The organism is Desulfurococcaceae archaeon (assembly GCA_038845865.1).
Classification (GTDB): domain Archaea; phylum Thermoproteota; class Thermoprotei_A; order Sulfolobales; family Desulfurococcaceae; genus UBA285.
Genome location: JAWBQJ010000001.1, coordinates 1 through 57,671 on the forward strand (window position 1 = coordinate 1; position 57,671 = coordinate 57,671).

At 49.0% G+C, this 57,671-nt stretch carries 58 protein-coding genes and 1 tRNA gene (1 of these 59 running past the window's edge); 18 read left to right on the forward strand and 41 right to left on the reverse strand.

Annotation, left to right across the window (positions count from 1 at the left end; genetic code table 11):
* Positions 1–247: 247 nt before the first annotated feature.
* The gene (locus QXU03_00005; GenBank protein MEM2170131.1) at positions 248–469 is read left to right on the forward strand and encodes a hypothetical protein; all 222 of its coding nucleotides are present in this window, start codon (positions 248–250) and stop codon (positions 467–469) included.
* On the opposite strand, the gene QXU03_00010 is transcribed toward QXU03_00005, so the two are convergent.
* On the reverse strand, positions 452–1,759 hold the full coding sequence (locus tag QXU03_00010; protein ID MEM2170132.1) for a hypothetical protein: 1,308 nt from the start codon (positions 1,757–1,759) through the stop codon (positions 452–454). The genes QXU03_00005 and QXU03_00010 overlap by 18 nt on opposite strands.
* A 190-nt stretch (positions 1,760–1,949) precedes the next feature.
* Between QXU03_00010 and QXU03_00015 the strand changes: the two genes are divergently transcribed.
* Positions 1,950–2,126, forward strand: a complete 177-nt coding sequence (locus tag QXU03_00015) for a hypothetical protein (protein ID MEM2170133.1) — start codon at positions 1,950–1,952, stop codon at positions 2,124–2,126.
* 231 nt (positions 2,127–2,357) lie between these two features.
* Positions 2,358–3,677: a glycosyltransferase family A protein gene (locus QXU03_00020; GenBank protein MEM2170134.1), complete on the forward strand. Its 1,320-nt coding sequence runs from the start codon at positions 2,358–2,360 to the stop codon at positions 3,675–3,677.
* 24 nt (positions 3,678–3,701) lie between these two features.
* On the opposite strand, the gene QXU03_00025 is transcribed toward QXU03_00020, so the two are convergent.
* Positions 3,702–4,490, reverse strand: a complete 789-nt coding sequence (locus QXU03_00025) for a hypothetical protein (GenBank protein MEM2170135.1) — start codon at positions 4,488–4,490, stop codon at positions 3,702–3,704.
* 37 nt (positions 4,491–4,527) lie between these two features.
* Entirely contained in the window at positions 4,528–5,829 is a 1,302-nt protein-coding gene (locus QXU03_00030) for an FAD-dependent oxidoreductase (protein ID MEM2170136.1), read from the reverse strand.
* 172 nt (positions 5,830–6,001) lie between these two features.
* On the opposite strand from QXU03_00030, the gene QXU03_00035 reads away from it, so the two are divergent.
* A complete protein-coding gene (locus QXU03_00035) occupies positions 6,002–6,175 on the forward strand; it encodes a hypothetical protein (GenBank protein MEM2170137.1) in 174 nt (57 codons plus the stop codon).
* 24 nt (positions 6,176–6,199) lie between these two features.
* Here the strand turns inward: QXU03_00035 and QXU03_00040 are convergent, their stop codons facing one another.
* The 4 genes from QXU03_00040 to QXU03_00055 form a co-directional block, all read right to left on the reverse strand.
* Positions 6,200–6,352 carry a hypothetical protein gene (locus QXU03_00040; protein ID MEM2170138.1) on the reverse strand — a complete coding sequence of 51 codons (153 nt, stop codon included), beginning with the start codon at positions 6,350–6,352 and terminating at the stop codon, positions 6,200–6,202.
* Positions 6,353–6,734: 382 nt separating this feature from the next.
* On the reverse strand, positions 6,735–7,868 hold the full coding sequence (locus tag QXU03_00045) for an MFS transporter (protein ID MEM2170139.1): 1,134 nt from the start codon (positions 7,866–7,868) through the stop codon (positions 6,735–6,737).
* Between the two features lie 632 nt (positions 7,869–8,500).
* Positions 8,501–9,805 carry an SLC13 family permease gene (locus tag QXU03_00050; GenBank protein ID MEM2170140.1) on the reverse strand — a complete coding sequence of 435 codons (1,305 nt, stop codon included), beginning with the start codon at positions 9,803–9,805 and terminating at the stop codon, positions 8,501–8,503.
* A gap of 174 nt (positions 9,806–9,979) precedes the next feature.
* Positions 9,980–10,117, reverse strand: a complete 138-nt coding sequence (locus QXU03_00055; protein MEM2170141.1) for a hypothetical protein — start codon at positions 10,115–10,117, stop codon at positions 9,980–9,982.
* 434 nt (positions 10,118–10,551) lie between these two features.
* On the opposite strand from QXU03_00055, the gene QXU03_00060 reads away from it, so the two are divergent.
* Together QXU03_00060 and QXU03_00065 are read left to right on the forward strand one after the other, a co-directional pair.
* Positions 10,552–10,749, forward strand: coding sequence for a DUF3311 domain-containing protein (locus QXU03_00060; protein MEM2170142.1), 198 nt, complete (start codon positions 10,552–10,554; stop codon positions 10,747–10,749).
* Positions 10,750–10,753: 4 nt separating this feature from the next.
* Positions 10,754–12,277, forward strand: a complete 1,524-nt coding sequence (locus QXU03_00065) for a sodium:solute symporter family protein (GenBank protein MEM2170143.1) — start codon at positions 10,754–10,756, stop codon at positions 12,275–12,277.
* A 5-nt stretch (positions 12,278–12,282) separates the two neighbouring features.
* On the opposite strand, the gene QXU03_00070 is transcribed toward QXU03_00065, so the two are convergent.
* On the reverse strand, positions 12,283–13,632 hold the full coding sequence (locus QXU03_00070; GenBank protein MEM2170144.1) for a glycerate kinase: 1,350 nt from the start codon (positions 13,630–13,632) through the stop codon (positions 12,283–12,285).
* A gap of 122 nt (positions 13,633–13,754) precedes the next feature.
* On the opposite strand from QXU03_00070, the gene QXU03_00075 reads away from it, so the two are divergent.
* Entirely contained in the window at positions 13,755–14,666 is a 912-nt protein-coding gene (locus QXU03_00075; GenBank protein MEM2170145.1) for a dihydrodipicolinate synthase family protein, read from the forward strand.
* Between the two features lie 172 nt (positions 14,667–14,838).
* Here the strand turns inward: QXU03_00075 and QXU03_00080 are convergent, their stop codons facing one another.
* From QXU03_00080 to QXU03_00145, 14 genes are all read right to left on the reverse strand, one after another.
* Positions 14,839–16,221: an amidohydrolase family protein gene (locus QXU03_00080; protein MEM2170146.1), complete on the reverse strand. Its 1,383-nt coding sequence runs from the start codon at positions 16,219–16,221 to the stop codon at positions 14,839–14,841.
* A gap of 6 nt (positions 16,222–16,227) precedes the next feature.
* Positions 16,228–16,950: a nucleoside phosphorylase gene (locus QXU03_00085; protein ID MEM2170147.1), complete on the reverse strand. Its 723-nt coding sequence runs from the start codon at positions 16,948–16,950 to the stop codon at positions 16,228–16,230.
* A 13-nt stretch (positions 16,951–16,963) separates the two neighbouring features.
* Entirely contained in the window at positions 16,964–18,718 is a 1,755-nt protein-coding gene (locus tag QXU03_00090; GenBank protein ID MEM2170148.1) for an energy-coupling factor transporter ATPase, read from the reverse strand.
* Complete coding sequence (locus tag QXU03_00095; GenBank protein MEM2170149.1) at positions 18,719–19,540, reverse strand: energy-coupling factor transporter transmembrane component T; 822 nt, start codon at positions 19,538–19,540, stop codon at positions 18,719–18,721.
* A gap of 35 nt (positions 19,541–19,575) precedes the next feature.
* Positions 19,576–20,913, reverse strand: coding sequence for an amidohydrolase family protein (locus QXU03_00100; GenBank protein MEM2170150.1), 1,338 nt, complete (start codon positions 20,911–20,913; stop codon positions 19,576–19,578).
* A 36-nt stretch (positions 20,914–20,949) separates the two neighbouring features.
* The gene (locus QXU03_00105; GenBank protein ID MEM2170151.1) at positions 20,950–21,789 is read right to left on the reverse strand and encodes a QueT transporter family protein; all 840 of its coding nucleotides are present in this window, start codon (positions 21,787–21,789) and stop codon (positions 20,950–20,952) included.
* Positions 21,786–22,082, reverse strand: a complete 297-nt coding sequence (locus tag QXU03_00110) for a hypothetical protein (GenBank protein MEM2170152.1) — start codon at positions 22,080–22,082, stop codon at positions 21,786–21,788. The genes QXU03_00105 and QXU03_00110 overlap by 4 nt, the downstream gene beginning before the upstream one ends.
* A 190-nt stretch (positions 22,083–22,272) precedes the next feature.
* Positions 22,273–23,442 (reverse strand): DUF1464 family protein, encoded by a 1,170-nt coding sequence (locus QXU03_00115; protein MEM2170153.1) that lies wholly within the window; start codon positions 23,440–23,442, stop codon positions 22,273–22,275.
* A gap of 90 nt (positions 23,443–23,532) precedes the next feature.
* Positions 23,533–24,129 carry a pyridoxal 5'-phosphate synthase glutaminase subunit PdxT gene (pdxT, locus tag QXU03_00120; GenBank protein MEM2170154.1) on the reverse strand — a complete coding sequence of 199 codons (597 nt, stop codon included), beginning with the start codon at positions 24,127–24,129 and terminating at the stop codon, positions 23,533–23,535.
* 2 nt (positions 24,130–24,131) lie between these two features.
* Positions 24,132–25,139, reverse strand: a complete 1,008-nt coding sequence (gene pdxS / locus QXU03_00125) for a pyridoxal 5'-phosphate synthase lyase subunit PdxS (protein ID MEM2170155.1) — start codon at positions 25,137–25,139, stop codon at positions 24,132–24,134.
* Between the two features lie 63 nt (positions 25,140–25,202).
* A complete protein-coding gene (locus QXU03_00130) occupies positions 25,203–26,315 on the reverse strand; it encodes a pyridoxal-5'-phosphate-dependent protein subunit beta (protein ID MEM2170156.1) in 1,113 nt (370 codons plus the stop codon).
* Positions 26,316–26,772: 457 nt separating this feature from the next.
* Positions 26,773–27,321, reverse strand: coding sequence for a chromate transporter (locus QXU03_00135; GenBank protein ID MEM2170157.1), 549 nt, complete (start codon positions 27,319–27,321; stop codon positions 26,773–26,775).
* A 419-nt stretch (positions 27,322–27,740) separates the two neighbouring features.
* Positions 27,741–29,903, reverse strand: a complete 2,163-nt coding sequence (locus QXU03_00140; GenBank protein ID MEM2170158.1) for a beta-propeller domain-containing protein — start codon at positions 29,901–29,903, stop codon at positions 27,741–27,743.
* Between the two features lie 108 nt (positions 29,904–30,011).
* Entirely contained in the window at positions 30,012–30,446 is a 435-nt protein-coding gene (locus QXU03_00145; protein ID MEM2170159.1) for a winged helix-turn-helix domain-containing protein, read from the reverse strand.
* 133 nt (positions 30,447–30,579) lie between these two features.
* Here QXU03_00145 and QXU03_00150 point away from each other — a divergent pair, with 133 nt between their 5' ends.
* Complete coding sequence (locus QXU03_00150) at positions 30,580–31,311, forward strand: MBL fold metallo-hydrolase (GenBank protein ID MEM2170160.1); 732 nt, start codon at positions 30,580–30,582, stop codon at positions 31,309–31,311.
* A gap of 13 nt (positions 31,312–31,324) precedes the next feature.
* Here the strand turns inward: QXU03_00150 and QXU03_00155 are convergent, their stop codons facing one another.
* The 3 genes from QXU03_00155 to QXU03_00165 are packed head-to-tail and all read right to left on the reverse strand — an operon-like array spanning position 31,325 to position 34,016.
* Entirely contained in the window at positions 31,325–31,909 is a 585-nt protein-coding gene (locus tag QXU03_00155; protein ID MEM2170161.1) for a hypothetical protein, read from the reverse strand.
* A gap of 12 nt (positions 31,910–31,921) precedes the next feature.
* Positions 31,922–32,941 carry a DUF1152 domain-containing protein gene (locus tag QXU03_00160; GenBank protein ID MEM2170162.1) on the reverse strand — a complete coding sequence of 340 codons (1,020 nt, stop codon included), beginning with the start codon at positions 32,939–32,941 and terminating at the stop codon, positions 31,922–31,924.
* A 31-nt stretch (positions 32,942–32,972) separates the two neighbouring features.
* Positions 32,973–34,016, reverse strand: a complete 1,044-nt coding sequence (locus QXU03_00165) for a PhoU domain-containing protein (protein ID MEM2170163.1) — start codon at positions 34,014–34,016, stop codon at positions 32,973–32,975.
* 184 nt (positions 34,017–34,200) lie between these two features.
* On the opposite strand from QXU03_00165, the gene QXU03_00170 reads away from it, so the two are divergent.
* The gene (locus tag QXU03_00170) at positions 34,201–35,586 is read left to right on the forward strand and encodes a rhomboid family intramembrane serine protease (GenBank protein MEM2170164.1); all 1,386 of its coding nucleotides are present in this window, start codon (positions 34,201–34,203) and stop codon (positions 35,584–35,586) included.
* Between the two features lie 5 nt (positions 35,587–35,591).
* Here QXU03_00170 and QXU03_00175 read toward each other — a convergent pair whose 3' ends face one another.
* On the reverse strand, positions 35,592–36,110 hold the full coding sequence (locus QXU03_00175) for a nitroreductase family protein (GenBank protein MEM2170165.1): 519 nt from the start codon (positions 36,108–36,110) through the stop codon (positions 35,592–35,594).
* A gap of 181 nt (positions 36,111–36,291) precedes the next feature.
* Here QXU03_00175 and QXU03_00180 point away from each other — a divergent pair, with 181 nt between their 5' ends.
* From QXU03_00180 to QXU03_00195, 4 genes are all read left to right on the forward strand, one after another.
* On the forward strand, positions 36,292–36,837 hold the full coding sequence (locus tag QXU03_00180) for a hypothetical protein (protein ID MEM2170166.1): 546 nt from the start codon (positions 36,292–36,294) through the stop codon (positions 36,835–36,837).
* Positions 36,834–38,264: an ABC transporter ATP-binding protein gene (locus QXU03_00185; protein MEM2170167.1), complete on the forward strand. Its 1,431-nt coding sequence runs from the start codon at positions 36,834–36,836 to the stop codon at positions 38,262–38,264. The genes QXU03_00180 and QXU03_00185 overlap by 4 nt, the downstream gene beginning before the upstream one ends.
* Positions 38,248–38,982, forward strand: a complete 735-nt coding sequence (locus tag QXU03_00190) for a hypothetical protein (protein ID MEM2170168.1) — start codon at positions 38,248–38,250, stop codon at positions 38,980–38,982. Before QXU03_00185 ends, QXU03_00190 begins: the two co-directional genes overlap by 17 nt.
* A 123-nt stretch (positions 38,983–39,105) precedes the next feature.
* Positions 39,106–39,840, forward strand: coding sequence for a HesA/MoeB/ThiF family protein (locus QXU03_00195; protein ID MEM2170169.1), 735 nt, complete (start codon positions 39,106–39,108; stop codon positions 39,838–39,840).
* Here QXU03_00195 and QXU03_00200 read toward each other — a convergent pair.
* The 4 genes from QXU03_00200 to QXU03_00215 all read right to left on the reverse strand — a co-directional run bounded on the left by QXU03_00200 (position 39,837) and on the right by QXU03_00215 (position 43,724).
* A complete protein-coding gene (locus tag QXU03_00200; GenBank protein ID MEM2170170.1) occupies positions 39,837–41,036 on the reverse strand; it encodes a pyridoxal-phosphate dependent enzyme in 1,200 nt (399 codons plus the stop codon). The genes QXU03_00195 and QXU03_00200 overlap by 4 nt on opposite strands.
* Positions 41,037–41,148: 112 nt before the next feature.
* On the reverse strand, positions 41,149–42,369 hold the full coding sequence (locus QXU03_00205; GenBank protein ID MEM2170171.1) for a PLP-dependent aminotransferase family protein: 1,221 nt from the start codon (positions 42,367–42,369) through the stop codon (positions 41,149–41,151).
* Positions 42,370–42,441: 72 nt separating this feature from the next.
* Positions 42,442–42,984 (reverse strand): flavin reductase family protein, encoded by a 543-nt coding sequence (locus QXU03_00210; GenBank protein ID MEM2170172.1) that lies wholly within the window; start codon positions 42,982–42,984, stop codon positions 42,442–42,444.
* A 74-nt stretch (positions 42,985–43,058) separates the two neighbouring features.
* A complete protein-coding gene (locus QXU03_00215; protein MEM2170173.1) occupies positions 43,059–43,724 on the reverse strand; it encodes a DUF47 family protein in 666 nt (221 codons plus the stop codon).
* Positions 43,725–43,799: 75 nt separating this feature from the next.
* Here QXU03_00215 and QXU03_00220 point away from each other — a divergent pair, with 75 nt between their 5' ends.
* The gene (locus tag QXU03_00220) at positions 43,800–44,399 is read left to right on the forward strand and encodes a SagB/ThcOx family dehydrogenase (GenBank protein MEM2170174.1); all 600 of its coding nucleotides are present in this window, start codon (positions 43,800–43,802) and stop codon (positions 44,397–44,399) included.
* Position 44,400: 1 nt separating this feature from the next.
* Here the strand turns inward: QXU03_00220 and QXU03_00225 are convergent, their stop codons facing one another.
* From QXU03_00225 to QXU03_00255, 7 genes are all read right to left on the reverse strand, one after another.
* Positions 44,401–44,925 carry a THUMP domain-containing protein gene (locus QXU03_00225; GenBank protein MEM2170175.1) on the reverse strand — a complete coding sequence of 175 codons (525 nt, stop codon included), beginning with the start codon at positions 44,923–44,925 and terminating at the stop codon, positions 44,401–44,403.
* A 362-nt stretch (positions 44,926–45,287) separates the two neighbouring features.
* Complete coding sequence (locus QXU03_00230) at positions 45,288–46,013, reverse strand: aspartate/glutamate racemase family protein (protein MEM2170176.1); 726 nt, start codon at positions 46,011–46,013, stop codon at positions 45,288–45,290.
* Between the two features lie 129 nt (positions 46,014–46,142).
* Positions 46,143–47,159, reverse strand: a complete 1,017-nt coding sequence (locus tag QXU03_00235; GenBank protein ID MEM2170177.1) for an ABC transporter ATP-binding protein — start codon at positions 47,157–47,159, stop codon at positions 46,143–46,145.
* 11 nt (positions 47,160–47,170) lie between these two features.
* Complete coding sequence (locus QXU03_00240) at positions 47,171–48,175, reverse strand: ABC transporter ATP-binding protein (protein MEM2170178.1); 1,005 nt, start codon at positions 48,173–48,175, stop codon at positions 47,171–47,173.
* A 2-nt stretch (positions 48,176–48,177) separates the two neighbouring features.
* Entirely contained in the window at positions 48,178–49,074 is an 897-nt protein-coding gene (locus tag QXU03_00245; GenBank protein ID MEM2170179.1) for an ABC transporter permease, read from the reverse strand.
* Positions 49,075–49,076: 2 nt separating this feature from the next.
* Complete coding sequence (locus QXU03_00250) at positions 49,077–50,111, reverse strand: ABC transporter permease (protein MEM2170180.1); 1,035 nt, start codon at positions 50,109–50,111, stop codon at positions 49,077–49,079.
* A gap of 213 nt (positions 50,112–50,324) precedes the next feature.
* The gene (locus QXU03_00255; protein MEM2170181.1) at positions 50,325–51,848 is read right to left on the reverse strand and encodes an ABC transporter substrate-binding protein; all 1,524 of its coding nucleotides are present in this window, start codon (positions 51,846–51,848) and stop codon (positions 50,325–50,327) included.
* 67 nt (positions 51,849–51,915) lie between these two features.
* Here QXU03_00255 and QXU03_00260 point away from each other — a divergent pair, with 67 nt between their 5' ends.
* Complete coding sequence (locus QXU03_00260; protein ID MEM2170182.1) at positions 51,916–52,131, forward strand: hypothetical protein; 216 nt, start codon at positions 51,916–51,918, stop codon at positions 52,129–52,131.
* 142 nt (positions 52,132–52,273) lie between these two features.
* Here QXU03_00260 and QXU03_00265 read toward each other — a convergent pair whose 3' ends face one another.
* Both QXU03_00265 and QXU03_00270 read right to left on the reverse strand, forming a co-directional pair.
* A complete protein-coding gene (locus QXU03_00265; GenBank protein ID MEM2170183.1) occupies positions 52,274–52,777 on the reverse strand; it encodes a hypothetical protein in 504 nt (167 codons plus the stop codon).
* 156 nt (positions 52,778–52,933) lie between these two features.
* Positions 52,934–53,581: a hypothetical protein gene (locus QXU03_00270; protein MEM2170184.1), complete on the reverse strand. Its 648-nt coding sequence runs from the start codon at positions 53,579–53,581 to the stop codon at positions 52,934–52,936.
* Positions 53,582–54,611: 1,030 nt separating this feature from the next.
* Here QXU03_00270 and QXU03_00275 point away from each other — a divergent pair.
* Positions 54,612–55,403, forward strand: coding sequence for a hypothetical protein (locus QXU03_00275; protein MEM2170185.1), 792 nt, complete (start codon positions 54,612–54,614; stop codon positions 55,401–55,403).
* A 298-nt stretch (positions 55,404–55,701) separates the two neighbouring features.
* Positions 55,702–56,442, forward strand: coding sequence for a hypothetical protein (locus QXU03_00280; protein MEM2170186.1), 741 nt, complete (start codon positions 55,702–55,704; stop codon positions 56,440–56,442).
* A 304-nt stretch (positions 56,443–56,746) separates the two neighbouring features.
* Here the strand turns inward: QXU03_00280 and QXU03_00285 are convergent, their stop codons facing one another.
* Entirely contained in the window at positions 56,747–57,007 is a 261-nt protein-coding gene (locus QXU03_00285) for a hypothetical protein (protein MEM2170187.1), read from the reverse strand.
* A gap of 81 nt (positions 57,008–57,088) precedes the next feature.
* Positions 57,089–57,193, reverse strand: a tRNA-Pro gene (locus QXU03_00290).
* A gap of 247 nt (positions 57,194–57,440) precedes the next feature.
* Between QXU03_00290 and QXU03_00295 the strand changes: the two genes are divergently transcribed.
* A protein-coding gene (locus tag QXU03_00295) for a hypothetical protein (GenBank protein MEM2170188.1) crosses the window boundary here: on the forward strand, positions 57,441–57,671 show its 5' portion. The gene runs 39 nt beyond the window's last position; the window shows 231 of its 270 coding nt (coding positions 1–231); its start codon is at positions 57,441–57,443; the stop codon falls past the right edge of the window.

Below are 57,671 nucleotides of genomic sequence, written 5' to 3' on the forward strand. Positions count from 1 at the left end.
TCGCTAAGAAGGAGGTTGAGCTGTTCGCTAAGAAGTTAAATGCTGCGTTCCTCGACGAGGTAACCCCCACTAAACTAGCCATGGCGCTAGATGAAGCCGGGAGAAAGCCCGTTCCAGTATACAGCAACGGGGCCACTAAGATAGCGGAGCATATTACGGGTAGGGGTGCAAGCTAATCAGGGGCTGGACCACTCCTCCGGACTGGTAGTGATTTCCTCTCCTCGACGAGGAGCCCCCTGGCATTTTCGTGAGCGTTCTAACGACGTACGCTTTTGCAACAACACTCCTCGCTGTACTGGTGTTCGCTTTGACACGTAGCATACTCGTGAGCTTTGCGCTCTACATCAGTGTTATTGGATGGTGGGGTTGGCTACTGTGGGTGCTCAGCGTGGCCTCAACCGTAGACCCGGTAGTAGCCGTAGCCCTATCTATCGCAATGCCTCTCTTCGAACTAATGCCTGCGACGTAGTCGGGTTAATACGAGCACCACTATGAGCACCGTTACTGCCGTTCCCATGGTGACTAGTACTTGTGGTTGCTTGTACCAGGGTTCCTCGTGTTCTAGGATGTTTAGTGTTATGGGGTACTCCTTCGTGATGTTTCCACTAGTTGCTACGAGTACTACCGTGTACGCCCCGGCTCGTGCCTCCTGGGAGACGGTGACGATTAGCGTAGTCGATGTTGACGGCACGACCAGCTCCGTGCCCAGAGCGTAGGAAACACCTTTAGGCGTGTTTAAGACCATTAGGGAGACTGCTTGAACGGGCTCCCCTTCACCTAGAACAACCACTCCTACTATAGCCGAGCCACCCCTGTACACCTGGATACTACTGGGCTCTACTTTCACGTTGAAATCGAACGGCTTCACTTCCCTGAAGTTCGCTCTCAGGCTTACTTGACCGCATACAAACAGCTCCGTTGGGTTACTATGCCTATCGTAGGTTGAGCACTCCGCGTATATATCTGTCCACTCCTCGAACACGTATCCCTGCCCCGGTATGGCCGTTAAGCGCATGTATGTTCCATCATCTACCCAGTACTCGCCTGGAGGAGGATTGGTGGTGCCGTTGCCTCTACCAACCCCTACATGAACCAAGTACTCGACGTGGTATGACCTGCTCAAAGTACCTGGGCCCGTGACCGTTAAATTAATGCAACCGGCATCGTGATTGGCGTACCTTCTATAGCCACTAGTAGAGTGGACGAACTCCTCGAAGCAGCACGCGTGCTGAGAGCCTTCATCCCACCAGAACGAGTATGGAAGCAGGTCTATATCTATGAAAGCGCCGTCGACGGAGAGGGGGGCTAGGGGAAACGCAATATCTGGTCCCAGCCCCTCGGCATTAAAGACCCACAAGTACTGTACCTTGTACTCCGCTAAAACAGTACCACTGCTTTCCGGGGCGTAGAGGGTGCCTCCCATACCCGTTGCGATACCGCTTGTCGATCGCCAGGCGTAGCGCTTGCCCTCGGTAATCGATGGAACGTGATCTACCCACTGATATGAATGCACCGAGCCGGGGCTCCAATTAAAGCTCACGGGCAGGTCCGCGACACGGTAGTCCACGCCATCAACCGTGAGAACGGTAGCATCCAGCGAAACGTCCTCCCCGATCCCGGTAATCGAGAAGGACACTGTGACCACTTCTCCTTGAGCCGTCGGCAACCCCCTGCTACCACACGTGTACACTAGTAGCGCAAGGAGTAGCAGAAGGTAGATGCTCAATGCGCTAGAGGTCCTGGAGGGCGCTCCTAGCAAGTAAAATTACCTCGTGTACAGCATTGAGTAAAGCCCTTAATATAGTTCTCAGCGACATCTACGTACCCAGAGAACCGAGCTTAAACACCTCTCGGTGAGTTAGTACAGCAATCAACCTCCTCACTACTCGGAGTCAGGCCAGTTAGAGCGGTCGTGGTCCTCGTCGGGCATACCCACATACCGGCTGAACATGAAGGTAAACAGCATCCAAGTGTTAAATCCCGGAAGCTGCGAACAACCGAGAGACCGGGGTCTAAGGGCGTCCTACGCGATACTGGACACGGAAAACAACGTGTACGAGCAGTACGGAGTTGAATACTATGTAGGCAAAGTACTACTGGAGCTACAATTGCTAAAACTACAATGAAATGTACTTTAAATGGCTTAAAGCTATATTCAAAACCGGTAAACCATTAGAAAGAATTGATTATGGCGTTAGGCGATCTAGACTAACAATGACAATGCGCCGGGGTACTGAAGCGTGCTTGTGACTTAATGCGACTGACCTTAGGCTGGTTTCCGGCATCAACTAGGCGCGGGAACCTTATTAAATGGAAAATTAATGATGGTAATCGCGGAAGGGCCGGGTCTAACAAGCATGGATAGAATAAAACTGAGCATTATCACCCAGAACTTTAACTCGTATAGCTATCTACCGTTATCAATGCTAAGCCTGTATAGCGCTTTCAAAACCCTAGCTGAACTCGGCAATATAGCTGAGGGAAGGGTGCTACTCATAGATAGCTCATCTACCGACGGATCGTACGAGAAACTGTGCCGGCTCGGATCAGAATTATCGAGGAAAACAGCCGTGGACTTCGAGTGTAGAAGGTTGAATAAAGACCTCGGCAACAGCTTTGCAATAACCTACGGTTTTCTCCTTGAAAAGAGGAGAGGCACTAATTACTTGTTAAACATGGACAACGACTTCATTATTCTCCACTCAAATGCAGTCAGGGAAATGGTAGACCTGGCCGAGGAATTCGACCTACTAAAGACTAAATACCATGCAATTACAACCATGTACATCATGGGGAATAGAGATAGATTCCTAAAACACTTAAACTCTAACGAGAAACAAGACCTCGATGAGGCCATGAACTTCGTGTACAGAGATGCGGAGAACTCCAACTTAATAATGCCTAATATAGGTTACGTGAATGTTCTTAATCGGCCTTTTCCGTTGCTTCCTGTAGTGTCTCGAAAGGATTTTAATAGCATAATCAACGAGAAGGGGTGTCCGCCAAAGGTGCTGATCTCCGCGTTTGTTCCAGCCACCTTCACCTTATACAATCCGAGCACTGCGCCCATACCTCCTTATTTCTACATCCTTGGAGATGACATCTCCTCAGGGCTAGAACACGCAAAAAGAGGCTACCTCAACGTTGTATTGACAAAGTTTGGAGGAATACACTACATTGCAACCTCACAAAAAGTAAATAGCGTAAGGCTTTACTTCGGCTTTAGGAATAGTGTTCTGTGTAATTCCTCTACTGGGCTCCGAGGGGTACTACACAAATTTACCTGGCTTGTTTACAGCATCCTCTACTCAACAGTAGGTGTTTTTAACCTCAGACACGTTATAAAACAAGGACTTGCATTTAGTGAGCTCTTAATGTCATCTTATTACTACAGTAATATGAAACTAAAACCATATATTGCTAAGTACGCAGTGCTTGGAGCTTTACACGGTACCATGAGCAGCCATCGCTTTAAGAGAAAAATTGAACGGTGGTTCAGTAAATTTGTCCTGAAGCACGGTGTTGACTATCTGGATTACACTAGACTTGACTATACCACGTGGAGTAATAGCTCATTCTCACTTAAGAACTTATTGCTATACCTAATAATGCCCGAAAAGGCGGTGAGGAAAGACGTTGGAGTGAACATCCTTAGTCGCAGGCTTAGAAGAAATTAGCGCCTTCTTCAGGAGACTAGTCGTTTAAGTAGCCCGGAATCCATGGTACAGATGTACTATCCTCATTCTTCCGTATTCACGGTGAAATTCGTATTTTTTTGTCCTATGAATAAGCGCGTGAATGTAGCCTACGATATTGTATAAGTACGCTTTCATGTCTTTACGCTGGTGCTCCCTCATCTTTCTCGTTACCTTAAGGTATATTCTCGTTAGAGGTAACAATAGCAGTAGAATTGGGGGCATCCCCCACTTGTAATACTCGATTCCATAGGCGTACTCTCTATCCTTTAATGTGATAATTGGAGGGACCTCGATACTACCTTTACCATTATAATCTAGCGGCCACGCCCCCCTTGAGATGGCGAGTGCAAATATAAACCTATCGTCACAGTAATTTACCGGGTACCTGTTCTTCATCAATACCTTGAAGAAGGCTGTAGAGATTAGCAGGGCCGAACCTATTCCCGATACCAATGGTTTCTGTGCTATGAGGTTATACAAGTAGTCCTTCGGGAGGACGACGTCGCCGTCTACCTTGAAAAGGTAGTGGTACTGATGAAGGCCGGTTTTCCTTTCAATGAACAGTAACGCCACGTTAAAAGAGTACCCGATTCTAATTGGTACGGGCCACGAGGATCTCGTGGAGACAACTATGTTCGGTATATCGAGACCGCGCTTCTTTAGGTCGATCGGCGATGCCGAAATAACGTATATGTCTTGCAAAACCCCAACCTGGTTTACTACGCTCTCAAGGCTTTCCCTGTTAAAGGTCGACTCGTCCTTGGTGAAGTATAACGTGAGTACTCTAATCACGAACACGCACCCGAGAACACGTGAGGCGATCCTGATTTTAAACTGACACGTTGAGCTTGTTCAAGACGTCCATTAAAACCATGTCCATGTTCAAGTAACGCCAGCTACCCCACCTTCCCAGGGAGACAATTCCATGTTTATTAACTTCTACGAGTACCTCAGACCTTTTCGTGGATGCGTTTATCCTGTGTATTGGGTACCCGTATTCGTGGACGTACTTTTTAGCGAAAATTACCTCGCCGCTCTCAAATACCCCGAGCTTTTCGAGATCATCAATGGTTCTTTCAACAACATTTGCTGGAACGTCCACCCCTCTAGGAACTGATATTTCGGCTATTACTAGCGATTTACCGGGGGGCGCATTACAGGGGCTGTAATTGCTTAACCACGCGTATCTGTGAAATAGAATTCTCTCATCCGGAACGTAGATCCAGTGGTGGTTGGGAGCCCGTTTATCTACTGCGACCGCTACAACCACTATTTTATTATAGTCTAGGAAATCCAGTTGCTCGGGCCCGTAGCTCACGTCTACTTCAAGTACTTTAATTAAATCGGGCAGTGGAATAGTGCTATAGACCTTTTTGCTTCTTATTTCATTGTTTACCACTAAATGTCTATCCATTTTCCTGATGCTTGAAACCGGGTAATTAGTTATTATTTGAACGCCGCGATCCACCGCCTCTTTGAGAACGGGCTCGAACAAAGCATATATCCCGCCCTTAAACGGGTAGTAGAACTTAGCCTGCTCCGAATAACCGATAGTTGGCATTCCCAGAGCCGATTTCACTATATCCCTCCAATCAGGTATAGGTAGCCTTCCAGGCGTGTGAACCCAGTCCACGTCTATCTCGTTGAGAGGCCTCTTCCAGATCTTCTTGTTATACGGAACTAGGTACTTGTTCGCAATCCACCTGCCGAAGAGCCCGTAAATCCATTCTTCGAGGTTTCCCGGCTCCCAGCCATCTCTTAGCGAGAGTAATGCCTCTAGGAAAGATACTAGGGCTTCGTAGCGTTCCTCGACTGGGAGCACGTAAAGCCCGTTTTCAAGTGGATACGGTACAAGCGTCTCCATTAGCTTTACGTAAGAAAGCCGTGTATGAGAGCATACGTTATTGCCAAGCATAGAGAGCATTCTGCCCAGTATCTCCTTGCTCTTGGAGAAAATAACGTGCGAGCCCCCGATGTCTATGGTGAACCCGCCTACGTACTCGCTCCTGAGTAGACCTCCCACGGTACTTTCCTTTTCCAGGCACACTACTCTTAACCCCTGCTCAGCCAGCGCCTTTGACGTTAAAATTCCCGCCCAGCCGCACCCCAGAACAACGGCGTCAACATCCATGGTGTGCTTACCCTGCGTTACTAAAGTAATGAGAGGACCTAGTAATTTTCTTTTCCACGCATCACGACAGTGTTAAAGCTTAACTAAGTTAATGAGGATTAAGATCCGTTGCGCACGCTGTAGCAGAGTACTCTATCGTTCTAACCGCAATCACGCTACATGAGGGATCTTGGTGAACGGGTGCAAGAACCTTAGTGGTCGGAGAGCCGTGGGAGGTCCTAAGATCTGTGTACCCAACAAGGTAGAGGAGGAGAACGTAGTCAATGTGTTTATGAGGGAGTTCACCGGCGTAACTCCCTACACCGTGGAGGTCGCGGCTATAACGTCGTTTATGCTCAGTAAGTAGGTGGGCTTCACCGTGATGGCGGCTTTACTCCTGGTTAACTTGGTGATCGGCATGGTACACGGTCGCGGAGCGGCCGGGCGATCTGACCCTTAAAGTCGAAACTAGGGCCCTGGTTATCATTCTCGTAGAGTAGGTTATGGCTTTCCTGAACTCGTGTGCTAGTTTCACAAGCTTCATGTAGTCTTCTTCGGTGAGTGGTTCAAGCCTCTCAGCTACCGTTACGTACCCTGCGAGTTTTTGATGCGCCCCTGACTCTATGTACCTGGTACTGTGACACGTACAACAACCTCTCTTCTGTAGAGGTGCTTTATTCTCTCACTGAGATGCTTGGATATGTAGATGCAGAGCAAACCGTGGCTTGTCCTCGATGAGCGTGGCGAGGAGGATACCTCGTGCACCCTGCTTCGCTGCAGAGAGCCGGGTGAACCGTGGGCAACCGCTGAAGACACGCTCCCGCAGGTGGGGCCGGGAGAAGAACAAACCGTTGAGAGGTAGATGGCTAGGAGGCTGGATACGGAAAAGCATGAAAGCCTATGAACAGCTATCCACCAAGAAACGGTTAAGGAATGATCTGCTGCCTATTCAGCACTGTTAGTACCGCAAATGATAGTATCTGAGTTAGTGCTGTGTATATCACGGCTAGCGACACGGATGTTTGTAGTAGGAGGGTTATTATGAATCCTCCAACACCCCATGAAACTCCATAGAGCATTCCGAAGACCCCGTAAGCCATTGCCAATCTATCCTTGTTAACTATGTCTGCTATTGAAGCCCTCATTATCGTCTCCGATATACCCATCGTAAACCCCCAGAAGACAGCTGCTATATACGCAGCGGCCGTAACTCTCGTAGCCAGCAGTGGTATTATTGTCAGCGTTGCTATGGGGGCTAAGTAAAGGCTCCTGAACTTTACTACGTCGTACAAGTAGCCTATCGGGAAGGCCACTACAGCGTCTACGCCCATCGCAATGGCGTATAGCACTGCTATCTCCGCGTCTCCTAAAACCCCCCAGTACTTTAAGAAGTATGATGCTATGGCCCAGTGCGCGAAGCCGAGAGACTGAAAGGTCATAGAAGAAGTATAAAGCCAGAATCTCCTACCCATGCCTCTAAATGAAATTCTCTTCGGCGAGATCTCGACGCTCCTAACTCTCGGGTACAAAGACCACGCCGTGAATATGAATACCATTGCCATAGTCCCCGGAACTAGGAGTACTAAAAACGCGTTCGAGTAACCGTACCGCACGAGCATGTACGCGAAGAGCAGGGGGCCTGCTAGAGCTCCGACCTGGTCCATGACTTCGTGGAGGCCGAAGCCCTTCCCCTTACCAATACCCTCCGTGACCTCGGCCAGGATCACGTCTCTTAGAGGGGTTCTTAAACCCTTACCAACCCTCTCTACGAGGTATAGCGATGTAGCGGTCCACCAGGAGCTTGTGAAAGCTAGTAAGGGTAAGAGTGTGACGTTCATGGCATAACCCAGCGCTATAAAGCCCCAGAAAGCAGCTGAAGACCCTATGTAGGATGCCAAGGCACCGCTTACAAACCTAAGGACATACCCTAAAAACTCTCCTACTCCTACAATGGAGGAGGCTATTGCAGGTGCTTTCAGGTACTCCAGGTAGGCCCCGCTAACGGATCTGGCCCCCTCGTAAACCATATCAGCAGTCAGGGAGATAAGCCCGAGTAGCACAAATACAAGCAGTATTCTCCTCTTCGTGCTTCATCACCTGGTACGTTAATTTTAATTCAAGGCAGGTATTTAAAGCAATCAATGCGTACTCATGGTCGAGGAAGAAGGCATCGAACCGGAGGAGATCGCACTCGATCCTAAGTGAAGGCTGCTGGCGCGATAGATTCCTAGGATCAGAGAAGATCGGGCAACCCGTAGACGTCTACTCGCAGCCGGATCAAACCGCCCTCAAACGCGTTAAGTCTTATATGAATCGCTCGCGGCAAGCTAGCGGGATACGGGCCGCCAGCGTAGGCTTTGAAGAACCCAAAATAATGCTGAAGGAGAAATCCTCGGCCCTTAAAGCCTAGGTAGAGGTGTAACCCTAAGAGGTGACCACGATATAGCTACGTCCGCGACACCGCTAACAATGAGGGCTCTCCAGCTCTTAGGGCTTGTGAACACGCTCCTCGCGTTTGGATTCTTACTATATGATACCTCTTTATCGTGATGAAAGATATGCTGGCAGAAAACAAGGAGTTTTCGGTTGTAAGAACGCCCTGTTCGAGGAAGTGAAGATTAAATGCCTCTCACAGTACTAATAGGCTTCTAAGGTATCGTCAGAGGGCTAGAAGAATAAAACGGCTAGGCCGTTAATGATGTGTTGTTAAGTAGAATTCCGCCTCCAAGAGGGCCATGTATACCAGCGCGTTCACGACGGTCACGATCGCGCCAAGCTTCAGGAATTCCTTGAACGTGATCGTCGTGTTCATCTTGGATTCGAGGTACTCGATAATGATGATATTTGACGCTGCACCTAGGGGCGTCAGGTTCCCCGCAATAGTGGTGGACATGGCGAGCGTTATCCACGAGAGTTCATCTCCCCCTGTGTAGCCGACACTTTTCATGTACTCTATTATTAGCCGTGCAAAGGGAACGTTACTTATCAGCTGGCTACCCAATATTGACAGCGCTGTTATCGAGGCGATGTTCACTGCTACGTCTAGGTGTTTCACTGGGAGGAACGCACTTACGAGGAAATCCAATAAACGGCTCCTCCAGACACCCTCCATGGATATGAACATCGTCATGAAGAAGAGTATTGTACCCCAATCAACACTTGCGATCACTTTTCTCGGTTCACTCGACAACGGGTAGAGGGCTGCCGCTATTACAAACGGTATGAACCCTCTGTGTGATATATGCGGGAGGCCCATTAGGTCCAGTGTATCGTTCACGATTAGCGCCGAGATCGACACCGCCATACCAATTCCAGCTAGCACGGCGTCTCGTTTGTTTTTCAGCTGCTCATGAGGCATGATCAGCACCCCGTTAGCACTACTGCGCTCTATTCCATAATACTTCGCGACGATGAGAGGCGTTACCAGCAAGTTTATGATCGTGGGTATGGTGAGGTATGCAGTGAATTTCAAGAATGGCGCAGTCAAGCCGGATTTCTCGGCTATTAGCACGTTCTGTGGGTTGCCTATCGGCGTCATAGCTGAACCTATTGTTAGCGAGTAGGCTAGTAACAGAAACATCGCTGTGGGGTTGATGTCTAGCGCCTTGGCAATGGTATAGGCCATGGGAGGGCCTATGAGCGCTACTGTGTCGTTCATGGCTATAGCCGCAAGTAGTCCGAATAGCGCGGAGAAAGCGTAGATCAGGAGTTTAGTGTTTTTAAACAGGCCAAGGAACCAGGCAGTCATGGTGTTTAACAAGCCCGACGACTCTGCCAGGCCCGTAATGCTGAACATCCCTATGAGGAAGAGGATCACATCGAGGTCGATTACTGATCCGAGCTCGTCCGTGTTCACTAGTCCTGAGGCTATTGTTATAAAGGATGCAAAGGCCATTACGCTCCAAATGGGGATCTGCGGTTTACGGCCCCTAATTATCAGCGCCGAGATCAACAGCACCACGATACTTAATCCAATAGCGGTTTTAAAGCCTAGCATAATCATTCACCAAGCACTGATAGACTGCTTCGCGGGGAATTTAAGTACCACTTACTCACAGAGTCCGTACATCTATGTGATCTAGCCATTTACCCGGCTTCACGGCCTATTTATATTCGTTCTTCGCGTCATTCTAGATGACCAAGGGGGTTGAAAACCTTATGCTAATTGAGATCATAAATTTCCCCGGAAGCATGCATATCTAAACGTATGCTTTAGGTGCATTTCGTGGAGTGCATACCTCGTCTTAGATGCGAGCGTGGCAATGTGCATCTCTACCCCACTAGCCCCTACTAGCCTGTTTCTCGACACCAGCTCCACCTGAGCGCTTCTAAGCGTTCCAACGACAAATCTGAGCTTTCTGTACAGGTGTTCCCTGACGACACTATTAGTTAACGTTTGTACCCAGGAAAGATCATCAGTGGCTTCTCGTAAAGCCTTAACTCGGGCTGGGGGGCATTCACGTTAACTCCATCATCATGTCGGTAATTGGAGGTGTATCATGTACATGTAATTTACCTCCTGTGGCTAACCTAGTGGCGGTCGTTGTAGTGGCCCGGGAGTACACGCGGTTTACGCACTCCGTCTTGGTTCAGGATGGCACTAGGAGCTCTTAAGAGGGCTGGGAGACCGCTACTAGAGGCTTGCACGAAAGGGACCCCGCGTGGAACTCAAATAGGCCTGCAATGCCTTTGAACACGCTTTTAAATTCAGGGCTACACTAAGAATAAAAAGTAGTGAGCACTATGAGCAAGAAGCTGTTTTACGCGATAATCTTGGTTCTAGCATACATACCCCTACTGGGCCTGCCCTTCAGCAACAGGGTGGAACCCGAGATCTTGGGCATGCCCCTACTGTGGTTTTACTGCCTAGCTTGGTTCCTAGAGATCTTCGCCTTAATGGTAGTAGCCTACTACGTTGATAAGAAGCACGTATGGGGGTAAAGCCATGGGCGCGGAAGCGGGCTACGTAGCGCTCGGCATAATTATAGGGTGGTTGACGGTAACGACGATCACAGGCATCATCGCCACAATTAAAAGGCACAAGGTCCTAATGGCAGTAGATACATGGTTCGTCGCCGGCAGAGCCCTAGGCCTACTGGTGGTTTGGCTTAGCCTAGGAGCTAACATATATAGCGCGTACACGTTCCTGGGGCTGCCGGGTGCCGCGGCAAGCGAGGGCATTAGGGTATTCGCAGTAAACCTCTACGGGATGGTGGGATACCTCATAGGCCTTCTAATAATACCGTTCCTCTGGTCCAAGGCCAAGGAGAGGGGCTGGCTCACAGTAGCCGACGCCTTCGAAGACCTATACGACAGCAAGGTCGTGGGGGCGTTTGCCGCCGTAACGGGCGCGCTGTGGTCTATACCATACATACAGCTACAGATCCAGGGTGCCGGATACATACTGGAAGAGGCATCCTACGGTACAGTAGACCCCTTAACGGCCAGCATAGTGGCCTTCGTGCTTATAGCAGTGTTCACTGTTATAGGGGGGCTTTTAAGCGTGGCGCTGATCAACGTTCTTCAAGGGGCCATAATGCTCATTGCAGTGTGGCTCGTGGGAGTACTAGCGCCCCTAGTTGCCTTCGGGGGCCTAGGGAACGTGTTCAAGGTGCTCGAACACTACGCGGCCAGCAAGCCTCCGGAGTCAGCGTTCAGCCTTACGTTAAAGCCAGACGACTTCGCGTGGATGGCAACCCTACTCGTAGCGGCGCCACTGGCCTTCTGGCTATGGCCTAACAGGGTGCAAAACGTGTTCGCGGCCAGAGACGTGAAGACGGCTAAGCGGAGCGCCGTCCTAGTGGGCATTTACCAGGTCTCACAAATACCCGCAATACTGGTCGGGTTAACGGGTCTCGCGCTCTTCTTCAAGGGGGTGATCAGCATACCTCTGTACAAGAAGCCCTACAGTGACCACGCTTTCATGGTTACCACAAAAGCGCTCCTCCCTCCATGGGTGGTGGGACTCGTTGGCGCGGGCGCTTTGGCAGCCTCGATATCAACTGCAGCCGCGATCCTACACGTATCGGGAGCACTATTCGCTAGAAACATGTACCAGAGGCTACTTAAGCCCAGAGCTAGTGGAAGGGAGCTCCTACTAGCTGCGAGGGCGTTCACGGCTATCTTAGCCTTAGCTTCACTGGTATTTGCACTACTAGCACCGGGCGTACTAGTATACCTTCTGCTCGTAGGTTACGCGGGCATTGTACAGTTCTTCCCGGCGCTCGTACTCGGCGTGTACGGGAAGGGCTTGGTAACCAAGCACGGGGCACTGGCAGGCATGGCGGGAGGCATGTTAACGGTAGCGTACATACAGGTTATCCTGAGGAGAAGCCCTCTAGGAGTGTACGAGGGGTTCTGGGGGCTCCTGACCAACATAGCACTACTACTCATAGTCAGCTTAGTGACGGGAAGGCGCAGTAGGCGGCTGAATAGTAGTGTTCTGAAGAACAATGCAAAGGCGCTCTGAAATTGTTACTTAATTAGCGAAATGAACAAGTCGTTTACGTTGGTCTCCGTGTACCCCGTCACGATCACCTGTCCAAGCCTGTAGAAGAACGTGTAACTGTCGTTGTTTTCCAGGTAGTTTATGGGGTTTAGTCCCATGGTGAGGGCCTTTTCAACTGTTTTACCATCTACTAGTGCACCGGCTGCCGGGCTGACGCCGTCAATGCCATCCGTAGCTACGCAGGCCGCTACAGTGTCCGGGAGATCGCTAATACCCATGGCCAGTGAAAGGCATAGTTCCTGGTTCCTACCGCCTACACCGCTACCTCTAACGGTTACAACGGTTTCCCCGCCTGCAAGTATTGCTGCAGGCTTTGGAACCGGTTTACCGTACTTGTGAACATTCCTTATGATCGATGCCAGCACCCTGCCTACCTCCCTCGCCTCGCCTTCAAGCATCGAGGTGAGGACAAGCACGTTAAAACCACGTGCACTAAGCACGCGGGATAGAGCTTCCAGCACGGCCTGATTGCTGAGGATGACCACGTTGTCTACCTTACTAAAGCAGGGATCCCCGGGTTTAGGTGTATCTGGCACCTCGCCTCTAACACCCCTTTCGAGGAGTTCCCTCACGTGGCGTGGTAGACTCCCTAGTAGCCCACTCCTCTCTAGGACACTATACGCATCCGCGAAGCTTGTCTCATCGGGTGCCGTGGGGCCTGATGCCACCACATCTACCCTATCCCCGATGACATCGCTAACTATTAGTGACACTACACGTGAGGCATTAATGTATCTCAGCAGCTTACCCCCCTTAACCCGCGAAAGCCTTTTCCTAACTGTATTGAGCTCGTAAATGCCAACACCTCGTCTCATTAACTCGCGAGTAATCCACGCCACGTCTTCGAGCGTAACGCCTTCTTCGGGTATCTCAAAAAGCGCCGAACCGCCACCGGAAACCAACACCAGTAAGATGTCCCTTTCACTGACGTGTTCAAGGTATTCCAGTAACCTCTGCGAAGACTTCAACGTATTTAAGCCAGGTAACGGGTGATCACCATCCAAGACCTCGATCGGTCCAACGCGCCCCCGTTCACCGGGATGTACTACCACACCTCCTGCAACCCTATCTCCAAGGACATTGAGAACGGCCTCGGCCATCCTCCTAGACGCCTTACCGAACCCCACCACATGGACAGAGCCTTTAACATCGATTCTCCTATTTCCAACTAACAGCTCGCCACCCTTAACACCCAGGTGTGAGGTGACGGCACCATAAGGATCTGCTACGCGAAGCGCACATTCAACTGCCTCGATTAAAAGCCCATGTAAATCGCTTCTCCTTAACGTATCGGCGTTCTTAATCACCTCTCCCACACCTCAACACCAATTAATCAAGGGCCACTATTACAAATAACTGCTAAGTTCGTGGTAAGGGGCTACGAGCAACTATATTTGTGGAGTAGTATGTATTCCTTGTGGGGCACAGGTGGTATGGCTTGAGGCTTTACGGGATAATAGTGCCTCTCATCACCCCCTTTCGAGGGGACTACTCAGTTGACATTGAAGCCTTAAAGTGGCTTACCGGCTACTTGGTTAGTAGCGGTGTTCACGGGCTTTTCCCCAACAGCACTACTGGGGAATTCGTGCACCTGACCCGGGAGGAGTCAGTACTCGTGGTTAAGGCCGTCCTCGAAGAGGCGGGTGACAAGGCCTGGATACTACCGGGTATAACGGCTAACAGTACCGAGGAGTGCATTAAGCTTGGAAAGGTCTTCGTGGATATGGGCGTTACGGGCGTAGTTGTTGCACCTCCCTTCTTCTTCAAGCTAGCCCCGAAAAGGCTTAAAGAACACTTCTCTAAAATAGCCGAGACGCTTGACATCCCCGTAGTAGTGTACAACTTACCAGCACTAACAGGCGTCAACATACCGGTACAGCTGTACGTGGAGCTCGCAGCCGAATACGACAACCTCGCAGGAGCTAAGGTGACATATGACAGCTTCACGTACACGAGGACACTAATACAAGAGGTTAAGTCCGTGAGAAGGGACTTTGCAGTGTTTACCGGGCTAGACGACATGTTACTGCCAGTTCTAATGATGGGAGGCGACGGCGGGATCACCGCGCTAGCTAACGCCACGCCGCAATTGCATCTAGCAATGTACAATGCGTGGTCAAGAGGTGACATTGAGCTGGCCCTCGATGCTTGGAAAAAGCTGTTAAAACTTACAAAAGTCTACGATTACACGTCATCGTACCCAACAGCGGTAAAGACCGTTCTCGCGGCTCTGGGCACGCCCGTGAAACCGCATCCCAGGCCGCCGCTAGCCCCTGAACCCCCCGAGATCGAGGCTAGAGTTAAGAGAATCTTAGAGGAACTCGGCCTAAGGAAGGCTCCGAGTAGCTAACGCGGTGACGTTAGCACGAGCGTTATGCCTGTCGCGTGCTCTAAGCTACGCGGCTGCTTTCTTCACAAGACTGTGCCGAGGTCTCGAGATCATGTGACGCCTCTAAGCGCTCCTCCTGGGAATCTTCAAAACCGCCTGCTCTAACCCATGAGAACTGCGTGAGAGCGTGTTTTCAGCTGGGCGGGCTTATTGGCAACTTCTTAAATAGCTCGTGAACGACCTCTCTTACCTGGTCTTCGCGATCGAGTAACTCCTTTAGCACGCGCTCTTCATCCACTGTAATCACATTGCCGTTTTTAACCACGAACACCCCATCTACGAGCACGTCTGTAACAGCATCACCCTCTAAGTAGCTGACTACAGCATCTACGGGGTCTATAACTGGCATAGTCTTAATGGATGACACGTTAAGCACCGCTAGGTCAGCTGGATAGCCTTTGCCGATCACCCCAACTCTCTCACCTACCAGGGCTCCGCCATGTCCAGTGGCCATTTTAAGAAGCCTCCGTGCACTAGTGCCAGACTTGTAGTAAAACAGGGAGTTAGCTACGGCCTTACCAATGGCCCTTGCCACCTTAATTTCGTGTAAAACGTCAAGCCTATTCCACGCGCCGCCATCACTTCCTATGCCAGCTATTAGGTCCTCGTCGTCGAGTAGCCCGGTCCAGTGTATGCCCATGAGCCAGGAGTCTACGGTAGGACACCAGCACAAGCCTATACCGTGCTTCTTGAGCAGGCTTATTTCCACGGGCGAGAGGTAGATCCCGTGCGCCACGATCACCGGCTTGATCTCACCTATACCTCTGTAAACCATGTATTCCAGCGGCCTCATACCGTACTTGCTCAAGGTGTAGTCTACTTCGCCCTGGTACTCGGCCAGGTGGAGCGTTAACCCGATGCCGTGTTTTCTGCACTCTTCCATGACGGATCTCACTAGTTCTTCAGAAGACATCATTACCTGCCTTAAGCTCATCCATATACGAACCCTGCTACTAGCCTTGCTAAACCCCTCGTAAAGCATTAAAGCCCTCTCCATTACCTCGGACGTGCGCCTAGTCTCTCCTTCGACTACGTCGTAAGTTGCGTAAGTTACTACGCCTTTAATCCCGGACTTGATGGCCTCCTCCACGAGGATTTCCGGGTAGGGTGCGCCGGCTTCAACGAAGTAGGTTACACCGTTCTTTAACATGTTAAGTATGCTGGCCTGTGTTGAGAGCCTGGCGAGGTCCTCACTCATGGCCTCTTCGAAGGGGACCAGGATCTTCGTCCATACTGGGGGCATTTGCATTAACACGTCACCTAGTGCCGACCTCAGTAGGAGTTGCTGTGTATGCACGTGGCAGTCGAGTAGACCGGGCATAACTACGTGGTGTTTTCTCTCCACGACGTCTTCAGCTACATACCTGTCTTTGATGCTGTACTCGTCACCAACGTCTACTATGAGCCCGTCCTTGATGGCGATAGCCCCTCTCGGTATAACGAAGTCGTATGGATTCAACGTCATGACGTACTTTCCGCATACTATGGTGTCCACCCTCTCCTTGACGGTGCTCACCGCCTCTCACCTCACACTAGTACGGATGAGGGCCTCTAACACAGCCGGTGCAACATCTTTGACATGCCTTTCCAGCTCACTAGCTAAGGCGAAGCCTGTAGGCTTTACGAGGGAGTTGCTGACTATCAACACTGAGGCGGCCTTAACTCTCCTCAATAAGCTGACTGCGAGTATCGGCGCTGTTTCCATGTCAACGGCGACCATGCCCCTGTTAACCCACTTCTCTACGAAGCCCGGCTCGGTGTAAAATGCGTCACAGCTAACTACTGGGGCCACCATGTGCTTTTTGCCGAGTTTACGTACTTGCGTAACTATGTTTTCCAGTAACTCGTAACTAGGCAGAGCAGCCTGACACACTGGTTCTTCAACGTACTGGTGGAATAGTCCTCCACAGTAGTACGAAGCACCGGTAGGTATCACGAGGTCGCCGACATCCAGCTCCTTGACCATGCCCCCGCAGGTACCGAGTCTAACGACTACTCTAGCTCCTAGCATAATTAGCTCCTCCAGGACCAGCACAGCCGATGCTGAGCCGATGCCATGAACAGCCACGGTTACTGGGACCCCGCGGTATAGCCCCGTGTAGACGTGGTAGCCCCTGATATCACTAACTAGTTTAGGGGTCTCCAGGAGCCCTGATACTAGCTTAACCCTAGCAGGGTCTCCTGCCACAATTACGTGCTCTGCTATCTCCCCCTTACGGGCCTTTATGTGGACGGGCTCTGACAAGCCTGCCACCCGATCACGCCGGGAATTGGGGATTTAAGAGTTGCACTATAGCCTCCGCCACTTCTCCCGTCTTAACGGCGCCCACTATTCCGAGTTCCCTAGCCAGTAACGTTGACTGTAACGGTATAAACCCGTGCTCAGCAAGCCACTCCACGTCGCTCAGCACCTCTCGGGTGGTTCCTTCACGAGCTATTTTACCGCCGGACAGCACAACCACCCTGTCAGCCACTTCGCCTATCAGCTGCAAGTCGTGCGCGACGAGCACTACTGTTCCTCCAAGCTTGGTGAACTTCTTCAAAACCAACAGTAACTGTAAGCTACGCTTGTAGTCTAGCCCTGAGAAAGGCTCGTCTAGAACTATCACCTTAGGCCTTAGCGCCAAGATACTGGCTATGGCGAGCCTATGCTTCTCGCCGAAGCTTAACAGGTGCGGTGACATCTGCAGTGGTTTTTGCAGGTCAACCGCTTCAAGGGCTTCTTTTATTCTTCCCTCAACTTCTTCCTTACTTAAACCTATTTTTCTAAGCGCAAAGCTCATTTCGTCATATATGGTACTAGCGAAGAACTGGGCTTCGGGGTTCTGGAACACCATTCCCACAATTCTAGCGAGCGTGGAGACGGATGTTTTACGCGTATCGTAGCCGAGTATCTTAACGTAGCCGTTAACAGGCTTCAAGAGTCCGTTAAAGTGCTTTACAAGCGTTGTCTTACCAGCACCGCTGTGCCCAATAATTGCTAGGAACTCCCCTTCACGTACTTCTAGATTTACGCCTCGTAGAATCCAGGGAAGGCCTCTACCATACCTAAACCATAAGTCCCTAACCTCTATTACAACTCTACCCTTCGCGAAATCCTCAACACTTCCTTCCTTCAGCGTGGTAGGCGCTACTACGGTGTGGGCTGACTTTAATTTGGGATTTGCTTTTAGGGACTCCACGGCTTCCCTAAGCGCTACGGGTATCTTGGGGAACGAGCCCGGCTTAGAGTCCAAGATCCTGTAGAATATCTCACTAACTTGAGGTGGCCTAACACCGGTCTTTACTACTAGGTCTTTGTCACTGAATATCTCACTGGGCGCCCCCTCACACGCTATTTTTCCATCCTCCATTATGAGGATCCTATCGGCGTGTTCGGCAACCCACTCGATTCTGTGCTCCACGACTACTAGCGTCATACTGGTTTCTCTTTTAATCTTCTCAATTAACTCGAGTATTCGCCGTGTGCCGGGATGATCCAGCATCGACGTGGGCTCGTCTAGTACGAGTATTCTAGGTTTGAGAGCGAGCACAGAAGCTATAGCCAGAACCTGCTTTTCTCCGAGGGATAATGAATAGGGTGATTCGTGCATCTTGTGAACTAGGCCCGTTAATTCTAAGATTTCCCTGATCCTCTTATCGATCTCACTGGTACTCAAATTCAGGTTTTCAAGACCGAACGCGATCTCCTCCACTATGCTCGGCATTATTACCTGTATCTCCGGGTTCTGGAAGACAAGACCTACCAGCCGGGTGAGCTCTTCGGGCCTTGACCTTAAGACGTCGAGCCCCATCAAGCTGACGTGACCCCTGATCTCGCCCCTGATGATGTGCGGTATCATGCCAACGAGCACGTAAAGCAGCGTTGACTTGCCGCATCCCGAGGGCCCCATAATCACTACCGTTTCTCCCTCACGAACCCCGAAGGAAATGTCCTTCAAAACCCACTCATCCGACCCAATATACTTAAACCAGAGGTTTTCAACCCTAATAGCGTCCACCACGCCGAACACCTACTCACCGAGCGCCTTGACGACGTAGTAGTACGTAGAGAAGCCCGTGAGCTTTAAGGCTATAAGCAGTACATAAAGAACTACCAGCACCACCACTGCAACGGTGTCACGGCTACTCCACTTAAGGGAGAAGTAGAATGTCCTGTTCTTACTGGCACCAAAACCCCTTACATTCAGCACCACGCTTAAGTCCCAGGCATAACTGAGCATCCTGATGATCACGGGGACGAACACGGGGACCGTGTAAATGATCCTTTTAACCGGGTTCTTCGAGTCCACCGGTATTCCACGGGCCCTCTGCACGTCTATCACGTTCTTAAACTCCATTAGCGTGTACGGTAACAGTCCAAAGGCCAGCATGAACATGTAACCGACTTTGTAAGGAACGCCCATCCTAGTAAACACCTGGACTAAGTCATACATTTTAGTGGTCGTTACTAGTAGCAGGAAGGCCGTGATCGGGTTTACTATGAGAAAGAATTTGCCCAACCCCACTAATAGCCCTACGTCCGTTATCCTTATGTTCGCTAGTGGAAATGTCCATAGGTATGTACCAACACCCTGGTACATCGACGCCCATACCAGTACCGTTACTACGAAGAACACTATACTGTATGCCACGATCAGCGCCGCCCTCTTAATGGAGATCTTGGCCAGCGTCAGGCCCACGATCAGTGATGCGTAGACGAATACTGAGACCGAGCCGTCCCACTGAGATGCTATGGATGCGGCAAATGCCAGTATAAACCAAACTAGCTTGACCCGCGCGTCTAGTTTGTGTATGATGCTATTCCTAGGTAGGTAAAGCCCCGTGAAGGCCACTAGAAGCCACCTTCACCCTTAAGTAGTACCATAAGCTAGTGGCGGCTAAAACCCTCCATTCCACTTCCAGCCTCGTTCATAATTCGCTCTCTAATATCGAGTACGCGTTTATAGAGCCTTTCGACGCTAATTCCCACGACGTTGCCTCTATCAACCAGCTTTTTACCGTTTACGTAAACCATAGAGACGCTTTCGCAACCTAAATTGTACACAACAGTGTGGTAGGGGTCCTCGTGCAGCCCAATAGATCTACTTAGCCTTGGCTTCAAGACCAGTATATCAGCCCTCTTACCCGGTTCCAGGGATCCCACCTTGTTCTCCAGCCCGAGGTTTAAGGCAGCAATCCTCGTAGCCATCTCCAACACGTTCCTCGGAGCAATTCTACCCGGATACCTGTAGACACTAGATTGCACTGCTATTGTAAACTTCATTTCTTTGAATAGGCAGAGGTCACCACTCGTAAGGGGGCCATCCGTGGCAAGCGATACGTGCACGCCCTTCTCCAGTAGCTCATGTACTCTCGCGACGCCTTGGCCCCAGCTCATTATTGTAAATGGCGAGTACGCTACGCCGGGTTTATACCTGCCGAGTATTTCTAGATCCCTATCGGTCAGGTACGTCGCGTGAGCCAATAATGGCCTCGCCTCCATTAATCCAACTTTCTCTGCCAGCTCTGCCGGCGTAGTGCCGTACTTCTCCTTGACGTGCTCCACCTCGTGTAGGGACTCGGAGAAGTGCATGTGTATCTTTATATTGGTACTAAGCGAGGCTTCTACGGCTTCGCGCACTGTCTCGATACTACAAGAGTAAAGTGAGTGTATGCCGATCATCGTGCTCACCCTCCCGCCGGCTGCGTTGGCGTATTTCAACGCGAAGTCAACCGAGTCCTTGACGCTGTGCTTGGGAGCATGCTCGCTGTACTCTACAATGCTCTTCGCGAGCACGGCCCTCATACCCACCTCTTCCACGGCCTTTACAACCTCTTCTTCGTAGAAATAGTGATCAGAAAACGTGGTTATCCCGTTTTCCAGCATCAGCACCATTGCCATCTTCGCGGAGAGGTAGATGTCGCTCGGCTTCAGTAATCCCTCCAGAAACCACACCCTCTTCAGCCAGTTGAAGCCCGTTAACCCTGAAAAGAGGCCCTGGAAGACGATCATGGGGGTGTGAGTGTGCGTGTTAATTAAACCCGGCATGACGACGTGGTTCTCCCCTCCTTCTAAAACATCGCACTTATGCTTCCCCAGGTTCTCCTCCTTGTCGACGGCCGTGATCACGCCGTCCACGCCATCAAACACAACCAGGCCTCTTGGTAGCACAGTGCCCTTCTCGTCCATCGTGAGCACTAAGCCTTTAATGCAAGTAGTTGACACTAAGAGGGCACCTCCGGGGAAAAAAGACCTTTATCACTAGGCCTTAAACTCTACTCTATCGGCCCAGTAAAGTCCCCGTGCTTTTATTGGCGGGTAGAGTATGAAGCCTAGTATGGGCGTTACGATCGCCGTTATGAATGCATTGTTAAATATTACCCACGGTGCAAACCAACCCCATACCATGCTTCTCGGTAACCCTATTACAGGCTCTAAAGCGTCCAGCCACCATGATATGTATATTGAGCACCACACGCTTGATACCAAGACGCACCACACGTAGAACTCTACAATGCTTCTCGGCGTTCTGAACGTGTGGTCTTTCATTAGCTTGTAGGGCACGTACGCTATTACGAAGTTGCCCACGAAGCCCCCGATACTGCCTACACTTAGATAGCCCGCCAAAGCGTCTGCTATGAAGTTTCCTATAGAGGTGCCGAGTGCTCCCGGTATGCCGAAGAGTATGCCGAAAAGCGGTGCTAGAGCGTTTGCCGGCCTGATCCACGTGAAGCCTGGTATTATCGGTATACCACCAGTTGCCGCTAGAGCACCTCCGTAGACGGCTGCGCAGAGCGCCGTTATTGAGATGTCCACTGCATCCCACCTTATTATCTGCTTGACGAGCCTTCCACCCTTAACCGTCCAGCCCAGTAGCTCCATGAAGAACAACACGGTCCCCGCAAGCCAGAGCACCAAACCCACACCAAACCAGAAGTCCCTGCCAAGCATCACGAAGGGCTGTGTAATTAGCCAGTCGGATGGCTTATCAACGCCCTTAGCTAGAATGTCTACTCCTATATATATGAAAAACGCAACGAACAGTATTGCCACTATGATTGAGACCGTCCAAAGTGCAGGTCCTACCCTTCCAGACGTCACTTCCCTTCACCCTGGCCCGTTTTTCCAGGCCTTCTCCTCAGGTACTGTAGAGTGATCCCCAATCCGGCTACCAGTATTATCACGCCAATGACGTTGTTCAGTGGATGTGGTGTTCCATATATTCCAGCGTACGAGAGCCCGTAGTAAAGTGCCATGGTTAACAACCAGAGAACCCCGATCAGGACTAGTAGCCCCCCACCGCGCCTCTTACCGGCGAACAACGCTATTCCAAGTACTAGAATTATGGCGCCGATAATAGTTAATACTACAAACTGGTCCATTGACTCGAACACCTTCGTGTGTATAAATGTTGGTCAAAATATAAAAAAGTATACCGTGGAATTGCTCTCATCCCAGTAATAGGCACGGTACAATTACTCCACGAAGCGGTGAGCACCCGGCATGGTGTTGGCGATAGGGCTTTACTCCAGCTCTTAGTTTCGGTGGAGTGGCAAGACCTAAAAATGTGCCGTTCATCTTCCACTACGCTTCATTACATAGTTTTGGCCTACGAACAGTCTCTATGTACGCCTTTCTAACTCTTGCAACAAATTCCCGAGCCCTTGGGTGAATAACGTAGTCTACCGATGCCCCGCACGAGCTCTCTACACCCATATACTTGACCAGGTCTTTAAACCACGTGCCTACGATGCCTTCACCGATCGCTGCGTACCCCTGAGCGGCTTCTTTGGCTTTAGAAGCCCCTTTAAGCCCCCTCAACGTCACCACCTCCACGTCCTTGAGCAGATCGCCGATGTACTTAGCGATCTTGGCGTTCTTACCGTGCCTACCCGTCAAGACGGCCATGTCCGCTCCCGGCGTGGACACGATCATCCTATTAATGTCTTTTACCACCCCCTCAATGAAAGCCTTGAACATGCTTGCGTAGGGTTCTTCACCGTTCTCGAAGCGTCTTATGATCTCGTCAAGCTCCCGTAGCTCAGTGCCGTAGAGTACGCCTCCGTGAAAAACATCCCACCTTTTCCACGTTTTAGCGCCTACTACGACTTCGAAGTCTACTGCCCCAGGTGTAAGCATTCCTGTGGACGCGTACGTGCCGCCCACGCCGTCAACTATAACACCGTTCTTAACGGCTATGGTTGCAGTGTAGCCGTAACCGAGCTCCGCGACAACGATATTTACTCTGTTCGTGTCATACCCGTACTTCTCGCTCACCTCGTAAACGGCGAGGAACGTGGATGCCAGCTTATCAACGGTCCCCATATCGATCTTGTTGATTTTTCTGTATCGGGGTATAGTGGGCAGGTGTATTACGGCCGGTAGGAACAAGGTTTTTCCACCATACCTACTAACTAGGTGAGATACCACCTTTGCGAGGGCGTCGTAAACCCATATACCCACCTCGCCGCTCCTAACCCCAGCGCTGATGTCTTCTTCGGTGCTGAGGAGTAAAACCTCTACTGCAAACCTTCTAGCATCGAGAACGTTATCGCCAAAGGTTACGGGTACGCCATAACCGGACGGAGCTACGACGTAGTCTGGGTTTAATGCGTCTACGGCCTCGACGAGTACCTGAGGGTTAGAGGCTATTAGCGGAGTGTCAAAGCTTCGTTCGACTTTAATGGCGTTATCTTCGAGGGCGACGACGTCAAACGTTTTTGTGCCGGGGTCGATGCCGACTATTCGGACCATGAGACAGTACCCTGCCGACTATACTAGGGCTGCACCGTGAAGGTACAGGTGCAGAGGGCTGAGTGGGGAAATACGGTTCGTTAAGGGAGTTTACTTCACTATCTTCGAGATCAAGTACTGGTATACTTTCTTATCGCCAGTTATCTCTGGGTGGAAGGTCACAGCTACTAGGTTACCCTGCAGAGCGGCTGCACCAATCCTGCCCACTGCCGGGTGGTCTACGTATCCTATTATTCTCGCTGACCCCCAGGCATCGATTATTCCAGGTGCGCGTATGAAAGCGGCTTTCACGATGCCCATTCCTTCTACTTCTACGTCGGTTATAAACGAGTTCTTCTGCCTTCCAAACACGTTTCTTACCACGCTAATATCCATTAAGCCCAGCGTTACCTGCCCCGTTTCACCTACAACCCTGTCAACGACCTTCTTGGCCATTAGCACAGCACCGGCGCAAGTGCCGAGTATTGGTACGCCGCTTTCAGCTAGTTTTATTACGGGTTCAATGAGGTTTCTGACCTTCATGAGTGTGCCGATCGTGGTAGACTCTCCTCCCGGTATTACCAGAGCGTCGATGCCGCTTAGGTCTTCGGATTTCTTGACGGGCTTGGCATTTACCCCAATTTCTCTTAGTATCTCTAGGTGCTCTAAGAAGTCTCCCTGTAAAGCTAGCACGCCTATAGTGATCACGACTACTCTCCTCTAACTTGCATTAACTGCTCTGGTTTAAGCGTTCTAACATCAATGCCCATCATCGCATACCTCTCCGAGACCATTTTCTGGGCTTCTACGACTGTTTCCGGGTCATCGTAAAACGACGTCGCCAGCACTATTGCCCTAGCCCTGTTTCCTGGATCTTGGCTCTTGAATATGCCTGAGCCCACGAAGACTCCATCCGATCCCAGCCACATCATTAAAGCCGCGTCAGCCGGCGTTGCAATACCTCCTGCGGCGAAGTTGACAACCGGCATGCGGCCGAGCCTGGCGGTCAGTAGCGCTAGCTCGTACGGTACCTTGTTCTCCTTGGAGTAAAGCCATATGGCTTCGTAGTCTCCGCTCAGATAGTACCCTCTCAGGGTTGCGATGTCCCTGTTTACGAGCTTCATGTGCCTGACAGCTTCCGCGACGTTGCCCGTACCGGGCTCACCCTTGGTCCTGATCATCGACGCTCCCTCATATATCCTCCTCAAAGCCTCAGGAAGGTTTCTGGCACCGTTAACAAACGGCGTCTTGAAGTCCCACTTGTTGATGTGATTTTTCTCGTCAACTGGCGTTAAGACCTCGCTTTCATCAATGAGATCTACGCCTACCTCCTCCAGCAACCTCGCTTCTTCTCTATGCCCTATACGGCACTTAGCGGACACTGGTATGGTGATCGCGTTCATAACGCTCACTATTACGTTTAAATCGGCCGTTCTCGCCACGCCACCCGCCATTCTCACGTCATAGGGTAGCTTGTCGAGGATCATTACTCCGACCGCTCCCGCTTCTTCTGCGATTCTTGCCTGCTCTTCGTTCGTAACGTCCATTATAACGCCTCCTTTAAACATAGATATGAAGCCGTAGCGGACGAGCGGCGTTGCCTCGCGTATTGGAATGAGCTCTGACCCGGATTCCTTGGCCCTGTCTCTCAGCTCTAGCAGAGAATATATGATATCCCTGAGCTTATCGAGGTACATGTACGAGTCCACTAGCTTCAACTAGCTCACCTAGGAGTGTTATATAGTGAGCTCCTTGTTAAGCATTATTGAACGTTCAATAGCTTACCGGCAAATGCTGTAGAGCTTGACTTTGCGCTTCCCCTTACTCACGACTTCGTAGCATACTTCACCTCTCAACTCCATGTCTTTTACGGCCTTGTATACAGCCCTTAGAGTGTAGATGGGCCTTTCCCTCCAGATCTCGTAGGCGGTCAACGGCTGTCTTCTGGCTAGCACTTCCAGTACTGCCTGCTTGACGGCGCTTCTCTCGCCTTTCCCCGGAGGCTTAAACCCCATGGTCATAACCGCGACCGCGTTACCGAGCACTCTCGCAACGTGGTAGCTCAGTGCAGCCAGTAACTTTATCTTGAAGCCTCTAGCTACTAGCTGCTTAAAGGATTCGTAGACCTCCTGATCGGGTATCTCGACAACCCTTATACCGCTAACTCCGCGCACTAGCTGAACGCCTAAACCCTTCACAGTGGCCGCCACAATGTCGCAACCGTATTCTATGCCCGCTTCGTTCAGGTCTTTTAACCCCTTGTAGAGGGACAGGGCAAGCAGGCCTGTCTTGGCCGGTACCACCACGTAGTCGGCTTGAACGCCTCTCTCGTACAGTTCGAACACTATTGTCTTCAAGCCCTCTACCGTAAATGGGTTGACGTAGCCAACCCTCAAGTACCCAGCACTCGGGGACTTCATGATCTCCACCTTTCTCGAAGCGAAGAACACCATGTCTTCCGGTTCCACTTCGAAGATGCTTTTCGCCACCACTTCTACGTCCACGTCTCGGAGGTAGTGTAGCGTCGACCTCGTGAAATCAGGGAAGTAATCGAGCGATACGCGCGTAGCCCCCGAGTTCTTCACGTATGAAGCTATGACCGCGGAAGCCCTATCCGCGTAAGACCCCGTAGGATTGAACTTCTCATTCTTAACTATCACACCGTTAACTTTACCTATAGGCGTTAAACCCTCTCCGAGCGATATCCTGTTAGTAAACCCTGGAAGCAGTGAGGCGTACCTCCATATACCGTGCTCTCCGCGGTTAACCCTAAATACGGGGTTTGTATACTCTACTACTAGCACTCCTCCACAACGAGGACAGGCGTCGAGAACGGGCACCGGTAACTCCAGTCCACAACGTAGGCATTTCAAAAACCAGCTAACGCAACTCATCACGTAATCCCGTTACTTTAAAATAGCATCAAAGCGCTGAAAAGCTATATTATGAAGGGTACTGCGCACCCCCATGGAACTGGGCTGGGGAGCGTTGAACTAATACCAATACCACGTGGGTGGAGGCAATGGTCCTGAAAAGATCGTGCATCATAGCGTAGCTATATCGCTGTAACACCGCACCGTGCAAGGTAAAATAACCACTTAAGTTCCATTTCTCGCTTGCGCGGGTAACAGCTTCAAGCGTCCCAAACACTCCTATTTAATACCTCTTGTTCTGTACCTAAGGGCCTCAATTGATCTACCACTACGTGGCGGAATGCCTGCGATCACCTAGTGGTCTTGCCTCAACGTATTTAGCACTGAGCTCTAGTTCTCTACCAATAGCCTTTCATCATTGATAAGCTTTCATCCCGTGCAGCGTTGAATAAAGACCCTAGTTTCATGAACACATGTATTAAAATCCAAGTAGTTTTACCAGGAGACTAATCAAGGCAGCCGATGCAATTACCACAACTGGGTGCAGTCTCAACGTTAACATCAATATGGCAAGTATAATGAGTATCAGTATTGATACCCAGTCTAACGATCCACTCTTTATTAACGTGCTACTAGCCAGCCTGATCAAAGCATACAGAATAATTGCTAAAACAGCTGCATTTATGCCTCGGAAAACGGCTTTAGCCACCCAATGTTCCATGTAGGGCCTCAGGAACATAACAGTACCTAGTATCACGACATAACATGGTAGGACGACTCCAAGTGTTGCTACAATGGAACCGGGCACCCCTTTTAATACGTAGCCAACCCATGTAGCTGTATTTATGGCTATTGGACCGGGAGTGCTCTCGGCTATTCCTATTATGCTTAGGAACTCTTCTTCACCTATCCATTTCTTGTCCTCCACTAGGACCCTGTAGTATACTCCGATTCCTCCATAGCCGCCCCCGAACATTATGAACCCTATTTTCAAAAACTCTAAGAACAGCTCCAGGTACGAAACCATTGTCTGTCCCTCCATTTCCTATCCGTAAACACGTTACTAAACACAAAATCGGTTTTAAATAAACCTGCTTTTACTTCCCTCATGGTTAACCTGTTTCATTCGAGGTGCTTTACCTGAACCTGAAAAGGTTGTTGAGGTCTTCCAGCAGAATCTTCAACGTGCTATAGGGCAGAAGAGTGGCCCTCGAAAACATGGAGCCCAGCGCGAAACATGGCGATGTCAGGGCCGTTAAAATGTTCTTTGGAAAAGGGGCTCGGTACCAGGTTTGTGCGGGTTCGAGCACCCTGACACCGTGATTGTAGTAAATGGGGGCTTGAAAACTTGCGGAATACCCGAAAGGCCTGGAGGCCTCATGATCGTATTTTGCTCGTTGAGACCCTGCATTAGGCACCTTTATATAGTGCCCTGTCTCCTTGAAGCTACTTTAAGGGTATCTCCGAGATCAGCTCTAGCGACTCTACATTGAATACCCTGATCGAGCTCGACGATACCGTGTAGAGCTCATTACCTATGTATAGAGCCCTTGTCGCGCCTGGGTGACTTAATATGGCCTTTAATTGCAGGGCGCTGTTTTCGAAGTACACTACCGCTATACCAGTTGGTTCTTCACCTCGCATAGCCCTGTACAGTGCGATTGGTATGTAAACGTGGTTGTAATCCGGGTCAACCGTGACGGCGTGGTGGTCTTGTAGAGCTGGGCTCGATGCCATGTTTATTACTATCTTCACGACCTCGCTCATGTTAGCCGGGTTTTTAACGTCAAACAACGATATCTTTAAATTCGAGGGGTCCTCGCGCCCGACGCCGAGTAGAGTATCTCCCGGTAGCGGGTGCAAGTACTCACTAAAACCGGGTATCTTCAAGTAGCCCAATACCTTAGGGTTCTCCGGGTTCGAGAGGTCTATCGCGAACAGTGGGTCAACCTGCCTAAAGGTTACTAGGAACAGGGTGTTTTTGATTAATCTCGCAGCGTAGATCCTCTCACCGCTTGCAAGGTGCTTCAAAACCCCTCTGATGGTGAGCGAATCAAGGCTTACTACGTACACTCTATTATCCGAATCGCTGACAGACACGTAAGGGTGCATGTAAATGTTTTTTCCTGGCATCACTTCGCTACTTACGTTCACGTACCTGACTGGTACCGTTCTATCAACGCACTCTGTCCCTCTACAAATAAGTATTGTAGCGCCTTGCTCTACACTAGGTAATTGCGATGTGACCACGACATAGCCTAAACTCACTTTATAACTGTTAACCGTCGTTGCAACGACAAAGTAGCCGTCGTACTCCTCGATCGCGAACTGGTCGAGCACCCTGCCTTCAACCGTAACGCTACCAATGTAGTCGATTCCCAGCCCTCTAACTCCTAGTACGTATATGTGCGTATAATCGGGTAATTCCACCAACTCTAATTCCCTCCTCACCTTCTCTAGGAACTCTTCGGGCTTGTCCACGCCGTTAATGTATTCTACGAGGTGGCTATACGCTGACGTCAGATCTCCCCCTTCAACATAGACTTTAATTTTCCCCGAAACATCAAGGGGGAGTAGCCTGGCTGCCGCCTCAACAACGTTCCTATACAAGTCGACGATCGACGGCTGAGTAGACGATACTATGTAAAGCTTCTCGTAGCTCATATAAAGCCTGCTACCAGCCGGCATTAGCACTGATCTAACAGCGTATTCCAGCCCGGTCACGTTAATAGACAGTATGTTCGCATACACTTCTCCGAGGGCCCCTGTGATTATAATGTTTTCGGCGCTCACCGCGCGAGCGTTTACTACCGGTATTAGCAGTTCCGACTCGCCTTCGACTGCGGGCTGATTCGCGACTACGTAGACCACCTCCCCTAAGAGTCTAGCGCTGAGAAGAGACCCGCCAATCCTGATCCTCGTCAGCGGGTTCGGTTCTTCGGGATCACTTACATCGACTACATATATAGACGTGTACTCGCAGGGAGCGAACATCGTTACGTTAGTACCCAGTATTAACGGCATTTTCGTTTCTTCAATGCTATGGGCTATTATTACAAGCCTGTTTCCTCGTAAAAACAGCCCCTGAATACTGCTTTCTTCGATAACCACCTTGCCAACTACCTTTTTCCCCTGCACGCTAACGAGGAAGACTTCTCTGGAAGAAGCGGTGGCTATGATCTTTTCATTCGCCTTAACGATATCAGGTTCATCGATGCCTGCTACTTGTACATTAGTCCACGAAACTCTCGTAGTGGCGGTTTCTTGGAGTGCTTGAGCGGCTCTGCTGGTGGTAAGCCCGAATACTTGAATATCGGTGATTGCTGGCAATTCTACCGGCACTGCCGCCTTGGTGTAATAAAGGCGTAGTAGCGATGCTACGTGCTTCTTGTAATTTAAAGTCCTAGAAAGCAACTCTACGAGTTCCTCATAGCTCGATAACTCGCTTTCGGCCCCCCTTTCTCCAGGTGAAGGTGTTGTAGGTACCGGCAATATACGCGTGGTCACATTCATCTGTGCCAGCACGTTAAATGCCAGGTACGCCGCTATGGGGATGACTACGCCAGTCAATAACGCTATTGATACAAACAACACGAGGCGCCTATCCAAGGTTTACACCTCTCTGTACAAATCTGTACACGCGGCCTCTTAATGGAAATGCTTGTACACTCAACCCAGCCGAGTGTCCTAGAACCCGGACAGCGTGCTTTACGCCCCCTAGGTCAAGATCCTCTTCCTGTACCTGTAGCCCTCTAAGAACATCAACGTGAACGCTGTTAAGGAAGTCGTTATCGCCACGAGGGAGTCTATCGTGAACTCGCCTCTATGTAAAGCCACGACGAGCTGTCCTAGGAAAAGTCCGAGGAAGAAGAAAGAGTAAACTATCAGCCTGGGCACCACTTTCCTTCCGATTACGATGTAGTCTTCGAGCGTTACTTTACCTACGACTACGTAGCCTTCCTCGCCATCTTGGATTAATCCCAGCCTTTTCAGTTTCTTGACGTGGTAGTGTACCGTGCTTGGCGAGGCGTCCAACACGCTGGCGATATCTCTGACGCTAAGAGGCTCTTTAGATTCGAGGAGTAGGGTGTATATTCTTATATCTAACGGGCTTAGCTCACCGTTGTCAATACCTCTACGTGCTCTACTCACGGTATAGGAGCACCCTTTAATCTACTTCCACTTCCAGTAACATGCTTAGTGCTTCAAATAAGTGTGGCCCAGCAGCGTCAACGAGGCTGTTTAACTGCCCTTACTTCACTTAGTATTCCAAGGGTGTACGAACTTGAAAGTACTGTTTCTAGGCGTGGGAGGCTGGATATCTAAGCCCATACTTGGTCACACGTCTATACTAGTAGTGTCGAGTAGAGGAGGAGGGTTGCTACTGGATGCTGGTGAAGGTGTTGTTAGATCTCTCTATTTTCACGGCTTTAAGGTGCATGACCTTGAAAGTGTAGTGATTACCCACCTCCACGGAGACCACGTGCTGGGTTTACCTACGCTACTAATGTTTGCTAAACACTATGAAAAGGTTAGTAGTTTACGCGTATACGCTCCACGGGAGTCCGTTAGCGACCTCGACGCGCTTCTGAGAATAGTGGGTGTAGATTACACGGGCGTAGCAACGCTACTGGGTGTTTCACCAGGTAGCAATGTCAACGTAGGCGACTTCACCCTCTACTTTGAGAGGGCAGTACACCCGGTACCCGCGCTTTCACTAAAGATCATGGCGGAGGGTAGGTGCATAGTGTACTCTGGTGACACCGCCTACAACCCGGCACTCGTAAGGCTCGCGGAGAACTGTGATTTACTAATACATGAGGCGTCGGGGCATCATGAAGATGCTCATTTATATGGGCACAGCAACGTAGGTGATGCGGTAAGGGTGGCCGTAGAATCTGGAAGCAGGAAACTCATTCTAGTACACTACTACGTGGACACGCCAGCCCTAAGGGCGCCCTTACCAGAAGGTCTGGAAGTATATTTGGCGTATCCCGGTTACGAGCTTTTTCTCTAACCCCTCAGCCATTTCAATTTGTAAACTTGCAGGACACGCTAGAAAGGCGTTCCAGTAGATCTTGTCGTAACCCCCTCTCAGCCACCTCTCTGTGATCTACATCTAGTGCGAGCACCGGCTCAGGGATGCCGGAGCTCCTGATCATTTCGAGGAAAACCTCCATGAACACTCCTATACCGCTTATTTTGGTGGATTGCGGATATGCGTTTACTTTGGGTTCACCTTGCCAGTACGGGTTGCTTGTTGTCGTCTCAACGGCGCATGAAGGGCTACCGTGCACTCCCACTAGTATGTACGTGCAACCGTCCCTTACTAACTCTTTCAGCAGGGCTACGTAGTGTTCAAGTATTTTCCGGGAGAACTTCCTGTAAGACTGAGTATCGTACTGCTCTTTACTCATCCACCACCTCCTCATGCCGAGGTATAAGGCCTCGGGACACGGTAACTGGACAATGCCGTAACCCAGCTTCACGAGCGCGTTCACGAAGTCACTCACTACGCCCTCGTGGCTGGCGAGATGCTTAACTACGGTATTCTGGTTCAACGTACAGTGCGCAACGACTGCTACGAGCTTTTTTCTCCTGTCAGCTGGGTGCATAGCGACCCCGCCTTAACTACAGTACTTTATCATGGCGCTACTTTTAACCCTAGTAATACCGCGTTTTCTAACCTCTATTAGTAGCCCGCCAGTTATCTCTTCGGGCTTAACACCGAGCTTTGCGAGATCTTCCTCTAAATTGAGTTCCGTGTATATGCCGTAAGAATTAACCAGCTTCACCGCTTCTTCGAGCGACTTGGTGTAACGAAGCCCTTTTACAGGCTCAATGCTATTTACTACCATAAAGGCATCTAAGAAGAAGGTGAAAGTGTTCAAGAGGGTGACCTTAACCCTTCTAGATCCTTTACGTAACTCAACATCACCCCTCACACCACGATAGGCCATTAGGGGTATGGCGGATGCTTCGCTGTTAATGTCCTTTAAAACCTCCTCTAGGAACTTCGCGTCACGCGCACACATGGACCTCACTGCGAGTAATCCCCCCTTGCGTGCGTAGTTGTCAATTCTCTCGAGGAGGTATTCTTGATCTAGCTCACCGTCACTACCAGGAGAGTGCACTGCAAGTATACCTCTAACTCTCGAGAGCGCGGCTAACCCCATCCAGTCTGCGAGGGGGCTCCAAAGGTCTTCTTCACACCCCGTTGCCAGACTATCACCTCCAACGTCCACACCGATCACGAGGTCTAGACCATCTTTCAGGGTGATTTCCTCCAATGCCCTCGTGTACCCTTCAACCCCGCCGTAAAGGTCTATTATGTACATCTTCTCACCGAGCAGCCGTGCCACCTTCGCGGCCTGAAACACTAACTTCTTCCCCCCGCGTATAGCGTAGCTTTCGCCTGTTATAGCAACGTAGTATTCTCCGCTATCAACGTAGTTTCTTATTTCGCTAAGCCTTACAGGGCCCGGTGAGGGATCGTAAACGTACCTTTCCCAGGCTATCGATGCCAGTATGCAGTCCACGTTAATGTCCTTTAAAGACCGTTTAAGTACAGCTGTTGAAGCTACATCGCCTCCTCCACCAATGGCGACTAATAGCACTCTCATACCCGGTCTGAGAATGCAGTCCAAGCTAAGCACCGGTTATCGCTGGAAGAGATACTCATTTAGCTAGTTCTTTAACGGGTACTTGTTGCTGTACCACTACTTTGTCGATACTGATGTCGAGCGTTAACTCGCCTATGTCTTTTGAGTACTCTGCCACCCTCCTAATGCTTTCAAGTAGCATTCTAAGAGAGATAAGCTCGCCTGGTTTAAGGATCTGAATCACCGAACCGAGAAGCTGTTCTTCCGATCTCTTTAGTTGCCGAGCACGGGAGGCTATCTCTTCGATAGCAAGTGGGTTCTTTTCGAAAAACGCCTCTATGGCCATGCCGTATACTTCGAGGGACTCTATGCATAGAGTGTTCACACTCCTTAGCAGGTCCTTGCGCTCTATGAGCTCGGTCGCGTTCACTGCAATGTTAGTAGCATGATCTCCTATCCTCTCAAGTAACTTGCTTAAAACTCTGTACGTAATTAGCTCCACGCCGTTTGCAACGGCCTCCTTCTCGACGCTTCCACTGGTCACCTGGTTGATCAGCCTGACGACGTAGAAGAACACCCTGTCAATGCTATCGTCCTCTCTCGCTATTTCCTGGGCCATCTTTACATCTCCGCTTTCAACAACACTACAGGCATCACGGAGAACAGATTGCACGACCCTAGCAAGCCTCTTAATAGCATCTACTAGCGGGGCCTTCCTAGCACTGAGAAGTACCTGTACCTGTATCTCCGACCGGTCCTCGCCGATGATCTCGGTACCGGGCAGTTTGTTAAGCACTACCTCGCGTACTGCATTACGAAGTACCGGCGTAATAAAGCCGCTCGCCTTGATTACTACCTTGTCGTAGCCCATTACGTAAGCACCAATAATTCTCCTAGTAACCGACTCGGGGGTATCGCTCTCGGAAACCGTGATAAGGGCAATCCTCTCCTGCCCGCCCTCACCTGACTTAAAGGGCTTGATCACCACGTAAGAATCCGTCTCTTCAACTACTACCTGGCTACCAGGTAGTAGACCGTGCTGAAGTACCCATTTTTTCGGTAGTGACACGATATACGTCGATTTACCGGTAAATTGGATTTTCCTAATATATCTCGCCAAGCACGACACCAGCACGAGTGTGATTAAGCTCTAAATAGCGCATTGAAAACACTATATACCACGAATAATTGATTTATAAGTAGGCTTATAAAAGTAGTGTTTATAACGGTTGATGCTCTCATATTTATAAGTATTTTTCTTCTAATTACTACACAGCCCGATACTACATCAAGGTGCGTGCATAGTGGCTATACTTCCGGGAGAGGGCGTTCGCGGCCGGTATAAACCGGTGATTACGAGCCTGCTGATCGTGATGAATGTCCTAGTCTACTTGTATACAAGCATTGGATCTGAAATACCACTTTTACAGTCGTCCATGGAAAGCGTGCTAACGTACGGCTTTAAGCCTGTTTACTTGTTTTCAAACCCGCTGGAAGCCTTCACGAGGGTATTTACCAGCATGTTCATACACGCAGACCTCTTCCACATATTCTTCAACATGTATTTTCTCTGGTTATTTGGTTCGAGGATAGAGGGTTTTCTAGGCCCAAAGAAAATGCTCGCTCTTTACTTCTTATCGGGCTTTTCAGCAGTACTTTTCCACGTAGCGTTTATACCGGTCGGAGGCTATGATGCACTAACAGTACCCGCCGTTGGGGCCTCGGGAGCTATAAGTGGCGTTCTAGGAACGTACCTGCTCATGCTACCTTACACGAAGTTTGTAATGTGCACTTTTTACTTCCTAATACCCTTCTGCTTTAGGTTACCGGCATCGGCGTTTCTAGTAATATGGTTTGCCGAGCAAGTAATCTACGGCTACATGAAACTAGGAGGTGTTGCGTATTTTGCACACATAGGTGGCTTCGTAATGGGCCTTGCACTAGCACCGTTACTCGTGAGGGGAATTACACGTAGACCGAGGCACCTGGACTACGTGTACAGGTATTTTGCAGAGCTGTACGGTATACAGCTGACCAGGCCCAGAGGCATTGGAACCGGTACGAAGGTCGTACTTGCATTGCTCCTAGTAGGGGTGATTGCCGGCTTCCTTTACGGAGCCTACACTGCATACAAGTATACAGGCTCCACACTATATGCACTGGACATAACCGTAGGCGCTACTACCAATGGAGTGCAAAACGATCAAGTATTACTGGGAGTGATTGACGATGAAGTTGTAATTATGGGCCCTCAGATCTATGACAGCTCATACCCATACGCATTAGTGAGAGTACTGCTGAATAGGCTTGGCCCCGTGCTCCATAATACGAGCTACTTGAACAGCGTGATACTCAGGTCATATTATAGCTACACCGTGCCGGTAAATAACATACCGGTTAAGGTCGAGTTGAATGTTGACAGGGCTGAGTATGACGGGCGCGGTGTTGCGGTATACATGAAGGGCACCATGGAAACGGCAATAGTACTGATAACTCGGGGAGGAGCCAGGCTCGAAAACGTCGAACTAAGCTTTGTCATTAGTGCTCATACAGTCAACCTAGTGCTCTTCACCGCGCTATCCATGATCGCCATGGCCATGTGCGTTTTCGGCATATCGGCTGTAATACGCGGAGAGGAGGTTGCCGTCTTCTCACAGTCAAGCCTACCGGAAATTTTTCCCTACATTTGATGCTTTCATTTTAATGCCTTATTTCCATACTTGTTTAGATATACCAGTTCATTTAAAGGCTTTCTAGGCCTCGTTGAAGGGGATTCATTGGGATAACCCACAGCTATTATCGCAACTGGAATGGCGTTGTTGGGTATTTCGAGTGCTTGCCTGATTTCCTCAATATTCCTCAGAGCCTGTATCCACACCGCTCCCAAGCCCACGGCGTGTAGTGCCAGTAAGAGGTACACAGTTGCGTTTGCACAGTCAAGCATATATGACACCGGTGACTCGTCTACGTGGCAGACTACGACTACTGCTAGTGGTGATTCTTTAAGGGGTTTTGCGGAGGGATGTATGTTCGCGAGTTTATTCTTTACCTGGGGGTCTTCTACGACGATGAATCTCCAGGGCTGGCTGTTCTTGGCGCTTGGAGCAAATCTAGCAGCATCAACTGCCTTCAAGATCAGGTCTCTCGGCGGCGGCTCCGATCGAAACTTCCTGATACTTCTTCTAGACTTTAAAAACTCCAAGTGGGCTTCCACGCAGTGGCACCTCCACTTAGACTTGTGCGAGCGGGGCGAAGAACCTTAAATAGCTAATGATTAGCTAGGGCTTTTTTAAACTTAACTGTTTCGTGAACTTTAAAGCCCTTAACGGCAGGTTACACTATTCCCGGTGATTTGCATGGCCCGTTCAGGCCGGGGCAACTCAAGTGTGTTATTGATGAATTCATTGACGTTAACGTACGTCGTCAGCTTAACGGCGCTGGCAACGGTACTTAAATTAAGGTCCTTTGAAGTCCCGTATCCACCGGCACCTTTCTTGAAGTACGACATATCAGGAATACCATTGGCGCTCATAGGGTTCATATCTTTAAAGTACACGCCGATATCTCTAATGGTTTACTTCGTGCTACACTTACTAATGGGCGCGGATCCCATTGGAATGGCTATGAAGTGCGTTGCGGAGGCGTCCACGTTTACGCCGCTGGCACTCATTCGTAGAAAGGCAGACTCCAAGAAGACTAGCATACTCGCAGTATCTTGTGCTGTTATTTCACGAATACTTGTAATGGCCGCGATGAATTACGCCATAACACCGTACTGGCTTCTCTGGGCACGGTGGGCTAAGACCCTTGAAGACGCGTATGCTAAGACTCTCGCCCTCATGCCGCACATAGCGGTATTCAATGCAACGTTAGCGTTAATAGTTGCCCCGCTCTCACTACTGATATATGGTGTCTTGAAGAGAGCGGGGTTTTTGCGATGAATATTGAAGTACCGGTGCTTGATGCGAGGAACATCTACTTTAAATACCCGAGAGGGGGCCCCGTACTAAGGGGGGTCAACTTAACCGTATTACGCAGAGAGCACGTATTAATCGTCGGTGATACTGGTTCAGGTAAAACCACTCTTACTCGTATTTTAACCAAGATGGGGACGCTCATCTACGAGGGAGAGCTCTCTGGCACCATCCGGATCCTTGGTAGAAGAATTGAGGATATAGACATAAACGAGCTGACTAGGCTAGTTCATGTTATAGGGCAAAACCCCTACTCGTACTTTACAGAGCCGCTCGTGCGGGAGGATCTACTCAACTACGCGTTAAGAGTCCACGGCTCCCAGGAGCGGGCTGAAAGAGCTGTAAAAAAGGTAATTGAAGCTACCGGCGTGCACGAGCTCCTCGACAGGTATTTCTACGAGTTATCCGGTGGAGAGGCGCGCCGCGTACTCGTCGCAAAGACGCTCGTGTCGGACCCCATCTTACTACTATTCGACGAGCCGCTAATGTGGCTCGATGATAGTGGCGTCAACGAATTCTTAGATCTTCTCGGGCTACTGAGGAGGCTTGGCAAGTCCGTCATAATCTTTGAGCACAGGTTTCTACCGGTTATAAGAGGCGTGGACAGGGTTTACTTGCTGGAGCGTGGTGTACTGCGCGACGTCACGGAGCTCGCTCTCAAGCTTATCAAGATGCGGTTAAACCCTGTATCCGAGTTAGCGGTGAAGCGCACGAGTACCGGTAGAACGGTCCTCGAATTGCAACGTGTATGCTACTCTTACGGTAGTAATCCTGTTCTGCGCGGCGTGAACTTGGAAGTACGTGAAGCAGACTCCGTACTTATATACGGCTTGAACGGTAGTGGCAAGACGACCTTGCTCAAGGTAATTGCCGGTTACTTGAAGCCGCGAGAGGGCACTGTTAAGAGGTATTACGAGGTCATGTACATACCCCAAAACATCATCCTCTTCTATACCGAGGAAACTGTTGAAAAGGAACTCAGAGAGATCTGTAAAGCGAGAAAGCGCGGAGAAGCATGTATAAGCGAAGGTAAGGAGAGAATTAAAGCGCTGGGAGTAGACTTGCAGCAATCACCGTTCAATCTGAGCCACGGTCAGATGGTAAAGCTTTCCGTGGTCCTAGCCCAGACGGCCGGGGCCAAAATACTATTAATTGATGAGCCGTTTTCAGGCTTAACGTACAGCGATAGGGTTAAGTTACTAGAGTACCTGAAAGACTCGGTGAACACCTTCATAGTGACCACCAGTACGCTGGACGCGTACCAGAGAGGGGTGTGGACTAAGACTTACAAGCTTGAAAACGGTTTACTCGCAGAGCTATCAGGTAGCTCGAAGTACCCGCTACAATATGCTGCGCAGTTCTACGAGGCGCTTAAACATGGCATCAGCTATTAGAGATTTCTCGTACGTGTTTACGTACGCTAAGAAGTTAGAGAATTCTAGTACCCTATCGCGCATTTTAGTTGCTTTAACCGCTGTAACTCTAGCTTTCCTGGCTAGGTTACTCTCGAAGAGCATATTAGTAGAGGCCATCAGACTTTCACTAGTGTTAGCGCTAGAGCTCATCGTTGTCTCCTATTTTCGCGGTTTCCGCCCATTAATAGCCGCCCTTAAGCTCGTAATGCTATTCATTGCCGTTGGAACGGCAATCTTTTGCGCTAGCTACTTCGTGGGCTGGGCCGCTCCCGAGCCCGCTTCGATTCTACTAGGTGCTGTTGCGTTACTGGCATTTTTCCTCGCATTTTCACTACTATTCCAGTTGCTATCCCTCAAGGAGTGGAGGCGGGTTTTCGCCCTCCTCGGTTCCAAGAAGTACGCGCTACTGTTCTCCCTAGTAATATCTCAAATACCGGTAACTATTTACTACGCGTCCGAGGCCTTTACAACAATTAAACTGAAATATGGGGGTAGGAAACTGCACAGGGTCGTCGTACCACTGGTACTCCTATCCCTGTATAATGCGAGGAGTCTTCTTGAATCACATTTATTGTACGGCGTCTTCTACGAGGCTGATTTGACGTTGCTTAAGAGAAAGGACCTGTTATTGTATTCTATTGCTGTGCCCGTCATAGCCGCCTTCACCATGTTGGAGTACGTGCCGTTGTCGCCATGATCAGTTAGGGTTCAGAGCTCATTACCTCGCTAGCGGCAGGGCTTCATCATCTAGCCATGTTTAAAGCGTTAGGGGATAAATAAATTATCGCTATTGGTGTAGAAGTGTGGGTGGTGTTTTGATTTGGCTCTCAGCAGTGAGGAATTAGAACGCTACGATAGGCAGATCAGGCTGTTTGGCGTGGAAGGCCAGGAAAAGCTCAAGAAGTCCAGGGTCCTAGTAGTGGGTGTCGGGGGTCTCGGCTCGCCGGCCGCCCTCTACCTGGTAGCAACGGGAATAGGCGAAGTTATTCTAGTCGACTCCGAGAGAGTGGAGCTGAGCAACCTAAATAGGCAAGTACTCTACTGGACACGTGACATTGGTAAGTTCAAGGTTGAATCAGCGTCCGAAAAACTACGTGAGCTCAACCCGAACGTGAGGATCAGGGGCTACTCGAGGAGAGCGGACGAAGAACTGCTAGATCAGCTCGTGCACGAAGCAGACCTGGTTATAGATGGGCTGGACAACTGGAAAACCAGGTTCATGCTAAATAGGATCTGCGTAAAGCACCGCAAACCACTAATACACGCAGGTGTTTACGGAGTCTACGGTCAGTTACTAGTAGTGGTGCCCGGAATTACGCCTTGCCTACAGTGCGTTATGGTTAAGGAACCCCCCGAGAGGGGGCCCCTCCCGGTGCTGGGCACCACACCGGGGCTCCTAGCGATGATCCAGGTCACGGAGGCGATAAAGATCTTAACGGGTTACGGTGAGCCAGCGTTAAACAGGCTAATAGTGTATAACGGTTACACGATGGAGTTCCGAGAAGTAACCATCTCCAGGAATCCGAACTGCCCCGTGTGCGGTGGTTTAAGCTAAGCTATACTCGTAACCGGGACATCTGGACACATCTTTTCCAGCAGATGCTCCATCAATTCTACGTACTTGGTACCGTGATCAGGTACCACGACCACAACGTCGCCTTCTATCTCGTTGTTTTCGATGAGGGTCTTTGTTGCGTATAGCACAGCGCCGGCACTGAGACCTACGAGGATGCCGTCTCTCCTAGCTACGTATAGAACGGCCTCGAATGCATCTTCCAGGGACACGTCGATGATCTTGTCCACCTCGACCAGGCGCACCCACTTCATCCCGGTCTCGACTCTCCGTATACCAGGTATGAGCGAGCCAGGCCTTGGCTGAACCCCATACACCCTTACATCTCCGTATTTGTTCTTGAAGTAGAACGAAAGGGCTGAGAGATGGCCTGAAGTGCCGAGGCCTCCGATCACAACCTTAGGCCTTCTACCTCTGCTCGCCAGCTGGTAATCCACTTCCTTGGTCGTGTACTTCAAGTGGACTATGAAGTTTAAGTCGTTTTCAAACTGGTTCAGAACTACTGCGCCGTTTCTCGCGGCGTCCAAGATCACCGAGTCTATCATTGCCGTCGTTATTGGAGTGTTTTTCCTGACAACTTCGGCGCCCATAGCTACGAAGAGGTAGTCTATGCATTTCTGCGTAGTTGACGGCAAGTAAACCCGGGTCTTGAGGTTGTAGTAATTTGCAAGTCCTACGAGCCCGAGCCCCGTGTTCGTAGATGTGGGCTCGTATAAAACATTGCTCTTAATAAAGCCCCGCTCAATGGCGCTGGTGAGCATGTACCAGGCTACCCTATCCTTAATGCTCAAACTAAACGGATGGTACCATTCAAGCTTAGCCCACACTACTACATTGCCCGTACTGAGAGACTTTAACTTAACCATTGGTGTTGGTATGTCCCTGCTAACGAGCTCAACTACATTATCATAGACTCTCGGATTCCACGCCTCCAGCTCGTAGTAGAGGTCGAGTTCATTTAATGAGATCCGCTCAAGGGGCCCGCTCTGGGCATCCTTCACTGGTATGAAGCGTGGACCGAGCGCCCACAGCGCATTGTACGTTTCCAAGTTATCCATGACGGTGTTGTCTTCATTTACGTGTACAGGTGGAGCACTCCATTCTCTGATTACGTCTCCGAGTACGTGGATGTACTTTTCAAGTGGGAGTAGCTCTCCACGTACACTACTAAGCAACACCTTCTTCAAACAAGAACCCCTGAAATGCCCAGGTCTCTAAGCATATAACTGCGGCATGCCGGGTTATAAAAACAGCTATGCTGCTCACCGAGGGAAACCGAAGCAGGAGCGGCTACACTAGTTCTCTTAGTAAAGCCCCTAAGCGCCTCACACCCTCCTCGATCATGTCTTTCGGTGCTAGGGAGAAGTTTAGTCTCAGGGAGCTTTTACCGCTTCCATCAGTATAGAAGGGTGCACCGGGTATGGTCGCAACTGCGTATTTCTCCAGTGCCTCTTCGGCAAATCTCCAGCCATTGACGTGCTCCGGTAACCAGAGGAACACAAACATTCCCGCAATAGGCGTTGTGTGTTTGAGCCCAGGCATGTGGTCTTCGAGGGCCTTGATCATGAGGTCTCGCTTTTCTTTGTAGGCCTTTATGGCATGATTCCTGATCTGCTCGAAGAGGCCTTTTTTCAACAAGCCGTAAACTATAAATTGTGAAGGTACCGGCGCGCACATGTCTGTTGGGCCTTTAGCGGCTTTAAACTTCTCCACCATTCCGCTAGGTAATAGTAACCAGCCTACCCTCAAGCCCGTCCCAAAGATCTTGCTGTAGGTACCCACGAATATTACCCTCTCCTCCCTGTCCATTGACTTGATAGACCTCAGTTCTAGGGGCTCGTAGACTAGGTAGTTGTACGCACCATCCTCTACTACTAGTAGGTCGTAAGTGCTTGCCAGTTCTAACAGGTACTTGCGCCTATCCATGGCCATGGTTATGCCGGTGGGGTTCTGCCCTGTTGGAATGGTGTATACTAACTTGGCGATCTTGCCCTCGCTCCTAAGTTCTTTTAAGGTCTCTTCTAGGACGTGCACCTTCATGCCGTCTTCATCCATCGGTATACCCAGTATACGGACACCGTATTGCCTCCACGTTAAAATAGTGTTCACGTATGACGGGTTTTCCACGATCACGATATCTCCGGGATCAAATAACATCCTTCCAATAAGGTCCAGTGCCTGGCTTCCACCAAGAGTTATTAAGATGTTATCGGGTGAAGTGTTTACACCCTCGACGTTGCTCATGAACTTGGCTGTTTCCTCCCTCAGTTCCGGTATGCCCTCTGTTGGGGAGTATATAACCGACCTCTTCTCCGTTTCAAACGCCTCTTTAGATATTTCAGCGTACATCTTTCTCGGTATCACGTCGGGATCGGGGTCGCCAGCTGCAAAGCTGATTACCCTGGCTTCCCGGGATTTTTTCGCAATTTTTGAGACCATCTCTCGTATAGGGCTGGGTTCGATAAAGTTCAGCCTACTACTAAAGAACTTGTAGTAATCTGGCCTAGCCAAGTACTTCCCCGTGTGAAACATAACCGCCTGTAAAGTAAAATAGCTTTCTCCTTTAATGCAGATGTGTAAAACTTACTGTGCTTCAGGGTAGAGTACCTTCTCCGTAAAGGTGGCGAATTTATTCCGTGCTATGTGCGCTAGGAAGCCGGCACTTAGCTGTGGCTCGTTGTCTTTAAACGCGCCTTCTCTGTAGTGATACGCTAAGACCTCGCATATGAAGAGAACATGGTCTCCATAATGATGCTCATTCACAACCCGGCATTCTAGGTTCGCAAGCGCGTTCTTTATAATGGGTACTTGAACCCTGCTTGCCTGTGAGAGCTCGAAGCCCATCTTTTTAAGCTTTTGAGGGCCGCGTTCAGACCCAGCTACCCAAACGTCATTGAGCATTTCTACGCTTGGAACGCTTATTACGAACTCACCGTACTTCTTAACCAGCTTGTAGGTATAACGAGCAGGCGCAATGGATACGGCGACCATGAAAGGTTGGGCCGAAACGACCGTTACCCAGTCGGCTGCCATCACATTTACCTCTTCACCGAGCTTCCCGGATACAACCAGGTACGTCCTTAGAGGGTATAGTAGTCTATAAGCCAGTGCAAACCACCCGAAAATTACTTAAAGTATTCGGTTAAAAAGGCTTCAAGTGATTGGTGTTTTGCTGCTTTTTCGATAAGCTATGCTGAACTTCAGCTAAGCCATGCAAGTATGATCAACCTCGTTCTTCTGGCAACCCTCGCGCAGAGGTCCGCGGTGTTTTCAAGTAGATTGTTGAGGTCGTGTACGAGTAGTTGAATGGCTTGGGGTTTTAGCCTATCCCCCATTGAGAGCAGTAACGACCTATTTTCGAGTTCAAAGCGGTCGGCCTCTTCTTCGAGCTTTATGATTTCGTTGTTAATTTTTTCAACTTTAACGTAGTCTCCCTTAATGAAACACATTATAATGTCTGCGAGCTTGGAGATCATCGTTGACACGGCGGCTAAAAGCTCAATAAGCCCTGTTCTCAGCTGAGTGGGTATTTCGAGAAATGGTAAGATAGTGAATTCGCGTGAGGCCTCCTTGATGTGGTCGCCCACATCGTCAACCAGGTTGATCAGGACCAGCATTTCCTCCTTGAAGCCTGGGTCAAGCCTAGTCTTCGCAACCCCATCCTCCACCGCTGACTTGAGCGCGCCTGATTCGTCAAGTAGTTTAATTACATGCGAGAACGATGCACGGGCCTCCCCGATCCTAACCTCGTTTAGTAGTCTAACGGCTTCTGCAAACGTCGAGGTAGCCTTTACCACTAGCTCGACGTACTTTTCCAGATCCTTCATTAGCTCGTGTGAAAGCACATCTGAAAGTAGAAGCTTCACTTAAATCACCAACCAGCCTAATTCTAGTGGATGTGAACTAAAGTTTATATTTAATGAACTCGGAGTATTCTAGTGGTGAACTCGTTGGAAGCGATTAAATTACCGGAACCCGATAAGTCGACTCCACTATTCCAGCTATTCATTAAGAGGAAAAGCGTTAGGAAGTTCAAAAAGGAGCCACTGAAAATAGAAGAGCTTTCGAGGATTCTCTGGGCAACGTACGGGCTAGTGGAGAGGAAAAGGCGTGTCGTGCCGTCAGCTGGTGCCACTTACCCCGTCGAGGTATTCGTTTTCATTAAGAACGTCGAGGGAGTTAAACCAGGGGTTTACAAGTATAATGATCAGGACAACTCGCTCGTGCCGATCAAGGAGGGCGACCACTCGCGAGAACTCGCTCACGCGTGTCTTGATCAGTCATGGGTTAGAGAAGCGCCGGTCAACATCGTCATAACCGCCGCGTACGAGAAAACCACGAACTGGTATGGTGAACGGGGATTTAGGTATATATACATGGAAGCCGGCCACATAGGGCAGAACATATACCTAGCATCCACGGAAATGGGTCTTGGAACCGTGGCTATTGGGGCGTTCTCCGACAAAGAGGTGGCTGAACTGCTCGGCTTAGGGAAGAATTACATGGTGCTCTACATATTTCCCGTAGGTAGGCCACTGTAGCTCAGGGTTTACTAGATTTCGTCGCGATAATCATGTCAGGAGTAGTAACAGTGGTGGTAGCATACCTCCTCCTATGGTATAGCTTAATGCTCCTCACGTAGACGACGTAGTCGGGGTGTGTAAGGGACACCTGCCTGTTGATGCCATGAGCAATTACCCTTATAGCGTCCATCGTGTGCACTGGTAGCCTCGTTTCAGCCCAGTAAAGCCTACCATGTAGCGTGACTCTAAAAGTCTTATCTACCGGGATCTTAGCTTCGGCCAGTTCCCCTGCCTTCTTCGCCACGGCCTCTACGTAAGGGTCTACTACAGCGTCGACCGGTATAACCCTGTATATTACTGGAATTTCCTTAATGGGATTACGTAATATTTCGACCGCCTTGTAGGGGTCTTCCACCCTTAGAAGTATTATTGATGGCCCTTTGTCTACAATAACGTAATCTAACCCCGCCCTTCTAAGCCTGCTTATAATGAACCTGTAGTTATCGAGCCCTTGCTCGTGGGTTATGACCATGTTAAAGCTCACAATCACCCTACCTCCAGGTCACCGTCCTAAGTTATTCATCATGAGATTAAATGCTTTAATTGTACCGGCCGCGTGCCTTGAGACGCCTCCCCACGCCCTTCTTCAGCCCGGAACTCACAGTAACCGCGTAGCAGGCACGTGATTGTCCATGTTTACAGAACCTAAAACAGTCAAAATACTCCAGATAGCCTAGCTAGTGGATGTGGGCTTTTCTCGCGGTACATGCTTACTGCGCGGAATCGCTGAAAGCTACACCAGTAAACACCACCAATACCTCTAATACCTCTAAAAACATAAAAACTTCACCAAGCGAACGATCGCGGAGTTGGTGTTAATTTGGCTTAAGTTAGCAAAACCTAAACCTACATGGTTCTCTTCTTCTCATAGGGCTTGGGATAAGCCTTCTTACTCTGCTTTAACCCCAGTTTGACTAGCATCTCGGTGTATTTCAGTGCTGCTAGTCCAGGGTCTATTACGGGCACGCCCAGCCTCTTCTGGAGGATTTCAGCAATGTTTAGTAGGCTTCCACAACCAAGTACTATTACATCCGCTCCATCCTCTTCAACCGCTTTCTTGGCTTCTTCGTATAGTGCTTCAACCAGCTTATCAAAGTCTTTCTTGATGTCAAGGACTTTTATTTCGACGAGCCTCACACTCGCTAACTTGTGTTCAAGACCATATGACTTAACCCTTTCCAGCACCATACCTTTAGCCTTCATTCCTCCGACGCTGACGACGGAGAATTTTCTTCCAAGCGTTGATGCTATGTGAATACTCGGTTCGCACAGACCCACGACGGGTATGTCTAGTGCTTCTTTTATGGCCATGAGGCCGGGGTCTCCAAAGCAGTAGTCTATGACGGCATCGTAGCCTTCTTTTTCCGCTTTCTCGGCTTCTAGGAGGGCTTCAAGCTCCGCCCAGACCTCGTCATAGATCATCTCTATGGACTCGGGGCCTTTCTTTATGTTAACAATAGTTATTTCGGTATCGGGGTCCTTGTGCTTGCTGTAAGCTTCCTCTATCATTTTGTTCCAGATATCTGTAGACACGGGAACAATGACTTTTATGCGCATTTTAATACCACCCATTCCAGTTCTGTTAAGAATGCTATTTAAGCATTTAAGGCAATGCGTTGCGTGGCGTCATGCAGGATTCATAAAATTAAAATAAAATACACAATGAAGTTAGTGCCGGCACCATGTATCTGTAAACTTTCTCTATGGTTTAACCTTGCTCTCTTCAGCGTATAACCAGCACTTTACAACGTGCACGTTAGAGGCCACGTTGATATCTGGAGGCTCTATTTTTTTACATGTTTCTGTAGCGTATGGGCACCTTGTATGAAATCTACATCCAGGCGGAGGGTTGATCGCGCTCGGTATTTCTCCCTTAGACTCTATGCCCTTTGGTAGCAGTTTGCTTTCCTCCTCAGTGAGCGTTGGAATGGATGAGAGGAGCATTTGTGTATAGGGGTGGAGCGGCTTACTGTAGAGTTCCTCGGTAGGTGCCATCTCCACTATTTTGCCTAAATACATAACGGCAACTCTATGTGATATGTTTCTAACCACGGCAAGGTCATGAGTTATTAGTATATATGTGAGCTTTCTATCCCTTTGAACGTTTAAGAGAGTTTTTAGTATTCTTGACTGCCCGGATACGTCGAGAGCCGACGTCGGTTCATCAAGTATTAGGAACCTCGGATCCGTAGCGAGGGCCCGGACTAGTGCTATTAGCTGCTTCTCTCCACCACCTAGCTCTCCCGGTAGCTTGAAGAGATAGTCTTCGGTTAAACCTATATATTCTACTAGTTCTAGGAGTTTTCTCGTTCTCTCGAGCTTAGCTAACTTGGGATAATGTATCTTTATTGCTACTTCGACGATGTCTTTGACAGTCTTCTTGGGGTTGAGCGATGTTGCCGGGTCTTGGAAAACTATTTGAATCTCTCTCCGTAGCCAGAGGGGCCTTTTAATTAGTGGCATGTAGCCTATTTCCGTATTCTTATATAGTACCGAACCGGCTGTAGCCGTGTACTTTCCTAGAATTACATGGGCTGTCGTCGTCTTACCTGATCCAGATTCGCCCACGAGGGCTAGGGTTTCCCCTTCGAGTACATTGAAGCTTATATCATCAACAGCTTTCACAGTACCTCTTGGCGTAGGGAAATACTTCTTCAAGTTGACTATTTTGAGTATTACAGGGTACTGGGCATTACTTTTTTCGCTCAGGCTATTCATGAGCCAACCCCTCAGATCTTTTTCGTTAACTCCTCCGTGTAGAGGTGGCAGGCAACGCTCCTCTCTTTACTTACTTCAACTAGTACTGGCTTTATTTTTTTACATGTTTCTGTAGCGTATGGGCACCTTGTATGAAATCTACATCCAGGCGGAGGGTTCCTGTAGTCAGGTGGATTACCTCTTATTCCCTCGCCAAGCTTCGTAACGATGATCTTTGGCGCGCTTTCCACTAGAAGCTTTGTATATGGATGTAGGGGTTCGTTAAATAACTTAGTTGACGATGCCTCTTCAATAATGTTTCCACCATACATGACGTACACCCTCTCGGTCATGCCACGTACCATGCCTAAAGCGTGCGAGACCAATATCATGCTCAAACCTCTCTTCTCGACGAGATCGTTTATTAGTTTCAGTATCTGCGCCTGTATAGTAACATCTAGGTTTGTCGTAGGCTCGTCCGCTAGTAGGAGCTCTTGTGCTGACGCTAAAGCCATTGCAATGACTACTCTTTGTCTCATTCCACCACTTAGCTGGAAGGGATATGAGTGAAGAACTCTCTCAGGGTCCGGTAGCATAACTTCTCGTAAAAGATCTAGGGCGGTGTTTTCAAGGTCTTTCTTCGTGTAATCTGATCCGCTATATACATATTTAAGTATATCCAGCATTTGCTCTTTCACAGTGAAAACCGGGTTTAGTGCTGCGAGCGGGTCTTGGAATATCATTCCGACTTTCTTCCTTCTTATTTCAAGAAGGTAGTCACTAGCACACCGTAGAAGGTCCACACCCTTGTATAGTACCCTGCCACTGGTTATCCTGCCCTGGGGCGGTAGTATTTTAAGTATCGACTTGAGAAGGGTTGTTTTTCCAGCCCCCGACTCCCCTATTAATCCAACCTTTTCTCCAGGCCTTACGTATATTGAAACTCCATCTAGTACATGGTATACGTACCAGTAGCTTTTGTACTTGACATGCATATCCTCTACTTTTAGTAGAGTGCTTGATTCTGGCATGCTCATAGTTACTCACCAACAAAAACTTCTCGGAGTCCATCGCCAAGCAGATTGAGCGCCATTATTAGCACAGCTATCCCCACAATGGGGCCTATGATCATCCACCAGTAGCGCGGAAAGTATACCATGTACTCTGATACCATGGTCCCTAGATCGGGTGTTGGCGGCTGCGCGCCTAGCCCTAGGAAACTTATAGCGGCCCCCATTAGTAATACCCATGCCGCATCTAATGTGGCCTTGGTTAAAATAGGGCCTAGAATATTCGGCAAGATCTCCCTGAACATTATGTGGAGGTCTCTCATTCCAAGAGCCCTGGCAGCCCATACGTAGGGTTCATCGCGGACTGCCGCCGTCATCGAGTACACCATTCTAGTGTACCAAGGCCACCACATGAGCGTTATAGCGATCATCGCGTTCACGATATTGGGCTCTAGTATTGCGCATATTGATAATGCAAGTATTAGAGGCGGAATGGATACGAACATGTCCGCGAGCCTCATGATCACATGTTCGATCCATCTTCCCTTGTAGTAGCCTGCTAGGAGTCCCAGTACCGTGCCGGTGGGCAGGACTATGCTTAATACTATGCCTATCATTAGAAACGCAAGCCTATATCCGAAAATAACCCTTGAAAGAATGTCTCTCCCCACGTGATCTGTCCCTAAAAGGTACCTTGAACTCGGTGGCAGAAACCTTTCTTTGAAATTCGCGTACATACCGGCATGCTGGGGATATGGTGCGATGTACTCCGCGAACACAGCCGATATGATCAATATGAGAAGTATTGAAAGGCCTGTAAGTGCCAGTTTACTCCTACTGAACCTGTACCAAGCTCTTTTAAACCGTTCCCTCTTCATCGCCTTTTCCTTTTCAAATAGTGACAATAACTCTCTAGACTCCACCATTCTCACCCGCCTCCATGCCTAATTCTAGGATCTACGAGAGTTAGTATAACGTCCACAATGATGTTGGTAATGCTATACACCAGTCCTGCGACTAGTACAACCCCCACTATGCCGTTTAGGTCTTTCCTAAACATAGCCATTATTCCGAACTTTGACAGTCCCGGCCAGTTGTATATTGTTTCAACCATGAACGCGTTAGCGATCAATGCAGCTATGTCGAGGCCCATGACGGGTATTGTTGAAACTAGTGAAGGTTTTAGAGCGTACTTAAAGTAAACTGTCCTGTAAGGTAGGCCGTGAGACATGAAGGTGAGTACATAGTCTTTGCCGATGTTTTCTACCATTGCAGATCTTAATATGCGTGCTTCCTGTGCCATTGCCCCGAGCGCTAGTGCTAGTGAAGGCAAGAAGAGGTGCCACACCGCATCCACAAACGCGTTTAGGTTTCCATTAATTAGGGCGTCAAGAGTCATCAGACCAGTAACTCTCGGAACTCTTATCCCCGGGGAGAGCCTCTCAGTAGCTGGGAACCACCCGAGTGTGTAGGAAAATATAAACTGTAGTATCAGCCCCCATGCAAATGCTGGAATACAGATCCCAACATACGCGAATACTCTCAGCGCGCCATCTATGATCGAGCCCGGTCTGCTACCACTCAATGTACCGAAGATGAGCGTCCCTGCTACCTGAATAATTGCTGTAAATATCATGAGCTCTAGCGTCGCTGGAAGAAATTCAGCTATATCAACTGTTACTTCTCTGAAAGATGCTAGCGAGATGCCGAGCTTTCCTTGGAATAGGTCTCTTATCCAGTAGTAATATTGGACATATATAGGCTTATCGAGGTGTAGCAGTTCTCTATACCTCTGCACTATTTCCTCGGGGGCCCTCGGCCCCAAGGCCATTCGGGCTGGATCGCCTGGCATGATTCTAGCCAAGGTGAATATTATTAGCGAGAGCCCGAATAGTGCTAGTAGAGAGGCAATGGCCCTTTTGAACACGGTGCTCTTAACTATTTTCTTTATGTGCCGTATCACACTTACACCTACCTCAGCGGCTTCCCACACCTTCTATATATGAGGGCTTTAAAAACATTATCCCGGATAGTACCTAGGGTAAGTAGAGGATAAGGCGTGAAGGTGGGGTCACAAGAGTTCCTAATTTGTCGATAAGAGGTTTTTACTAAAGGCACAGTAGGATTTGAGAGTAAGACTAACGTATAATAAAAAATCGCCTTTTTATTTTTCCTTTTATTTCATTCCTAGTAGCCGGGCCTTCTCTTCGAGGTTTAGATTCATCTTCCAGTACTCTACGTCCCAGCCGAAGACTCCGACCATTTCTCCTCTTGCAGAGGGCCATTCTATGTACGTCTGATAGGCCTTAAAGCCTATGAAGTCTCCAGCGAATATTGATGGGTATAGGTAGAATATGTATCTGATCAATTCGCATGTCTTTCGGAGCCTCTCTTCCTTGTTCAAAGTTGCCAGCGCATCTTCTATTTTCGCATCAAGCTCTTTCTGAATATCCTCGGTGAACCATTCATTCTGATTGACTGTGCCGTGAGAGCTGCTGTGCCACCTTAGGTATATCATTGATATCGCCTCTGGGTAGTCTGCAGTTATCCACATGGGTTCTATCTCGTTTGGTGTATCCCAGCGCGTCATGGCCTCAACAACGAATAGCCAATCTAATTTTTCGATATTAATTTTCAGGCCTACCTGCTCTGCCGCGGTTGCAAGCAGGTATCCTACTCTGTCCTCTCCGGGTACTGGGGCTCTCCACGTGATATCCATTGGGTACTTGTCCAGCTGACCCCAGTACTTGGATTTCATTAACTCCTCTCTAGCTTTTTCAATATTGAACTCTACCGGTTCAGGGAATGGGCAGACCCCGATCATGTTTGAAGGAACTATTGATGTGGCCTTTTCGTGCTGAGGCATCAATTTGAGGAACGTGTCGTAGTCGAATAAGTAGAATAGCGCCTTCCTAACCTGGATGTCATCCAGGGGTGGTTTTCTCGTGTTCATCATTAAGTAATACATGCCGTAGAGGCGTAGACGGGCTACATCGATTCCTTCAATCTTATCTAATTCCTCATATGTTTCTGGAGGTAGCCATATAGTTGAAATGTCCAGTTCTCGTTTTGACATCAACGTGAGTGTAGGTACGGGGTCTATTATTGCAACTATCTTTACTTTTTCGGGAGCGCGCGGCGCGAATGTACCCCACCAATCCTTGTTCTTGACTATTAATACGTGTGATCCGGGAACGTATTCAGCAAGCATGTAAGGTCCAGTACCAACACTTCGGTGGCCTTCCATTAACCACCCTTTTCCGAAGTCACACCATTCCCCGTAAGGTCCGGGGCACCTTATGTTCTTCTTAACCTCTTCGCTGTCAACTACATATATGTAGCTGGCCAGGTACTCGAAAACTCCACAGGGCTTTTTGAGCGTGACTTGAACTGTATACCTGTCTATGGCCACGACCTTGTTAACATCTACCCACGGAACCAGCAAGTATCCCATGCCCTCGGCCATTATGGTCTCTCTTAGTATTGAGAAAACCACATCGTCTGCTGTCATCTCTCTTCCAGAGTAGTGGAATTTCACTCCCTTTCTTAGGTAGAATGTCCATACAAGTCCGCCTTCAGTTGCCTCCCATCTTTCAGCTAACCACGGTATGACGACTACCGTTCCCCCTCTATACTCCATGCTAAGTAACGTGTCGTATACATTATGAATGTAAGCTCTTCCAGACTCGTCATGAGCCACGTGTGGGTCTAAATAGGGCAGGTTAGCCCAAGATGTAACTATCATCGATTCCAATGCTGGTGGCGGAGTGGTTGGTGTGGGTGTGGGTGTTGTAGGTGTGGGTGTTGGAGTTGTAGGTGTTGGTGTGGGTGTAGGTGTTGGAGTTGGTGTTGTAGGAGGAGCCGCCGGAGGCATAGTCACAATAACAGCAGCCACGATAGCAACAATGACAATAATAGCTATAATGATAGCTAGGGTTTTAGTAGTTATTCCTCTCAAATTCATCCTGCCACCTATACCTTGAAACATACTACAGCCTAAGGTATTTAAACTTTTCTCGCTCTGGATCGCCTGTTCTGGGATACTTCTTACGGGAAATTCTATTGAGTAACTGCACTAACTTGAACGACAAGGTGTTTAGCCAAAGTCTCAGTAACAACTCAGTGTTACGTTGCCTCAATGTAGGTACCGGTTATCTTCAAATAGAAGCTCCCTCTACCACTAGCAGTCCATTTGAGAATTAACGTTATGTTGTACTTGCCTTTCTCGATTGGCATTGGCTCGTCGTAACCTGGTATTACTGCCATTATCCTGTAGCAGGGTTCATTGATACCGGCTAGGCACGGCATACTAATCCTGTAGACCCTGTTCTCCGATCTCATCTCAATTGTACCATCTAGTAAGAGTTTAAAGTCACCACTACACTCTACTAGTTGCGCTCTAACCTGTATGGTTCCATTTCTCGGTATTTCGACTACTCCGAGGTCAAGTACCTCGGAACCCTTCTCGGTTGTTATGTCTAGTTCGATATCGCGCTCTATCACTATAGGCGTAGTCACGTTCACAGTACCTCTAATGTTTATATTGATCACATTAACTAGGTGTAAACCTAAGACTACGACTGCAACCACCAATAACAGTATCGTGAAGTAAAGCGTGACTTTTCCCATTCAAATACCCCTGGGATATAATAAACTAGAGGGCCCTATAATGATTGGCAAGCGCGTATACTTTGTTTTTAAGCGGCACAATCGGTCCGTGATGGCATCGCTCTGCTAGCCGAAAACCAGTATGGAGAGCCTTTGTAATTCAGCATTGCTTAGTTGTTACAGAGGCGCAGTTAGTGGCGGTGGCGAAGGTAACGATGGGGCGTGCGCTTTTTTAATTTTACGTACCAAAATAAACACTGCAGTAGCCACTACGGCTACGAGTATGCCCATTACGGCCAGTACTATTAGTAGCAAGTATGTCAGGGAACCGCTAGGTGACAGTTCTGCGATGCTCGAATCGATTATTGATATTTTAATTTGAGCGCCATAGCTCTCGCCTTCAACGGACTTTAAAACACCTCTATAGTATTCTACCTTACCATAGCTTATATTGTACTTTCCGCTGTAAGAAGGGTCAATGAAGATCTCCATGCTTTCAGGTGTGCTTTTAGCAGTATTTACGCTTCGAGTCGACGATCCAACTCCTTGCCCAATACTTTGACATATCTGATCTGCGGTTTCTACTTCGCTTAGCGAGAACCTGTATGTTATGGTAGTATCTTCGATGCCGAGTATTTCAACTTTGATTTTAAACGAGCAATTTACGTTGACATCCATTAAGTTGCCGGTAATCGAGTACCTATAGGTGATCCAATCCCCCGGTTTAAATACGAAGTTCTCAGCATTCACCACGGAAAAGACGGCTAAGGTCATTACAATTACTGTTGCTAGTATTAAGAGGAACTCACCATTCTTTAAATTCAATCATTTACACCCAAAGGAATTATTAAAAATCCGCTTATAAATTTTCATCTGTAATTTACCCTTTTCCTTAGACGATCCTGCAGTCCCTGCGACCACGAGTTTACATGCTAAACAACGGCATTAAAAGTCTTTCGCTACATGTAAGCGGGACTACCAAGTAACTGCCAAATACCATTCTTTGCCTTTAGGTTATTTCGAAGTTTGTTCTAAGACAGGCTGCGTTTCGAACCCGTTTACGGCGGCTCCATTCACGTTGACATTGAATCCCTGCAGAATTGTGCGAGGCCGGGGAATGAGAGGGAGATAAGCAACGTGTGTTCCAAGAACCGGCCCTACAAAAACTCTCCACTAGGTGGCTTATCGTGCTTGTAGAGGTTACACTTAAATCCTCGACTTGAAATTCCCCATATATGGATGCTTAGCAGGCACATCTGTGTACCATTTCCTTGAAGAATACAAGATCGTCGACCTCTCCAATAGTTTATGAAGAGCTCCATGACACCCAGTTCCTTACCGGTTTTACGGCCTGAGAGATATCCTAATAGTGAGGTAGCTGGTACCGTTCTGTTTTCCGTATTGAAAGGGAGGTCGTCATTCGTGCTCTTAATAACATTGTACCATCCATCTAGCGGAGATCGGGAGTTCTCCGCGGGGCACTAAATTACAAGTCCCGGCTACTGACAGTCTTTACCGGAAGTTTCTCACGTGTTCGTGAAGTTTAAGTCAGTCTTGGTAGGTCATGTGTAGTCAGTTCTAATATCGAAAGAGCCCATAACAGCTGATTACAAAGTTGAGCTGGGAGTGGTTGGCGAGAGGTATAAATACGTTAAGTGAGGATAGAGCGTTTAAGCACATCGTGTTTAACGGCATCTCCTTCCGTGACCAGCAGTTCTTGAACCTACAGCCAGACCAATCTTTGCCGAGCCCTGAATCTTAATTATGTATCCGGACCGTGAAAGCACGGAGCTATGTGTACTGTCACCTAACTGCTTATATATGTCCCCCCGCATAGTGACTTAAGTGATGTGCTATGATTATTGAATCCGCATTCTTTAGGCTCCCTGATTACCTTCGCACGGTTGAATCGCCGGGTGAGCTCTACGAATCACAACTAGTATTCATGTTCGCAGTAGCACTGTACCAGGAGCTTTCGTCAAGGGGTCTTTTCCACTTATTACCGTACATACAGCTGAACAAGCCTTACCCTCGTGGTGGAAACAGGAAAGCCGATGTATATTTTAGAGTACCAACAAAGAGGCTTTCACCAGAACTGCTCACAAGGTGGTGTGTTGCAGGTGTTTGCGAGGAGAACTGGATTGAGGTCGAGTACTACGGAGGCCTAGGCATAATGTACGGTAAGAGGCAAAGACCCATTGAAAGATCCGCTACGAGAACCAAGGCCGCTAACGCATTAAAGCTACTTAATAGCCTCCTCAGGCTGGAGTACTACGCTGGGGAAGGCTGCAAATACCTACTAGCAGTATTTGATACTAAACCCGATGAATACTTGCCATTTAAGAGCATGTACGTCCTTAAACCAATTTTCGAGAAGCCAGGAGTATTTAACATCAAAATACCAGTGGATCAGGTAATTAGACGGAGGACGGCTTATAGAAGCATGGATAAACGCATACTAGACGAGCTAGAGAAGGCGGAGAAGGCGAGCCAAAGGGAACTGAGCTTAGACATAATAGTGTACTCGATAAAGCCTATTCAAGCAAGCGGTCTAGTGACACCGCCACCGGATTACGCGGAGAAGAGCACAGTGCACTACTTTTACCTAATGCGCCTATTAGAGCCCCCTAGGAGTACAGCCGACTAGAACTAGAGCTTACCCGGTACAATGAGCGGGAACACTAACGCGCGCCTTCTTAGACGTGCCACCTCTACCCTGTATAATGCAGAGCCAGGAGCTGATAGATACGATTCCCAGTTCCGGATGCATGCAGTACTCAGATAAGCTCTTCCGTGTTCTTGTACCCTTCATTTCCCACGCCATGTGACTTGTATGTCGGTTAAAGGTATTGGAAGCCAGACCGTATTCGTGGATAAGCTAGCCTTCAAGCCATTAATTTAAAAAGCTTACCTGTATATTTCAGGGGACATTATGGGGATGGGGCGTGGTCGTGCTTTGGCAAACAGGTATTCCCCGTCATATATACGCGGCGCTTTACTGTAGCTGGAGGCGGGTTGCGCGTGAAGTAGAGGTGTTAAAAGATATTTTCCACAGGTACGGCGCTAGGAGACTTATTGAGTTCGGATGTGGCATTGGAAGACACGGTTACTTGTTATCAAAAATGGGCTTCGACGTTGTGTTGACCGATGCCAAGGACTGGAGATACGGAGTTGCGAAAAAACTTCCCTTCGCGAAATTAGATGTGCTAGACGAAGACGTAAACGTTAATGGCGGGTTCGATGGCGGCTATGCGATAAACTTCCTTACCATCTTCAAGTACAACGACATGGTAAAAGCACTGAAAAACATCGGTAGGATAGTAGGTAATAGAGTCTTCGTGGCCGACTATAATTTTACGCTCTACAACGAACCGCGCGAAGTGCGCATTAAGATTAAAGGAGAGACTTACAGGGCTTTACTGGACGAGGAAAGAGCCGAGCCTATAGAGGGGGGAGTGCTTTACAAGTACAGGGTAAAGGTTCTAGATAGCCGTGGAAAAATCATCGGCATAGAGGAGGACTCCTACCCCGTTTATAGGAAGGAAATAGTATTCGACGCCATTGAAGAGGCAGGCTTTAAAGTGCTTGAGGTGCGGTGGGCTACCTGGGACCCGGTAGATTACATGTATAAGCTAGTAAACAAGGAGTCCGATAGCGCTTTCATAGTAATGAGTAGAGAGGAGTAGTAAACCTGCGCTTTAAACGCGCCAGGACGTTTCTCCGCTCTACGCTACCCTTACAAGTGCTTTGAAGTACATTAAAGTGGTTATTCCTCCCAGCCGTAGCCTTTACTAACCCTTCAATGGTAAGCCTTAGAATTAATTCTATTCATGGAATTGGTATGCGGGAGAGGGATCATCATGGCTTACTTGTTCATCTTAAGTTATGGAAATTCATGGAAATCGCGCCGAGACCGCTGGTAACCGCGAAATTCCGTGCAATGAGTACAGGACCACTATAATGGCTTTTGATCTATAGGCGTTTTTGGGCTCATTGTTGAGAACGAGAGCTTTCTCGTTGTTCAAGCTCTCTAATAGCCCATTGTTTCCTGTATTTCCAGAGTGAAGGCGGCGTCCACATTATCCAAAGTGGCAGTGCCTTTACAAATTCGTAGGCCTCCTCCCAGCTATCAAGCCCAAGCTTCTCGGCAAGCTCTTCAAGGCTCATTGGCGTTTTAATGTACTCACGAACTATTTTAAGCGTGTTCTCATCTATTGGAATCTCCTTTTCCCCTACTTTAACTACAAACATTACGTTCTTCTCTTCACTCAAAGCACTAACACCCCCGAGAACACGATAGTAGCAGGGCTTATAAGTGTTAGACGCTACAAGTGGGGCCGCCGGGATTTGAACCCGGGACCACCGGCGTTCCGGGATTGCTGGTTACGGGGGTCAACCCCCCAGGCCGGCATCCTAGCCAAGCTAGACGACGGCCCCCATACTGTACACTAAATTTTTAGAGATTATAAAAATGACTCGGCAATCGAGTATTAGTTTCGGTCAACCCCCTCCTTACTTAAACAATCCTACCGATAACTCCTTAAACACTTATTTAAGTTTTACAATAACACTGTTCACTATTACTGTGTGCTCTTTATTTGGCTTATATAATGAGTTATTCGTGCAAGCACTTAGTAATGAGTTTTCTGCTCTATTTATCTGCTGGTAGCTTAGAGGTTAAAAAATGCCTGTGAAGTACAGATGTAAGCATTGCGGTTATGTTCTCTACGAATTTAAGGGAGTGGGGCAAAGCTATATCGGCGTGCCCACGCCTTCAGAGGTTATTAAGCTAATAGGTCACGTGTGCCCTTACTGTAAACGCGTGCTAGAAGTACCTAAAAGTAGCTTTAAGGATTACGTTATCGTGAGGCCGACGGCCCCGCGCGTAATTAGTGAAGTGTTAAAGCCCGTGGAA

Coding starts and splice junctions, on each gene's coding strand:
- QXU03_00135 (MEM2170157.1), bottom strand. CDS start 27,321: ATGGTTTCGTACCTGGAGCTGTTCTTAGAGTTTTTGAAAATAGGGTTC.
- QXU03_00155 (MEM2170161.1), bottom strand. CDS start 31,909: ATGCACCCAGCTGACAGGAGAAAAAAGCTCGTAGCAGTCGTTGCGCAC.
- QXU03_00050 (MEM2170140.1), bottom strand. CDS start 9,805: ATGCTAGGCTTTAAAACCGCTATTGGATTAAGTATCGTGGTGCTGTTG.
- QXU03_00240 (MEM2170178.1), bottom strand. CDS start 48,175: ATGAGCATGCCAGAATCAAGCACTCTACTAAAAGTAGAGGATATGCAT.
- QXU03_00040 (MEM2170138.1), bottom strand. CDS start 6,352: ATGAAGCTTGTGAAACTAGCACACGAGTTCAGGAAAGCCATAACCTAC.
- QXU03_00285 (MEM2170187.1), bottom strand. CDS start 57,007: ATGTTTGTAGTTAAAGTAGGGGAAAAGGAGATTCCAATAGATGAGAAC.
- QXU03_00180 (MEM2170166.1), top strand. CDS start 36,292: ATGAATTCATTGACGTTAACGTACGTCGTCAGCTTAACGGCGCTGGCA.
- QXU03_00185 (MEM2170167.1), top strand. CDS start 36,834: ATGAATATTGAAGTACCGGTGCTTGATGCGAGGAACATCTACTTTAAA.
- QXU03_00130 (MEM2170156.1), bottom strand. CDS start 26,315: ATGAGTTGCGTTAGCTGGTTTTTGAAATGCCTACGTTGTGGACTGGAG.
- QXU03_00245 (MEM2170179.1), bottom strand. CDS start 49,074: ATGGTGGAGTCTAGAGAGTTATTGTCACTATTTGAAAAGGAAAAGGCG.
- QXU03_00015 (MEM2170133.1), top strand. CDS start 1,950: ATGAAGGTAAACAGCATCCAAGTGTTAAATCCCGGAAGCTGCGAACAA.
- QXU03_00275 (MEM2170185.1), top strand. CDS start 54,612: ATGATTATTGAATCCGCATTCTTTAGGCTCCCTGATTACCTTCGCACG.
- QXU03_00235 (MEM2170177.1), bottom strand. CDS start 47,159: ATGAATAGCCTGAGCGAAAAAAGTAATGCCCAGTACCCTGTAATACTC.
- QXU03_00230 (MEM2170176.1), bottom strand. CDS start 46,013: ATGGGTGGTATTAAAATGCGCATAAAAGTCATTGTTCCCGTGTCTACA.
- QXU03_00115 (MEM2170153.1), bottom strand. CDS start 23,442: ATGGTCCGAATAGTCGGCATCGACCCCGGCACAAAAACGTTTGACGTC.
- QXU03_00030 (MEM2170136.1), bottom strand. CDS start 5,829: ATGGATGTTGACGCCGTTGTTCTGGGGTGCGGCTGGGCGGGAATTTTA.
- QXU03_00065 (MEM2170143.1), top strand. CDS start 10,754: ATGGGCGCGGAAGCGGGCTACGTAGCGCTCGGCATAATTATAGGGTGG.
- QXU03_00020 (MEM2170134.1), top strand. CDS start 2,358: ATGGATAGAATAAAACTGAGCATTATCACCCAGAACTTTAACTCGTAT.
- QXU03_00190 (MEM2170168.1), top strand. CDS start 38,248: ATGGCATCAGCTATTAGAGATTTCTCGTACGTGTTTACGTACGCTAAG.
- QXU03_00060 (MEM2170142.1), top strand. CDS start 10,552: ATGAGCAAGAAGCTGTTTTACGCGATAATCTTGGTTCTAGCATACATA.
- QXU03_00265 (MEM2170183.1), bottom strand. CDS start 52,777: ATGGGAAAAGTCACGCTTTACTTCACGATACTGTTATTGGTGGTTGCA.